Origin of the sequence: uncultured Nocardioides sp. (genome assembly GCF_947488025.1) — a bacterium.
In the GTDB taxonomy this organism is placed as follows: domain Bacteria; phylum Actinomycetota; class Actinomycetes; order Propionibacteriales; family Nocardioidaceae; genus Nocardioides.
The window spans coordinates 1-54,426 of record NZ_CANKYS010000008.1; the positions used below are offsets into that span (position 1 = coordinate 1).

The 54,426-nt window shown below is 71.3% G+C and carries 58 protein-coding genes and 1 pseudogene (1 of these 59 only partly in view); 32 read left to right on the forward strand and 27 right to left on the reverse strand.

The window, feature by feature from the left end; genetic code table 11:
* Positions 1-5: 5 nt before the first annotated feature.
* Complete coding sequence (locus Q1B24_RS13725; RefSeq protein ID WP_366916509.1) at positions 6-1,769, reverse strand: MMPL family transporter; 1,764 nt, start codon at positions 1,767-1,769, stop codon at positions 6-8.
* 81 nt (positions 1,770-1,850) lie between these two features.
* Between Q1B24_RS13725 and Q1B24_RS13730 the strand changes: the two genes are divergently transcribed.
* The 4 genes from Q1B24_RS13730 (at position 1,851) to Q1B24_RS13745 (ending at position 5,654) form a co-directional block, all read left to right on the forward strand.
* Positions 1,851-2,252 carry a metalloregulator ArsR/SmtB family transcription factor gene (locus Q1B24_RS13730; RefSeq protein WP_299929560.1) on the forward strand — a complete coding sequence of 134 codons (402 nt, stop codon included), beginning with the start codon at positions 1,851-1,853 and terminating at the stop codon, positions 2,250-2,252.
* A complete protein-coding gene (locus Q1B24_RS13735) occupies positions 2,249-4,219 on the forward strand; it encodes a heavy metal translocating P-type ATPase (RefSeq protein WP_299929563.1) in 1,971 nt (656 codons plus the stop codon). Before Q1B24_RS13730 ends, Q1B24_RS13735 begins: the two co-directional genes overlap by 4 nt.
* The gene (lspA, locus tag Q1B24_RS13740; protein WP_299929566.1) at positions 4,216-4,758 is read left to right on the forward strand and encodes a signal peptidase II; all 543 of its coding nucleotides are present in this window, start codon (positions 4,216-4,218) and stop codon (positions 4,756-4,758) included. Before Q1B24_RS13735 ends, lspA begins: the two co-directional genes overlap by 4 nt.
* 299 nt (positions 4,759-5,057) lie before the next feature.
* Complete coding sequence (locus Q1B24_RS13745; RefSeq protein WP_299929568.1) at positions 5,058-5,654, forward strand: cadmium resistance transporter; 597 nt, start codon at positions 5,058-5,060, stop codon at positions 5,652-5,654.
* A gap of 156 nt (positions 5,655-5,810) precedes the next feature.
* On the opposite strand, the gene lnt is transcribed toward Q1B24_RS13745, so the two are convergent.
* Together lnt and Q1B24_RS13755 are read right to left on the reverse strand one after the other, a co-directional pair.
* Positions 5,811-7,466: an apolipoprotein N-acyltransferase gene (gene lnt / locus Q1B24_RS13750; RefSeq protein ID WP_299929571.1), complete on the reverse strand. Its 1,656-nt coding sequence runs from the start codon at positions 7,464-7,466 to the stop codon at positions 5,811-5,813.
* 3 nt (positions 7,467-7,469) lie between these two features.
* Positions 7,470-8,081 (reverse strand): TlpA disulfide reductase family protein, encoded by a 612-nt coding sequence (locus Q1B24_RS13755; RefSeq protein ID WP_299929574.1) that lies wholly within the window; start codon positions 8,079-8,081, stop codon positions 7,470-7,472.
* Between the two features lie 122 nt (positions 8,082-8,203).
* On the opposite strand from Q1B24_RS13755, the gene Q1B24_RS13760 reads away from it, so the two are divergent.
* From Q1B24_RS13760 to Q1B24_RS13775, 4 genes are all read left to right on the forward strand, one after another.
* On the forward strand, positions 8,204-8,791 hold the full coding sequence (locus Q1B24_RS13760) for a TlpA disulfide reductase family protein (RefSeq protein WP_299929577.1): 588 nt from the start codon (positions 8,204-8,206) through the stop codon (positions 8,789-8,791).
* Positions 8,788-10,383 carry a cytochrome c biogenesis protein ResB gene (locus Q1B24_RS13765; RefSeq protein WP_299929580.1) on the forward strand — a complete coding sequence of 532 codons (1,596 nt, stop codon included), beginning with the start codon at positions 8,788-8,790 and terminating at the stop codon, positions 10,381-10,383. Before Q1B24_RS13760 ends, Q1B24_RS13765 begins: the two co-directional genes overlap by 4 nt.
* A complete protein-coding gene (gene ccsB, locus Q1B24_RS13770) occupies positions 10,380-11,336 on the forward strand; it encodes a c-type cytochrome biogenesis protein CcsB (protein ID WP_299929582.1) in 957 nt (318 codons plus the stop codon). The genes Q1B24_RS13765 and ccsB overlap by 4 nt, the downstream gene beginning before the upstream one ends.
* 99 nt (positions 11,337-11,435) lie before the next feature.
* Complete coding sequence (locus tag Q1B24_RS13775; RefSeq protein ID WP_299929585.1) at positions 11,436-12,266, forward strand: cytochrome c biogenesis protein CcdA; 831 nt, start codon at positions 11,436-11,438, stop codon at positions 12,264-12,266.
* A 266-nt stretch (positions 12,267-12,532) separates the two neighbouring features.
* Here the strand turns inward: Q1B24_RS13775 and Q1B24_RS13780 are convergent, their stop codons facing one another.
* Positions 12,533-13,060, reverse strand: coding sequence for a hypothetical protein (locus tag Q1B24_RS13780; protein ID WP_299929588.1), 528 nt, complete (start codon positions 13,058-13,060; stop codon positions 12,533-12,535).
* On the opposite strand from Q1B24_RS13780, the gene Q1B24_RS13785 reads away from it, so the two are divergent.
* Together Q1B24_RS13785 and Q1B24_RS13790 are read left to right on the forward strand one after the other, a co-directional pair.
* Positions 13,059-13,745 (forward strand): response regulator transcription factor, encoded by a 687-nt coding sequence (locus Q1B24_RS13785; RefSeq protein WP_299929592.1) that lies wholly within the window; start codon positions 13,059-13,061, stop codon positions 13,743-13,745. The two genes, Q1B24_RS13780 and Q1B24_RS13785, sit on opposite strands and share 2 nt — an antisense overlap.
* Complete coding sequence (locus Q1B24_RS13790) at positions 13,745-15,013, forward strand: HAMP domain-containing sensor histidine kinase (protein WP_299930200.1); 1,269 nt, start codon at positions 13,745-13,747, stop codon at positions 15,011-15,013. The genes Q1B24_RS13785 and Q1B24_RS13790 overlap by 1 nt, the downstream gene beginning before the upstream one ends.
* Position 15,014: 1 nt before the next feature.
* Here the strand turns inward: Q1B24_RS13790 and Q1B24_RS13795 are convergent, their stop codons facing one another.
* Complete coding sequence (locus Q1B24_RS13795) at positions 15,015-15,524, reverse strand: hypothetical protein (RefSeq protein ID WP_299929594.1); 510 nt, start codon at positions 15,522-15,524, stop codon at positions 15,015-15,017.
* Positions 15,525-15,654: 130 nt separating this feature from the next.
* Here Q1B24_RS13795 and Q1B24_RS13800 point away from each other — a divergent pair, with 130 nt between their 5' ends.
* From Q1B24_RS13800 to Q1B24_RS13820, 5 genes are read left to right on the forward strand one after another with little or no spacing between them, the layout of a single operon-like run.
* Complete coding sequence (locus Q1B24_RS13800; RefSeq protein ID WP_299929597.1) at positions 15,655-16,101, forward strand: hypothetical protein; 447 nt, start codon at positions 15,655-15,657, stop codon at positions 16,099-16,101.
* Between the two features lie 2 nt (positions 16,102-16,103).
* On the forward strand, positions 16,104-17,024 hold the full coding sequence (locus Q1B24_RS13805; protein ID WP_299929600.1) for an FAD:protein FMN transferase: 921 nt from the start codon (positions 16,104-16,106) through the stop codon (positions 17,022-17,024).
* Complete coding sequence (locus tag Q1B24_RS13810) at positions 17,021-17,584, forward strand: ferric reductase-like transmembrane domain-containing protein (protein WP_299929607.1); 564 nt, start codon at positions 17,021-17,023, stop codon at positions 17,582-17,584. Before Q1B24_RS13805 ends, Q1B24_RS13810 begins: the two co-directional genes overlap by 4 nt.
* Complete coding sequence (locus tag Q1B24_RS13815; RefSeq protein ID WP_299929610.1) at positions 17,581-18,822, forward strand: NADH-ubiquinone oxidoreductase-F iron-sulfur binding region domain-containing protein; 1,242 nt, start codon at positions 17,581-17,583, stop codon at positions 18,820-18,822. Before Q1B24_RS13810 ends, Q1B24_RS13815 begins: the two co-directional genes overlap by 4 nt.
* Entirely contained in the window at positions 18,819-19,013 is a 195-nt protein-coding gene (locus tag Q1B24_RS13820; protein WP_299929613.1) for a ferredoxin, read from the forward strand. The genes Q1B24_RS13815 and Q1B24_RS13820 overlap by 4 nt, the downstream gene beginning before the upstream one ends.
* Before the next feature lie 59 nt (positions 19,014-19,072).
* On the opposite strand, the gene Q1B24_RS13825 is transcribed toward Q1B24_RS13820, so the two are convergent.
* The 4 genes from Q1B24_RS13825 to Q1B24_RS13840 all read right to left on the reverse strand — a co-directional run bounded on the left by Q1B24_RS13825 (position 19,073) and on the right by Q1B24_RS13840 (position 21,388).
* Complete coding sequence (locus Q1B24_RS13825) at positions 19,073-19,450, reverse strand: hypothetical protein (protein WP_299929616.1); 378 nt, start codon at positions 19,448-19,450, stop codon at positions 19,073-19,075.
* Between the two features lie 24 nt (positions 19,451-19,474).
* On the reverse strand, positions 19,475-20,134 hold the full coding sequence (locus tag Q1B24_RS13830) for a hemerythrin domain-containing protein (protein WP_299929619.1): 660 nt from the start codon (positions 20,132-20,134) through the stop codon (positions 19,475-19,477).
* A complete protein-coding gene (locus Q1B24_RS13835; RefSeq protein WP_299929622.1) occupies positions 20,131-20,568 on the reverse strand; it encodes an SRPBCC family protein in 438 nt (145 codons plus the stop codon). Before Q1B24_RS13835 ends, Q1B24_RS13830 begins: the two co-directional genes overlap by 4 nt.
* Before the next feature lie 184 nt (positions 20,569-20,752).
* On the reverse strand, positions 20,753-21,388 hold the full coding sequence (locus tag Q1B24_RS13840; protein WP_299929625.1) for a hypothetical protein: 636 nt from the start codon (positions 21,386-21,388) through the stop codon (positions 20,753-20,755).
* A gap of 105 nt (positions 21,389-21,493) precedes the next feature.
* On the opposite strand from Q1B24_RS13840, the gene Q1B24_RS13845 reads away from it, so the two are divergent.
* Entirely contained in the window at positions 21,494-21,907 is a 414-nt protein-coding gene (locus tag Q1B24_RS13845) for a MarR family winged helix-turn-helix transcriptional regulator (protein WP_299929628.1), read from the forward strand.
* A gap of 215 nt (positions 21,908-22,122) precedes the next feature.
* A pseudogene (locus Q1B24_RS13850) lies at positions 22,123-22,276 on the forward strand (transposase); the annotation flags it as partial.
* A 296-nt stretch (positions 22,277-22,572) separates the two neighbouring features.
* On the opposite strand, the gene Q1B24_RS13855 reads toward Q1B24_RS13850, so the two are convergent.
* Positions 22,573-23,184 carry a TetR/AcrR family transcriptional regulator gene (locus tag Q1B24_RS13855; RefSeq protein WP_299929631.1) on the reverse strand — a complete coding sequence of 204 codons (612 nt, stop codon included), beginning with the start codon at positions 23,182-23,184 and terminating at the stop codon, positions 22,573-22,575.
* Between the two features lie 66 nt (positions 23,185-23,250).
* Between Q1B24_RS13855 and Q1B24_RS13860 the strand changes: the two genes are divergently transcribed.
* A complete protein-coding gene (locus tag Q1B24_RS13860) occupies positions 23,251-23,721 on the forward strand; it encodes a cupin domain-containing protein (RefSeq protein WP_299929634.1) in 471 nt (156 codons plus the stop codon).
* Between the two features lie 175 nt (positions 23,722-23,896).
* On the opposite strand, the gene Q1B24_RS13865 is transcribed toward Q1B24_RS13860, so the two are convergent.
* Together Q1B24_RS13865 and Q1B24_RS13870 are read right to left on the reverse strand one after the other, a co-directional pair.
* Complete coding sequence (locus Q1B24_RS13865; protein ID WP_299929637.1) at positions 23,897-25,120, reverse strand: TRAM domain-containing protein; 1,224 nt, start codon at positions 25,118-25,120, stop codon at positions 23,897-23,899.
* Positions 25,121-25,130: 10 nt separating this feature from the next.
* Positions 25,131-27,182 (reverse strand): APC family permease, encoded by a 2,052-nt coding sequence (locus tag Q1B24_RS13870; RefSeq protein ID WP_299929640.1) that lies wholly within the window; start codon positions 27,180-27,182, stop codon positions 25,131-25,133.
* A 55-nt stretch (positions 27,183-27,237) separates the two neighbouring features.
* Here Q1B24_RS13870 and Q1B24_RS13875 point away from each other — a divergent pair, with 55 nt between their 5' ends.
* Both Q1B24_RS13875 and Q1B24_RS13880 read left to right on the forward strand, forming a co-directional pair.
* Positions 27,238-27,900: a TrkA family potassium uptake protein gene (locus tag Q1B24_RS13875; protein ID WP_299929643.1), complete on the forward strand. Its 663-nt coding sequence runs from the start codon at positions 27,238-27,240 to the stop codon at positions 27,898-27,900.
* Positions 27,901-27,914: 14 nt separating this feature from the next.
* Positions 27,915-28,586, forward strand: coding sequence for a TrkA family potassium uptake protein (locus tag Q1B24_RS13880; RefSeq protein ID WP_299929646.1), 672 nt, complete (start codon positions 27,915-27,917; stop codon positions 28,584-28,586).
* Positions 28,587-28,597: 11 nt separating this feature from the next.
* On the opposite strand, the gene Q1B24_RS13885 is transcribed toward Q1B24_RS13880, so the two are convergent.
* Genes Q1B24_RS13885 through dut form a run of 4 tightly spaced genes read right to left on the reverse strand, consistent with a single transcriptional unit; the run spans position 28,598 to position 30,862 of the window.
* Positions 28,598-29,338, reverse strand: a complete 741-nt coding sequence (locus Q1B24_RS13885) for a DUF3159 domain-containing protein (RefSeq protein ID WP_299929649.1) — start codon at positions 29,336-29,338, stop codon at positions 28,598-28,600.
* A complete protein-coding gene (locus Q1B24_RS13890) occupies positions 29,335-29,697 on the reverse strand; it encodes an OB-fold nucleic acid binding domain-containing protein (protein ID WP_299929652.1) in 363 nt (120 codons plus the stop codon). Before Q1B24_RS13890 ends, Q1B24_RS13885 begins: the two co-directional genes overlap by 4 nt.
* Before the next feature lie 3 nt (positions 29,698-29,700).
* Positions 29,701-30,336, reverse strand: a complete 636-nt coding sequence (locus Q1B24_RS13895) for a DUF3710 domain-containing protein (protein ID WP_299929655.1) — start codon at positions 30,334-30,336, stop codon at positions 29,701-29,703.
* A gap of 43 nt (positions 30,337-30,379) precedes the next feature.
* Complete coding sequence (gene dut / locus Q1B24_RS13900) at positions 30,380-30,862, reverse strand: dUTP diphosphatase (protein WP_299929658.1); 483 nt, start codon at positions 30,860-30,862, stop codon at positions 30,380-30,382.
* A gap of 27 nt (positions 30,863-30,889) precedes the next feature.
* Here dut and Q1B24_RS13905 point away from each other — a divergent pair, with 27 nt between their 5' ends.
* From Q1B24_RS13905 to Q1B24_RS13915, 3 genes are all read left to right on the forward strand, one after another.
* Complete coding sequence (locus Q1B24_RS13905) at positions 30,890-31,348, forward strand: DUF3093 domain-containing protein (RefSeq protein ID WP_299929661.1); 459 nt, start codon at positions 30,890-30,892, stop codon at positions 31,346-31,348.
* A gap of 9 nt (positions 31,349-31,357) precedes the next feature.
* Positions 31,358-31,690, forward strand: coding sequence for a DUF4235 domain-containing protein (locus Q1B24_RS13910; RefSeq protein WP_299929664.1), 333 nt, complete (start codon positions 31,358-31,360; stop codon positions 31,688-31,690).
* 425 nt (positions 31,691-32,115) lie between these two features.
* The gene (locus Q1B24_RS13915; protein ID WP_299929667.1) at positions 32,116-32,751 is read left to right on the forward strand and encodes a helix-turn-helix transcriptional regulator; all 636 of its coding nucleotides are present in this window, start codon (positions 32,116-32,118) and stop codon (positions 32,749-32,751) included.
* Positions 32,752-32,899: 148 nt separating this feature from the next.
* Here the strand turns inward: Q1B24_RS13915 and Q1B24_RS13920 are convergent, their stop codons facing one another.
* From Q1B24_RS13920 to Q1B24_RS13930, 3 genes are all read right to left on the reverse strand, one after another.
* Positions 32,900-33,190, reverse strand: coding sequence for a DUF4193 domain-containing protein (locus Q1B24_RS13920; protein WP_056600397.1), 291 nt, complete (start codon positions 33,188-33,190; stop codon positions 32,900-32,902).
* A 200-nt stretch (positions 33,191-33,390) separates the two neighbouring features.
* Positions 33,391-34,200, reverse strand: a complete 810-nt coding sequence (locus tag Q1B24_RS13925; RefSeq protein ID WP_299929673.1) for an inositol monophosphatase family protein — start codon at positions 34,198-34,200, stop codon at positions 33,391-33,393.
* The gene (locus Q1B24_RS13930) at positions 34,197-35,312 is read right to left on the reverse strand and encodes a ferrochelatase (protein ID WP_299929676.1); all 1,116 of its coding nucleotides are present in this window, start codon (positions 35,310-35,312) and stop codon (positions 34,197-34,199) included. Before Q1B24_RS13930 ends, Q1B24_RS13925 begins: the two co-directional genes overlap by 4 nt.
* A 33-nt stretch (positions 35,313-35,345) precedes the next feature.
* Here Q1B24_RS13930 and Q1B24_RS13935 point away from each other — a divergent pair, with 33 nt between their 5' ends.
* A complete protein-coding gene (locus Q1B24_RS13935; protein WP_299929679.1) occupies positions 35,346-36,530 on the forward strand; it encodes an MFS transporter in 1,185 nt (394 codons plus the stop codon).
* Complete coding sequence (locus tag Q1B24_RS13940; protein ID WP_299929681.1) at positions 36,527-37,849, forward strand: D-arabinono-1,4-lactone oxidase; 1,323 nt, start codon at positions 36,527-36,529, stop codon at positions 37,847-37,849. The genes Q1B24_RS13935 and Q1B24_RS13940 overlap by 4 nt, the downstream gene beginning before the upstream one ends.
* 15 nt (positions 37,850-37,864) lie before the next feature.
* Here the strand turns inward: Q1B24_RS13940 and Q1B24_RS13945 are convergent, their stop codons facing one another.
* Positions 37,865-38,500, reverse strand: coding sequence for a TRIC cation channel family protein (locus tag Q1B24_RS13945; protein ID WP_299929684.1), 636 nt, complete (start codon positions 38,498-38,500; stop codon positions 37,865-37,867).
* 138 nt (positions 38,501-38,638) lie between these two features.
* Here Q1B24_RS13945 and sepH point away from each other — a divergent pair, with 138 nt between their 5' ends.
* Positions 38,639-39,634 (forward strand): septation protein SepH, encoded by a 996-nt coding sequence (gene sepH / locus Q1B24_RS13950; RefSeq protein WP_299929687.1) that lies wholly within the window; start codon positions 38,639-38,641, stop codon positions 39,632-39,634.
* A gap of 3 nt (positions 39,635-39,637) precedes the next feature.
* On the forward strand, positions 39,638-40,477 hold the full coding sequence (locus Q1B24_RS13955; RefSeq protein WP_299929690.1) for an MOSC N-terminal beta barrel domain-containing protein: 840 nt from the start codon (positions 39,638-39,640) through the stop codon (positions 40,475-40,477).
* Here Q1B24_RS13955 and Q1B24_RS13960 read toward each other — a convergent pair whose 3' ends face one another.
* Positions 40,478-41,317: a sulfurtransferase gene (locus Q1B24_RS13960; protein WP_299929693.1), complete on the reverse strand. Its 840-nt coding sequence runs from the start codon at positions 41,315-41,317 to the stop codon at positions 40,478-40,480. It lies immediately after the preceding gene.
* A 54-nt stretch (positions 41,318-41,371) separates the two neighbouring features.
* On the opposite strand from Q1B24_RS13960, the gene Q1B24_RS13965 reads away from it, so the two are divergent.
* Positions 41,372-42,034: a thymidine kinase gene (locus Q1B24_RS13965; protein ID WP_299929696.1), complete on the forward strand. Its 663-nt coding sequence runs from the start codon at positions 41,372-41,374 to the stop codon at positions 42,032-42,034.
* Positions 42,035-42,055: 21 nt separating this feature from the next.
* On the opposite strand, the gene Q1B24_RS13970 is transcribed toward Q1B24_RS13965, so the two are convergent.
* The 3 genes from Q1B24_RS13970 to Q1B24_RS13980 are packed head-to-tail and all read right to left on the reverse strand — an operon-like array spanning position 42,056 to position 46,508.
* A complete protein-coding gene (locus Q1B24_RS13970) occupies positions 42,056-43,183 on the reverse strand; it encodes an alkaline phosphatase family protein (RefSeq protein WP_299929699.1) in 1,128 nt (375 codons plus the stop codon).
* Positions 43,180-43,761: a DUF5998 family protein gene (locus tag Q1B24_RS13975; RefSeq protein WP_299929702.1), complete on the reverse strand. Its 582-nt coding sequence runs from the start codon at positions 43,759-43,761 to the stop codon at positions 43,180-43,182. Before Q1B24_RS13975 ends, Q1B24_RS13970 begins: the two co-directional genes overlap by 4 nt.
* A gap of 23 nt (positions 43,762-43,784) precedes the next feature.
* Positions 43,785-46,508, reverse strand: a complete 2,724-nt coding sequence (locus tag Q1B24_RS13980; RefSeq protein ID WP_299929705.1) for a bifunctional GNAT family N-acetyltransferase/acetate--CoA ligase family protein — start codon at positions 46,506-46,508, stop codon at positions 43,785-43,787.
* A 75-nt stretch (positions 46,509-46,583) separates the two neighbouring features.
* Here Q1B24_RS13980 and Q1B24_RS13985 point away from each other — a divergent pair, with 75 nt between their 5' ends.
* The 4 genes from Q1B24_RS13985 to Q1B24_RS14000 are packed head-to-tail and all read left to right on the forward strand — an operon-like array spanning position 46,584 to position 52,114.
* Positions 46,584-49,100 carry a DNA topoisomerase (ATP-hydrolyzing) gene (locus Q1B24_RS13985; RefSeq protein WP_299929708.1) on the forward strand — a complete coding sequence of 839 codons (2,517 nt, stop codon included), beginning with the start codon at positions 46,584-46,586 and terminating at the stop codon, positions 49,098-49,100.
* Between the two features lie 4 nt (positions 49,101-49,104).
* Positions 49,105-49,833: an LppX_LprAFG lipoprotein gene (locus Q1B24_RS13990; protein ID WP_299929711.1), complete on the forward strand. Its 729-nt coding sequence runs from the start codon at positions 49,105-49,107 to the stop codon at positions 49,831-49,833.
* On the forward strand, positions 49,830-51,599 hold the full coding sequence (locus Q1B24_RS13995; RefSeq protein WP_299929714.1) for an MFS transporter: 1,770 nt from the start codon (positions 49,830-49,832) through the stop codon (positions 51,597-51,599). The genes Q1B24_RS13990 and Q1B24_RS13995 overlap by 4 nt, the downstream gene beginning before the upstream one ends.
* A gap of 20 nt (positions 51,600-51,619) precedes the next feature.
* Complete coding sequence (locus Q1B24_RS14000; protein ID WP_299929717.1) at positions 51,620-52,114, forward strand: carbonic anhydrase; 495 nt, start codon at positions 51,620-51,622, stop codon at positions 52,112-52,114.
* 13 nt (positions 52,115-52,127) lie between these two features.
* On the opposite strand, the gene Q1B24_RS14005 is transcribed toward Q1B24_RS14000, so the two are convergent.
* From Q1B24_RS14005 to Q1B24_RS14015, 3 genes are all read right to left on the reverse strand, one after another.
* Positions 52,128-52,283 carry a hypothetical protein gene (locus Q1B24_RS14005; RefSeq protein ID WP_299929720.1) on the reverse strand — a complete coding sequence of 52 codons (156 nt, stop codon included), beginning with the start codon at positions 52,281-52,283 and terminating at the stop codon, positions 52,128-52,130.
* A 357-nt stretch (positions 52,284-52,640) separates the two neighbouring features.
* A complete protein-coding gene (locus Q1B24_RS14010; RefSeq protein ID WP_299929723.1) occupies positions 52,641-53,165 on the reverse strand; it encodes a GNAT family N-acetyltransferase in 525 nt (174 codons plus the stop codon).
* On the reverse strand, positions 53,165-54,426 hold the 3' portion of the coding sequence (locus Q1B24_RS14015; protein WP_299929726.1) for a DNA topoisomerase IV subunit B. The gene runs 877 nt beyond the window's last position; the window shows 1,262 of its 2,139 coding nt (coding positions 878-2,139); its start codon lies beyond the right edge, outside the window; the stop codon is at positions 53,165-53,167. Before Q1B24_RS14015 ends, Q1B24_RS14010 begins: the two co-directional genes overlap by 1 nt.

Consider the following 54,426-nt stretch of genomic DNA (forward strand, 5'->3'; position numbering starts at 1 on the left):
GTCGTTCAACACGGCAGAACGCGACATGCGTCAACAATCCCGGCCATCCCCGCCGATCTTTGGGAGACACGCCCTAGTGCCCACGGCAACCGGTCGGCGATCGTGTCGGTGGCATCGACCAGGGTGGCTGCTGGGCCGCCCACCAGCACCTCCCCCGGTGCCGGCTGGTCACGGATGTCACGTACGACGCTGCGGGCGTCGGCGGGGTCCGCGGCCGAGGCCGTGACGGCCACCCAGACTCCGGCTGCCGAGGCGTAACGGGCCTTCAAACCCTCAGCCTGCAGGCCGGTCGCAGGGGTCGCTGGCCCGTCGACGTACCGGCCGGTGGCGGTCTCCGCGGCCGCCACCCCGGGCAGGGTCGCGAGCCGGGCGGCGTACTCGTCCAGCTCGCTCTCGCCGACGGGCGTGGCGTCGCGTTCTGGTATCACCACGGTGATCGGGTCCTCGGCCGCGCCTGGGAAGTCCGCTGCCAGCTGTTCGGCGGTCTCGGCCACGGGGTGGTCGGCGGGAAGGGTGCGGTGGTCCAGCAGCCCGAACCGCACCCCGGCGAAGGGCAGCACCAGCAAGATCAGCACCGCGCTGACCGAGACCAGGACCAACACGGGACGGCGCATCACCAGGGCAGCGATCCGGTGCCAGACCAACCGGTCCTCCCCCACTCCCGAGCGGCGCCGGGTCATCCGCCGGCGGATCGGGGCGAACAGGTCGGCCCGGTCCAGCCTGTGCCCGACCAGGCCCAGCATCGCCGGGACCACGACCACCGCGGCGAGCGCGGCCAGCGCGGTGACCGCGATCCCGGCATACCCCAGTGAGCGGAGGAAGGGCATCGGGAACAGCAGCAGAGCCGAGAGCGAGAGCGCCACCGTGACCGCGGAGAACACCACCGTGCGGCCCGCCGTGCGCACGGCGACCACCACCGAGGCCTCCACCGAGCGGCCGGTGCGGCGTTCCTCGCGGAACCGGGTGACCAGGAACAGGCTGTAGTCCACCGCCAGCCCGAACCCGAGCGCGGTGGTCAGGTTCAGCGCGTAGGTCGACATCGTGGTGACCTCGGTCAGCAGTCCCAGCACCGCCAGCGTGCCGACCACCGCGCCGGCACCCACCAGCAGCGGCAGACCGGCAGCGATCGCGGAGCCGAAGACCAGCAGCAGCACCAGCAGGGTGATCGGCAAGGTCACCATCTCCGCAGAGACCAGGTCGCTCTCCGCCTGCTCATCGACCGCCAGCCCGACCGCGGCGGGCCCGGTAGCGCTCACCCGCAGCGGCCCCGGATCCTGCTCGAGGTCGTCGATGATCCTCGCCGCGGCCTCCTGTGCCGCGCTCTCGCCGCCGATCAGCTGCACCGCGACCAGCGCGGACCGGCCGTCCGCTGCACGCAACGACGGATCCGGGGTCGCCCAGTAGGACTGCACGCCACCAACGCCGGGCGTCCCGGCAAGCCGCTCGGTGAGCTCGCGCCCAGACTCCACGGCTGCCGCAGAGTCGACATCACTGGTGGTCGACTCGGCGACCAGGACCAAGTTCGGCGGCCCGCCAGGGAACTCCCGAGTCAACAGCTCCGACGCACGTTGCGACTCCGCGGACGGATCCAGGTACGCACCGGAGCTCAGCTTGTCTCCGGCATCCCGCCCGGCCACGCCAGCCAGAGTCATGAGCAGCAGCGCCGCCACCAGCACCGGGCCGCGTCGCCGGAGCAGCACTCGCATGAGCGGACCCACTTCCTCCTCCGTTTTCGGCTCGCGCGTCCCGTCCAGCTCGTGGTGCGTCATTGCTGTCACCAGTAGAGCCCATTCAGATGTCCGCTGTCAGCGGAACTGGACGATCAATGAGTCCGAAGTTATCATCGGTCTATGGCAATGACAACGGATAAGGCCGACCCGGCGTTGCGCCGCGGCGCGGCTCTGTTCCACGGCCTCGCGGACCGCAACCGGCTGGCAATCATCCGCCAGCTCGCTCACGGCGAGCGCCGCGTGGTAGACCTCACAAAGACCTTGAATCTGGCACAGGGCACCGTGTCGGGCCATCTCGCCTGCCTGCGTGACTGCGGCCTGATCGTTGGCCGGCCTGAGGGCCGGCAGATGTTCTACTCCATCGCCCACCCCGAGCTGATGGACCTGCTCGGCGCGGCCGAACAGCTGCTCGCTTTGACCGGCGAGGCGGTGGAGCTCTGCCCTAACTACGGCCCGGGCGATAACCACACCGAGGCCACCACCAGAACCACCCCCACCCCGACTGAGGAAGAAGCACGATGACGGACGCCTGCGGCTGCGGCAACGACGAACCCCGCAACAACGATGGCGATCTGGAGGAGCACGAGCCCGAACGGCTGTGGGAGGTCAGCGAGCTGCGGTTCGCCGCGGCCGCCGGCGTCTTCCTGATCGCCGGCTTCATCGCCGACCTCAACGACGCCTCGGGGTCCGTGGTGACCGGATTGAACGCGATCGCGCTGGCTCTGGGGGCCTGGACGTTCGTCCCCAGTACGCTGCGGCGGCTCGCCAAGGGCAAGATCGGCGTCGGCACCTTGATGACGATCGCCGCCGTCGGTGCGGTCATCCTCGGCGAGGTCGCCGAGGCCGCCATGCTGGCGTTCCTCTACTCCATCAGCGAAGGCTTGGAGGAGTACGCCGTCGCCCGCACCCGCCGCGGCCTGCGCGCCCTGCTCTCGCTGGTCCCGGCCGAGGCCACCATCCTGCGCGACGGCACCCAGGTCATTGTCGCCCCAGCCGACCTCGCCATCGGCGACCTGTTGTTGGTCCGGCCCGGCGAACGGGTCGCCACCGACGGCGTGATCCGTACCGGACGCACCGCCCTGGACGTCTCCGCCCTCACCGGCGAGTCCGTCCCGGTCGAAGCCGGCCCCGGCGACACCGTCTACGCCGGGTCCATCAACGGCACCGGCGTCCTCGAGGTCGAGGTCAACACCACCGCCGAGGACAACTCCCTGGCCCGGATCGTCACCATCGTGGAGGCCGAGCAGTCCCGCAAGGGCAACGCCCAGCGACTGGCGGACCGGATCGCCAAGCCCCTGGTGCCCGGGATCATGGTCCTCGCGGCAGTCATCGCCATCACCGGCAGCCTGCTCGGCGACCCCGCGACCTGGATCGAGCGCGCCCTCGTGGTCCTGGTTGCGGCCTCCCCGTGTGCGCTGGCGATCTCCGTGCCGGTCACGGTGGTCGCCGCCATCGGCGCCGCAAGCCGCATCGGCGCCCTGGTCAAGGGCGGTGCCGCACTTGAGGCCCTCGGCCGGATCCGTGCCGTCGCCCTGGACAAGACCGGCACCCTGACCCGCAACCAACCCTCCGTCGTCGAGGTTGCCACGGCACCCGGCCAGACCCGGGAGCAGGTCCTCGACATCGCGGCCGCCCTGGAGTCCCGCAGCGAGCACCCCCTGGCTCGCGCCATCCTCGCCGCCGTCCCCGACCACCGCGACGCCACCGGCGTCGAATCGGTCACCGGCGCCGGCCTCACCGGCACCATCGACGGCCGCAGCGCCCGGCTCGGCCGGCCCGGCTGGATCCCGGCCGGCGATCTCGCCGACCCGGTCGTCGCGATGCAGGAAGCGGGCGCCACCGCGGTGCTGGTCGAGTACGACGGGGCCGTGATCGGCGCCGTCGCGGTCCGCGACGACCTGCGCCTCGAGGCCGCCGAGGTAGTGGCTCGGCTCCGGGCCGGCGGCTACCAGGTCGCCATGCTCACCGGCGACAACGAACGCACCGCCGTCGCGCTGGCCGCCCAGGCCGGGATTACCGACGTGCACGCCGAGCTCCGCCCCGAGGACAAGTCCGCCATCATCGCCCGGCTCCGCGAGAACCGGCCGACCGCGATGGTCGGCGACGGCGTCAACGACGCCCCCGCGCTGGCCACGGCCGACGTCGGCATCGCGATGGGCGCCATGGGCAGCGACGTGGCCATCGAGACCGCCGACGTCGCCCTCATGGGCGAGGACCTGCGCCACCTGCCGCACACCCTGACCCACGCCCGCCGGGCCCGGTCGATCATGCTGCAGAACGTCGGCCTCTCCCTCGGCCTGATCGCCATCCTGATCCCGCTCGCCGCTTTCGGGGTGCTGGGGCTGGCCGCGGTCGTGCTGGTCCACGAGGTCGCCGAGATCTTCGTGATCGGCAACGGCGTCCGCGCCGGCCGCGTCCGCCCCCTCCCTCCCGCACCCGCACCCACGCCCACGACCGTTGCGGCGCCGGCGGAAGCCCCAGCAAGGTGAGCCACGGTCCCGGCGAGCCCCGCAAACGCGCGCGAACGGGTCGCGTCGTAGTCCTGCTCGCAGCGGCGATGGTGGCCACGGTCGACTTGGCAGCCAAGGCTGCATCAGAGGTCCGGCTCGCTGACTCCGCGATCGACCTGGGGCTGCTGCAGCTGCGGTTGGCCTACAACTCCGGCGTGGCATTCAGCGTGGGCAACACATTGCCCGCCGGGGTGATCGTGGCCATCACCGCCGCTATCGCCGTCGCCATCACGGTGTACGCCTGGCGCAGGGCCCCCCAAGCGGGGTGGGTCGAGCGGATCGCCGGAGGCGCCGTGATCGGCGGCGCCGTCGCCAACCTTGTCGACCGCGCCCGCGACGGCCGGGTTACCGACTACCTGCACACCGGCTGGTGGCCCACCTTCAACCTCGCCGACACCTTCCTGGTCACCGGCTTCATCGTGATCGCCGTGCTGCACGCCCGCCCCGAACGGCCGATGAATACTCCGGAGCCGGCGGCGGACCACCACCCCGCCCCCCCGAGGACCAACGAGCCATGACAGGTATTCGATGACGACCAACCTGGCCTCGCTGAACAGCCGCAGACTGCGACGGCCAGCCCGTTCATGGTCTGGAACCCTCAGAGTCCGTCTCGATCAGCCTGGCCCACCAAGATTGTGCGACGGGCGAGAGCAAGGTGTGCGTTTTCGCTTCTCAGGCGGGCCAACTCAACGCGCTGAGTGACTGGGCAATCGCTGCGCGCCCGGGAACTGGACTCGGTCGCGCAGCCGACGAGCACCCACAGTCCTATCGAGAGGGTCGACGAAAAGCGTCGACATCGACGAGCACGGAAGGAGACTTGGACTTGTTCACCACCGCCTTGCAGGCAATTGGCCTGTTCCTGGTCACCAACATCGACGACATCATTGTTCTGTCCCTGTTCTTCGCACGCGGAGCCGGTCAATCAGGTACCACTACCAGGATCGTCGTCGGGCAGTACCTCGGGTTCGGTGGCATCCTCCTGGCCTCAGTCGCGGTGACCTTCGGAGCGGGACTGTTCCTACCCGACGACGCCATCCCGTACTTCGGCCTGATCCCGCTCCTGCTGGGGGGATACGCAGCCTGGCAGGTGTGGCGCAACGGAGATGATGACGACGACAGTTTCGCCGACAGGCCGATCAGCGCCCTCGCCGTGGCGGCAGTCACCTTTGCCAACGGTGGCGACAACATCGGGGTCTACGTGCCGGTGTTCCTTGCTGTCGGCACCGGCGCCCTCGTCGCCTATTGCGTCGTGTTCCTGGCCCTTGTCGTCGTTCTGGTCCTGGCCGCCAAGTTCGTGGCCACCCGCAAGCCGATCGCTGAGGTGCTGGAGCGTTGGGAGCACATCCTGTTCCCGCTCGTCCTCATCGTACTCGGCCTCGTCATCCTGATCGAGGGCGGCGCGTTCGGCCTGTGACAACACGCGAGTGCGCACCCATCGCCGCAGACATGGTGATACGGCCGCCCTCTCTGACCAGGTGAGAGTCGCGGGACGGGCTGGTCGACTCAGCCGGGTCGCGTGCGCCCGGTCCGAGAGGATTGGCCCTGTCGCCCACTGGGTCGGTGCCACAGCTCAGCTGGGGTCTTGCTGGTGTCGGCGCGTACGCCATCCACGAAGGCGGCGCACCCTCGGGAGTCTGCGTCGGACGGGCGCCGCGGCTGCTGTGATGATGGCTGCAACGCCAACCAGGGACAGAAGTTGTCCGATCAGCGAGCCGTAGCGCACTGCCGGAGTCCGCGCGTCGATCAGGGGGACCTGAGCGACCGCGATGTCGGTCGTCCGGGGGGCCAACTGGTCAAGGACTGTGCCGTCCGGGCCGATGACGCCGCTGATGCCGTTGGTGGAGGCGACCACCACGGTGCGGCCGGTCTCCATGGCACGGGCCCGGCTGATGGTGAACTGCTGCTGCAACTGCGGGGTCCCGGTGAAGGTGGCGTTGCTGGTCTGCACGGTCACCAGTTGGGCGCCGTTCTCGATCTGGGCGGTGACGGAGTCGTCGAACGCCACGTCGAAGCAGATCAGGTCCGCGACGCGGATGCCGGCGATGTCGAGCGGCCGGGTGCGAGTGCCGGCGATCATGTCGCGCGGGACCATGTCCAGGCGCCCGATTCTGAGTCCGGAGAGCTGGCTGCGAAAAGGCACGTACTCGCCGAATGGAACCGGGTGACGTTTGGTGTAGCGCTCTCCGGTAGAACCGTCCGGTAGCCACACCAGCCCCTGGTTGAGCACGGCGTCTGGGCGAGGGCCGTCGACGATGGCGCCCACCAGCACCGGCACTCCGATCGCCGCCGCGGCCCGGGATATCACTGAGTTGGTCTGCTCGTCGCGCAACGGGTCGACCGCGGTGGAGTTTTCCGGCCACAGCACGAAGTCGGGCTGCGGCACTGCGCCGGACTGCACCTGCTGGGCGAGGTCGACGGTGGCCTGCACGTGGTTCTCGGTCACCTGCTCGTGAACGGCGACCAAGTCGTTTCCGGCGCCGGGCACATCGCCTTGCACCGCGGCGACCGTCACGGTCGGCAGGCCGGCTTCCCAGGACAATGTCAACGACTCAGGTGTGAACACCACAGGCACGGAGCCGACCAGGAGCGCGGCCCCAATGACCAGGACCGCCCTCACGGGGCGGGCCCTGCCCTCACAGATCACCCAGGCAAGCGTGGCACCGGTCAAGGCGACCAGAAAGCTGACGCCGGTGGCGCCGACCCAAGGCAGCCACAGCGCGAACGGGGTGTCCACGGTGGCCCACGCCATCCGGGTCCACGGGAAGCCACCCAGCGGCCAGGCCGACATCGCGGTCTCGACCGCCACCCACACACCCGCCGTCCACCACGGCCAGCCGCGCAACCGACTCACGAGCGCGATGCCGACCGCCGCAAGGGCGTAGTACGCGGCCACGACAGGGCTCAGCAGCAGCCAAGCGTCGGTGCCGACGGCCCGCATCCACGCCGTCAACGCAAGCGTGAAGCCAAGCCCGAACAGCAGCCCGAGGAGGAACGCGTGGCACAGCGGCACCCGCTGAAGCAGGAGCACCAGCGCCGCGACCGCCAACGGCAGGAGCCAGCGGTGCTCCCACGGAGCGCTGGCTCCGGCGGCGGCGACACCGACCAGCGATGTCGCCGCGAGTCGTGCCAGCAGGTGGCGGCGCAGGGGCCGTGCGACGAGCGACGGTGTTGTCTCGCGAGCTTGGGCCGTTCGGGTCGGAAGAGGAGTCGCAGGCGCGGGTGGCACCGGTCACTCCTGCTCTGCCAGCGACTGCAGCAGCGTGGCGAGCTCCTCGCCGGAGATCTCGCCGATCACCCGGTCCACGACCCTGCCGTCGGTGTCCAAGGCCAGAGTCACCGGCAGGCCCGGGACGCGCGTGTAGCCGAGCACGACCGCGTCGACGTCCACCAGCTGTGGGTACGTCACGCCAGTCCGAGCAAGGAGATCTGCGGCCGCCTCAGGTCGGTCCTGGGTGTTGATGCCGACGAACCGGACATCGGGGTTATCCAGGGCCGCGTCCGCCAGCATCGGCATCTCCTTGCGGCAGGGTCCACACCACGACGCCCATAGGTTGACCACCGCCGGGCCGGCCAATCGGGACGTGTCCACCGCCCGCGCCTCGTTGAAGCACGGCAGGTCCGCCTCGGGCAGCTGGTCGGAGCTCTCGTCCCCGGAGCTCTCACGTTCCATCCCGCCGCAGCGGTCGAGCCCGTCTACCTTGATCGGCTTGACCGGCGGAGCCTCGAAGTGCTCCAGCGAGGCCTGAGTGGCTGGTCCGCCACAGGCGGTCAGCAGGGCGACTGTCGCGACCCCAGCGGCTGCGCCCATCAGGATGCGCGCGCCGCGGCTGTGTCGTCCCATTCCCTACCTTCTTCTGTCGGCGGTCCCGGCGCGGTGCGCTTGGTTGCTGCTCCGTAGAGTACGGATCTGACAGTGGCGCGATCCGAAGCACCCTGCTCACGTTGCTCTGGAGGAGCTCAATCATGAGGGCCAGCCGGTCGAGATCCCGCCTGCCCGGCCTGACCTGCCTGATTGCTGTGGCCGTGACTACCTCGGCCTGCGCCGGCGACCGCGCGCGAACCCCCACCGCGAGCGACGGGGTCGTTGAGGTCATCGCGGCTGAGGACCGGCGCCAGGTGAAGCCGTTCACCGGCGAGCTGCTCGATGGCGGACCGTTCGACAGCACCGACCTGGACGGCCAGGTGATCGTCTACAACGTCTGGGGCTCGTGGTGTGCCCCGTGTCGCACCGAAGCCCCCGTCCTGAAGCGAGTGGCGGAGGAGACGCGGAACCTTGGCGTGCGGTTCGTCGGGATCAACGTGCGCGACAACAACGCCGCGGCGCGGGCGTTCGAGGACAGCTACGGCATCGAGTACCCCAGCATCACCACCGACACTTCCAGTGATGCAGTGCTCGCCTTCGGCTCGGCGCTGCCGCCCAGCGCGGTGCCGAGCACCCTTGTCGTCGACGCCCAAGGTCGCCTCGCGGCCAGAATTGTCGGCCCCACAGACCGCTCGACGTTGTCAACGATCGTCACCGAGACTGCCGCGGAACGGGACCCCGGACAGTGACCAACGTCGAGACGAAAGCGCCCGAAGCCCCCCCAGCCGGTCCGGGGCAGGCGTCGCCGTCCTGGGGGTGGCTGCGCTGGGCGTGGAGGAATCTGACCTCGATGCGCACGGCGGTGATGCTGCTCGCGCTGCTCGCGCTCGCCGCGATCCCGGGGTCGCTGTTCCCACAGCGCAACGTCGCCAGCGACCCGGCCGCGGTGATCAACTACGCCCAAGAGAACCCCCGTGTCGCGCCATGGCTGGACCGGCTCGGGATGTTCGACGTCTACGCCTCCCCCTGGTTCGCCGCCATCTACGTGCTGCTGCTGGTCTCCATGACCGGATGCGTACTGCCCCGCTCGCGCCGCCTGTGGCAGTCGGTTCGCAGCGCTCCACCACCGGCCCCGCGAAACCTGGCCCGCCTCGAGGGGCACCACAGCTGGACAACCAGCGGTGAGCCGGCCGAGATCATCGCCACCGCGGCGGCACATCTGCGCCGCAGGGGGTTCCGTGTCCTCACCTCCACAGACGAGGTCCGGGCCGAGCGCGGCTACCTACGCGAAGTCGGCAACCTCGCCTTTCACCTGTCGCTGCTGGTGCTCCTGGTCGGCATCGCCGGGGGAAAGCTGATCGGGTTCGAGGGCAGGGTCGCCGTCGCCGAGGGCGGGACGTTCGCCAACGATCTCTCCCAGTACGACGCCTTCACCCCCTCCGCGTGGACTGACGTGGACAACCTGGAACCGGTGTCGTTTCGGCTGGAAGACTTCGACGTCTCCTACCAGACCAGCGGCCCCAACACGGGGCAACCGACGAAGTTCGCGGCCAGGCTCGCCTACCGCGCCGGAAACGGTGAGGAGCAGACCATCACCGTCGAGCCGAACCACCCGCTCGACGTCAACGAGACCAAGTTCTTCCTCACCGGCAACGGGTATGCCCCGATCGTCACCGTCCGCGACGGGCGCGACAGCGTCGTCTTCACGGGACCGGTGCTGTTCCTGCCGCTGGACACTGACAACGCCTCCGAGGGCGTGATCAAGGCGCCGGACGCGCAGCCGGCACAACTGGCGTTCGAGGGGTTCTTCTTTCCCACCGCCGACGTCGGCCCTCAGGGACCCTACTCAATGTTCCCCGACACTCTGAACCCCCAGCTGTTCCTCACCGCCTTCACCGGTGACCTCGGCCTGAGCGACGGAGTGCCGCAGTCGGTGTTCACCCTCGACAAGGACGAGCTCACCCAGGTGCGCCGCGATGGGCGACCGTTCAGCCAGGCGCTGTCGGTCGGGGAGACGATGCGGCTTCCCGACGGTCAAGGCACCCTCACCTTCGACGGGGTCTCCCGGTTCGCCAACTTTCAGATCGCCTACGACCCCGGCAAGGAGATCACCCTCGTTGCGGCGATCGTCCTGTTCGTTGGGCTCACCACATCCCTGATCGTCCGCAGGCGACGGCTGTGGATGCGGCTGCGACCGAGCGCCGACGCCGGCACCATGGTCGAGATCGCCGGCTACTCACTCACTCGCCGCGAGCCCCCGCCGAACGAGATCAAGAACCTCGTAGCCGCACTCACCAGCCCGCACCTCACCACACCCGTCAACAAGGACACCCCCAGATGATCTTCGACGAGCAGACACTGGCTCAGTTCTCCAACGGTCTGGTGTACTCCGCCATCGCCGTCTACGCGCTGGCCCTGCTGGCCTACGCCGCGGAAGCTGCCGGCCAGGTCGCAAGCGCCGCCCCTGTCGTCCCCGATTCACCCGCGCACAACCGGCTGGCGGGCGCCGGCACCATGGTCGCCGCTCCGCCCTCCAGCGGTCGCCTGTTGGGTGCGGTCGGGACGTCGCTGACCGTGCTTGCGTTCCTGCTCAACCTCGGCGGTGTGGTCACGCGCGGTCTCGCGGCCGGGCGGGTCCCCTGGGGCAACATGTACGAGTTCGTGCTCGTGTGTGCACTCGCGGCGGGCGCCGCGTACCTGGCGTTCCTGTCCAGGCGCCCGGTACGCGCCTTCGGCGTCTGGATCGTGGCCATCGTCCTGCTCGCACTCGGCCTGGCCGTCACTGTTCTCTACACTCCCGCCGGCCAGCTGGTGCCGGTGCTGGACTCGTACTGGCTGGTGATCCACGTCGCCGCCGCGATCACGGGCGGCGGAGTCTTCACTGTCGGTGCTGTCGCGACCGGCCTATTCCTGGTGCGCCACCGTCAAGAGCGGCGCGGCACGGTGCAGGCGCCCAAGGGGCGCTACGCCGCCAGTCTCCCCACCACCCGCACGCTGGAGCAGGTGGCCCACACCGCGCACATCTTCGCCTTCCCGATCTGGACCTTCGCCGTGATTGCCGGGGCCATCTGGGCCGAGAACTCGTGGGGCCGGTACTGGGGCTGGGACCCCAAGGAGACCTGGGCGTTCATCACCTGGGTCTTCTACGCCGCACACCTGCACGCCCAGGCGACCGCGGGGTGGCGCGGCGTGCGAGCCTCCTGGTTCGCCCTCGCAGGATACGCCGCGTTCTTGTTCAACTTTTTCGGCGTCAACCTGTGGATCACCGGACTCCACTCCTACGCCGGTGTCTGAACCGCGCCCACCGAGCCCAGGCTCGTCGCCTAGATTCGTACCAAAGCCGCCGCGCTACAGCGGCGGCCTCACCAGGACAGGACCGAGACCATCGTTGCCATGAGCGCCAGCGACCTGGTGATGTCAGGACCCCTCGCGGTCGCAGCTCTGTTGGCGATCGCGGCCGGCCTCGTTTCCTTTCTTTCGCCGTGCTGCCTGCCCCTCGTGCCCGGATACCTGTCCTACGTCGCCGGCATGTCCGGCGCGGAGAGCCATCAGACCACCGACGAGTGCGCCATCAAGGTTCCCAACGAGGTTTCCAACGCAAGAGGGACCGAGGCCCGCCCAACCACCCGCGCGCCCGGCAGCCGCCGGGTAGTCCTGGGTGCAGTCCTGTTCGTGGCCGGGTTCGCCGCGGTGTTCACCAGTTACGGCGTCTTGTTCGGCACCTTCGGCGCGCTGCTGATCGCCCACCAGGACACGCTGGTCCGGGTCTTGGGCGGCCTCACGATCGTCTTCGGTCTGATGTTCACCGGCCTGTTCTGGAAGTTCCCCATCGCGAGCCGCAGCCTGCGTCTCGGCTACCGCCCGCGTGCCGGGCTAGCCGGCGCACCGCTCTTGGGGGTCATGTTCGGACTCGGTTGGACCCCGTGCATCGGACCCACCCTGGCGGCGGTGCTCACCTTGGCCACCAGCAGCGCCGGCGCCGGTCGGGGGGCTTTCCTGTCCTTCGCCTACAGCATCGGGCTGGGGATCCCCTTCATCGTGGCGGCGTTCTCGGTCTCGCGGGCAATGACCCGCCTGCAGTGGGCACGTCGCCACGCATCCACGGTGATGCTGGTCGGCGGGCTGGTGATGGTGGCACTCGGCGTCCTCCAGGTCAGCGGGCTGTGGCTTGAGCTGATGACGCGGCTCCAAGGCGTGGTCGCCAACTGGCAGACGCCGATCTGACCGAGGGCTTGCCAGATTTGGTTAGCAGTGGGGGACGAACCGAATGTAGACCAGCTCGACGATGGTCTGGGTGCCTACGATGGCTGAGAGGGATGGCGTATCCGGCGGAAGGACGAGCCCGAGCGGCAGGACCTCAGAGGGTTGCGGGTGGCGCCTGGTGACCAACGGCCGTGAGCCCGGCTTGCGATCGCCCAAGCCCCGATGCAGACAGCAGCATTCGGACCGGAATCTGGTCCGCTTCGTATCTGCACTTCATGGTTACTGGTTCAGTCTGAGTCAACCTCGAGTTCGAAGGTCGGAGTGCCGGCGACGCACGAGGCATCTATGCGGGACCGCTCGTCGTCGTCAGTCTCACGTTCGAATTCGACGCGCACCCGACCCGGTCCACGATCGTCGAGCTCGAATATGAAGCCGCTGTCGGGAATGGCGTTGACAAAACTAGCTGCTGCATCCCGGCACGCGATCGTGACCTGACCGCCCGGCCCCTGCCAGGTACGCCGCACCGGGTCTTCCGTGGTCGGTTCGGTCGTGGCGCTCGGAGTGCTCGGCCTGGTCCTCGGCGTCCGGGTCCGTCCGGGGTCGGGCTGGTCGGTCGTCGTGGTGACCGGCGACTCCGAGGACACCACGCCGCCGCCCGCCCGCGCGATCACCACCCAAACCAGCGCGGAGCCGAGCGCGACCACCAGCATCCACACGGCGATGCCGGTAGCCAGAAAGCGGGACGGTCTCACTTCCCGCATCCTTCCAGCCGCGCTCGTCGCGTGCGAGCGGATGCGCAGGTTACCGTTCCGCATGACCAGCATCCTGGTCGTCGAGGACGACGAGCCCATTCGGCGCGCGGTGCACCGTGGTCTCGGTGATCGTGGCTACGCCGTCGCGTCGGTGAGCACCGGGCTCGCGGCGCTCGAGCACGTGCTCGCCGAGTCGCCGACGCTGGTGCTGCTCGACCTCGGTCTGCCCGACGTCGGGGGGCTGACCCTGATCTCGATGATTCGCGCGGCGAGCCAGGTCCCGATCATCGTGATCACCGCCCAGGACGACGACCCGACGATGGTCAAGGCCCTCGATGACGGCGCCGACGACTACATCGTCAAGCCCTTCGGCACCGACCAGCTCGCGGCCCGGATCCGCGCCGTACTCCGGCGAGGTGGGCGCGACACGGCTCCGGCCGAGCCGATCAGGGTCGGCGACCTGTCGGTCGACGAGCGCACCCGCACGGTCACGCTGGCCGGTGAACCGCTCGAGCTGGCCCGCAAGGAGTTCGAACTGCTGCTCGCCCTGGCCGCCCGGGCTGGCGACGTCGTCACCAAGCGCGAGCTGCTCGCCGAGGTGTGGCAGGAGGCCTACGGCGGCTCCGACCGCACGCTCGACGTCCACCTGTCGCTGTTGCGGCGCAAGCTGGGTGAGACCGCGGCCGCGCCGCGCTACCTCCACAGCGTCCGCGGCGTCGGAGTGCGCCTCGTATCGCCGGACGCTTGATGCGCCGCCGGATCTCGCTGCTGGTGGTGGCCACCACCTCGGCAGTCGTGGTCTCCTTCGTGATCCCGCTCTGCCTGCTGGTCGGCACCCTTGCCGAGGACCGCGCGATGGCGGCGGCCGACCAGGAGGCGCGCAACGTGGCGATCCTGGTGTCCGGCCTGACCGACGAGACCCAGCTCGCCGACCTCGTCGCCGGCATCGACCAACGCGGCACGCCCTCCACCCAGGTGCTGACCGCCGACGGTCGCCAGCTCGGGTCGGGTCCAGACATGGCAGACGACGCCGACGTGCGGCGGGCGCTGGATGGCGAGGCGTTCACGGTCATCGACGGCACCGGCGGCCAGGTGCTGTTGCCGGTGGTGGGTCCCGACGGTACTGCCGTCGTACGCAGCGTGGTTGGCCCTGACGACCTCGATCGCGGCGTGCTGCCTGCCTGGGCTGGCATCGTCGGGCTCGGGGTGGTGCTCCTCGCTGCCGCACTGGCGATCGCGAGCCGGCTCGGCAACCGGATCAGCGAGCCGTTGATGGCGGTCGCCGACACCGCCCACCGGCTGCGCGGAGGAGAGCTGACGGCCCGCGCCGAGGTCGCCGGCACCGAGGAGACCCAGGAGCTGGCTCGCGCGCTCAACGGGTTGGCGGAGCGGACAACGGAGCTGCTGAGGATGGAGCGCGCGGCGGTGGCGGACCTTTCCCACCGGCTGCGGACCCCGGTGACCGCGCTGCGCCTGGACGCCGAGGCGGTCGCCGAGCCCGAGCTGGGTCAGCGGCTGCAGGAGCACATCGGGGTGCTGCAGCGGACGGTTGACGCCATTGTTCGCGAGGCCAGGCGCCCGGTGCGCACCGACCTGGCACCGGGCTGCGACGCCACCGCCGTCGTCGCCGCGAGGATGGCGTTCTGGAGTCCGCTTGCCGAGGATCAGAGCCGGCCGCTCGAGGTGGTGCTGCCTTTGGAGCCGCTGCCGACCGCTCTCAACGAGACGGACCTGACCGACCTGGTCGACGTGATCGTCGACAATGTCTTCGCGCACACCCCCGAGGGCACCGCGCTGCGGGTCGAGCTGCGGCACGCGGATGACCGCGTCCTGCTGAAGGTGAGCGACAGCGGTCCCGGCTTCGGCCGCGACCGCGTCGAGAGGCCGGGCACCAGCGGCCTCGGGCTCGACATCGCCACCCGTACGGCGGCCGGTGCGGGCGGCTCGTTGCGGACCGGCGGCTCCCCCCAGGGCGGGGCCCTGGTCGAGGTGGACCTGCCCGTCTCGCGTCACTGAATCAGTCGTCTTCGCGGTCGTCGTGGTCGCGGTCATCGTGGTCGCGGTCGTCGTCGTCGCGGTCGTCGTGGTCGCGGTCGTCGTGGTCGTCGTGGTCGCGGTCGTCGCGGTGGCGGTGGTCGCGGTCGTCGTCGGGGTCGTTGTGATCGTCGAGGTCGTTGCCCCTGCTGTCGTGGTCGTCATCTCGGACCGTCTGGTCGGACGGCGCGTTGGTGGCGCTGGAGGTGGCCCGGGCCTGCCGTACCGGCTGCGTCTGGATCTGCGGGGAGGGCAGGAGCACGGTCCGCACCTCGTTGGTCACGCAGGTGCCGCGCTCGAGCTTCGCCGGCGGCCTACACGGGGCGAATCGGGGTCGGGTGGCCCGGCGCTGGAACTCGTTCGCAGGCTGGGTCGGGGTGGTTGTCTCGTCGGCGGAGCGGACGGGCGGGGTGGCGAGGTCGTAGGCGACGACGGCTCCCCCGGTGCCGGCGGCCACGGCGGCGGACAGGACGGCGACGGTGAAGATCCTCATGTGGGCATGCTCCGCCGACGCACCTCAGGCGCGCCTCGCCTCAGGGTCAAGAGAGCGTCAACGACTCCCTGAGGATTCCTTGACCCTGCTGTGAGGCCCGCTTGGCAGGAGTGCGTCGAGGGTGGCCGGCATGACGAAACGCATCACTTCGCGAACCCGCGACCGCAACCGTCGGGCTGTCGCGGCCGTCACCGGCGCCGCGACAGCCGTCTCGCTGACCGCTACCGGCTGGGTCGTCGGAGTGGCCGCTGCCGACTTCGAGGCCGAGCAGGCCGAGCGCGAGGCTGCGCAGGCCAAGGCGGACCGGCAGCGCGCCCGCTACGAGTTCCAGGTTGCCCGTGCGCAGCAGGGATCGACCCGACCGGTGCTGCGAGAGCGACCGACTCGGACCCGGGTGACCACGCGCTATGTCACGTCTGGTGTGACCCAGTCTGTCGGCGGCGGCGACCTCCGGGCCCCCACGCAGAGCTCGTCCACGAGTTCCGGCGGCGGCCCGGGCAGCGCGTCGTCCGGCCCTTCCATCTCCGCACCGCCACCAGCCCCGCCTCCGCCGCCTCCCGCGACGAGCGGATCGTGACCATGGGTGCCGCAACCAGCCATGCGACGTTCCGGGCCCTCGGCAGCGAGGTGTACGTCGGTGTACGCCGTCCTGCCGAGCTGGACCGTGCCCTCGCGGTCACGCGCGCGGTGCTGCGGGACGTTGACGAGGTAGCCAGCCGGTTCCGAGACTCCGACCTGACGCGCGTCAACGCACAGCCGGGGCAGTGGGTGGCGGTCGACCCGCTGCTCGTGGCTGCGGTTCAGGTCGGCCGCGAGGCCGCGCGGCAGACCGACGGCCTGGTCAGCCCGCTGCTCGGCCGGGTTCTGGTGGAGGTCGGCTACGACCGTGACTTCGCGCTGATCGAGGAAGGAGCCTCCGGCTCGTTCGTCCGACCGGAACCTCCTCCGCTCGACGCGTGGCGGGAGATCTGCACCGATCCCGGCGGGTGGGTGCGGATCCCCGAGCACACCGCCCTCGACCTGGGGGCGACAGGCAAGGCGTGGGCGGCTGACCTGGTCGCTGCGGCGCTGACAGAGCGGCTGGCGTGTTCGGCGATCGTCGGGGTGGGCGGTGACGTGCGGGTCGCCGCGCCCGACGGCGTGCCCTGGCCGGTGGTGGTGGCGGAGCGACCTGGCGGTCCGGCCGAGGAGCTGACGGCACTGGCCGGCGGTGGGCTGGCCACCTCGACGACGACGGTGCGCCGCTGGGCCCGGGCCGGCGTACGCCACCATCACCTGCTCGACCCCCGCACCGGACTGCCGACCACCGGGGCCTGGCGCACCGTCACGGCCGCCGGCGCCACCTGCGTGGCGGCCAACACTGCCAGCACGGCGGCGATCGTGATGGGCGACGCCGCCACCGGCTGGCTTGAGGACCATGCGGTCTCGGCACGCCTGGTCGGGCGGCGCGGCGCGGTCGCGCGCACCGGCGCCTGGCCACGAGAGAGGAGCGCGGCATGACCGAAGGACCCTTCCTCTGGTACCTCAACCGGGCGACCGGGCTGACCCTGCTCGTGCTTCTCAGCGTCAGCACGGTGCTCGGCGTGCTGGCGATGGGCGGCCGCCCCGGCCAGGGGGTGCCGCGTTTCGTGACCCAGCACGTGCACCGCAACCTCGCGCTGCTGTCCGTGGTGGCGCTCATCGTGCACGTGGTCTCTGCGGTGCTCGACACCTTCGTCGACATCCGGTGGTGGCAGGCGTTGCTGCCTTTTGGGGCGTCCTACGAACCGCTCTGGCTCGGCCTCGGCGCCTTGTCGCTGGACCTGATCGGTGTCGTGGTCGTGACCAGCCTGGTCCGGTCGCGGCTGACGCATCGGCGATGGCGCGCAGTGCACGTCTTCTCCTGGGTTGCCTGGGTCGCGGCGGTCGTGCACACGATCGGCATCGGCACCGACATCCAGCAACGCGCGCTGTGGGCGGTGCTACCGACTGTCGCCTGCGTGCTCGCCGTCGTGGCCGCACTCGGGCTGCGTCTCGGTCGCTTGCGCAGCGAGCGCGACCTGGTCGGGAGCCCGTCGTGAACTCGCCGGTCCCGTTTCCCGACGACCTCCACGTGCACCCGGGGCCGGCGTTGCTGTCCGGGATCGCGCAGGGTCCGTCGCTCCCCGCGCACCGCACTCAGTACGGCGTCGTCCCCAATGTCGACACCCGGACGTTGACCGAGCTGGTCACCGCGGTGGGTCTGCGCGGGCGCGGCGGGGCGGCTTTCCCGTTCGCGATCAAGCTCGGTGCCGTGCTCGAGCGCGCCGGGAGGACCCGGCGGCCCGTGGTTGTGGTCAACGCCAGCGAGGGTGAGCCGGCCAGCAGCAAGGACACCGCACTGGCCCTCACCCGTCCCCATCTGGTGCTCGACGGTGCGGTCGCCGCGGCGCAGGCCCTGAGGGCGAACAAGGTGCACGTCGTGCTCCCGGGCGAGCGGCCGTTCGCCGCAGCCGGGCTGCGGCGCGCGCTCGCCGAGCGGGACGACCCGGTGGAGATCGTGGAGCACACAGCCGAGCCGCGGTTCGTGGCCGGGCAGGCCAAGGCGGTGGTGGAGCTGATCGAGGGCCGGACCAACCTGCCCGTCACCACGTGGCAGCCGGAGGCAGAGTCGGGGGTGGGTGGCCGGCCGACCCTGCTCTCGAACGCCGAGACCTGGGCCCACGTGGGGTTGCTGGTGCACGTCGGCGCGACGGCGTACCGGCGCTTCGGCACTTCTGGCGAGCCCGGCACCGCCCTGCTCAGCGTCACGACGCCCGACGCCGTGCCGCACGTGCACGAGGTGGAGTACGGCGCCCGGATGCGTGACGTACTCCCGCCGTCGGTGGTCGGTGCTCCGGTGCTGTTGGGTGGGTTCCACGGTTCGTGGGCTACCTGGGAGACGGTGGCGAGCCTGCGTGTGTCGGTGCCGGGGATGCGGTCGCTGGGCGTCGCGCTCGGCGCTGGGGTCGTGCACGCGCCGGGGCCGGACGCGTGCCCACTGGCCGTGACCGTGCGGATCACCGACTACCTCGCCTCCCAGAGCGCGCGCAGGTGCGGCCCGTGCCTCAACGGGCTGCCCGCGCTCGCCCTGTCCCTGCACCGGGTGCTCGACGGGTCGGGCACACGCAGCCGGGTGGAGGAGCTCGCTTCGCTCGTCGTACGCCGGGGAGCATGCGCTCATCCGGACGGCACCGTGCGGCTGGTGAGGTCGTTGTTCGCGGCGCTGCCCGGCGAGATCCTGGCCCACGCGGCGGGCGGCTGCCTGGCCGCGGACCGCTCGCGAAGGCTGGCGTCGTGAGCCACCAGCTGCGCGTCGACTGGCCCGCCTGCAAGGGCCGCGGCCTGTGTCACGAGCTGCTGCCCGAGATCGTGGACCTCGACGAGTGGGGCTATCCGATCGTCACCGGGCCGATCACCGACGACCTGCGCCCCGACGCCGCCTCAGCGGTCCGGGCCTGCCCGCGACTGGCGCTTCGGATCGTCGATTGACTTTTGTCCTTCGCGCTGCGACCCGTCGACTGATCGCGCTCCGAGCCCACAGGCTCTGCTCAGTCCCCGGACACGAGGACGGCGACTACCAGCGCGGTGCGCGCGAGTCCCAGCAGGGGTCCGAACGGCAGGGCGAAGCCGATCCAGAACACGAGCTCGACCGGTAGCAGGGCCAGCGCCAGCCACGGCGCGGCTGCGGTGTCGCGCCAGAGCAGCACACCCACCGCCACCTCGGCGGCGCACACGGCCACGAAGCCGAGGAGCAGCGGGAGGCTGGTCGGGAGTCCCCAGCGCTCGAAGGGCCCGCCGCCGTAGGTCGGGAAGCCGAGGAACCTCCATACCTCGCCGTTCCGCGCGTAGCACCACGCGCCGTAGGAGCCCGGTAGCCCGAAGCCCAGCCCGAGCACGAGGGAGCAAACGGCGGCCGCTCTGGTCATGGCCTGGTCACGGCGTCCCCCGGTTCACACGACCTGCAGGCCGCGGACCGGCGTGATGTACCTGTGGTACTTGCGCTTGCCGATCAACCGCCACAGCACCTTGACCGGCGCCGGCAGGTCGCCGAAGAACGTCGCTGCCTCCTCGGGTGTCGCGACCTCGACCAACTGACCCATGGCGATCCACCGCTGGGCCGGTGTGAACTTCTCGAAGCCGCGCTCCCCGACCTCCTGCCACTCGGTCTCGGTGAGGTGCCGGTCGATCAAGGGCACGACGACCTGCTCCTCCTCGTCGAGGTGTCCTTCGAGGACGACCAAGAACTCGACGATGCGGTCGGCGAGCGCCGAGGACGTCGCCGAGGTCGGTTCCGAGTGCCACACCTGGGTCGCCGCGCGCACCTCGGCGACCGACACGTCGATCTGCTGGTGCTGCTCCTCCATCCGCTCCACCAGAGGCGCGTCGAGACCCGCGCGGTCGAGCAGCTTCGGCCAGATGAGGTCGTCCTCGGTGGTGTGGTGCATGTGCAGTTCGTCGAGCAGGAATCCGAGGTGGTCGGAGATCGCAGCCACACGCGTGGCGTCGTGTGCTGGCACCTCCTGTACCAGCGTCCGGACCTCGGCGAACTGGCGCCGGAAGATCCGGTGGATGATGGGCATCTCCCGGGCCGCCGCTCGTCCTGTGCTCACGTCTCACTCCTCCCTCGCTCCAGGGCCCGTCGCAGGTGGGTCATGTTGGCCTTCTCCTGCCGGCGCGCCATCACCAGGAACACCGGGAACAGCACTCGGAACCACCCGCGCGGGCGCGCATCGAACCGAACACTGAGCCGCGACCCACCCTCGGCTGGCTCCACGACGCCGGTGAAGGTGACGGCGATCGGCCCACCGTTGTCGTGGACCCAGCGGCGTGGACGCTCGAACTCCAGGCACGTGACCTCGATCGCCGATGGGGCTCCCTTCCAGCGGGCCAGGAACTTTGTGCCGACACCGATCGGGCCGTCCGTCAGCTTCTCCATCGACACCGCCCTGGGGTTCCACTCGAGCTCGTTGCGGAGGTCGACGCAGTAGTCGAAGAGCTCCTCCTGCGTGCATGCGACCGTGGCCTGGTTCTCGATGACGGTCACGCGGCGCTCCCTGTTCGTAGTGCTGTGTTGCGATCGCCCGCGTGCATCACGGCCGTCACGAACAGCAGCGGCCCCGGCCCACCCGAGGGATGGGGTGACTTCACGCGATGGCCTCGATCGGTATCGATTACGCAACCCGTGACCAAGCTCTCCGGTGCGGGATCGAAGCCGACAGCGGGGCTGCTCACTGCCGGTCGGCCTTCCACAACGCGTAGCCCAAGGCCGCGAAGAGCATCATCCAGACCGTGATGGCCAGGCGCGCAAGGACGAACGGACCTAGCAACGCAGGCATCATCGGCACGAACACGAAGATGCCGGCGACCAGCACCACGAGCCCGCGCCAGCCAGACCACCGTCCCCCGCGACGGACCGCGCTACCGGCCAGGATCAGACCCACACCCACCGCCACGCTGGACACCCCGTACAGCACGTCGAGTAGGCCGGTGCCGTCACCGGGATAGGTCGAGTTGCGTGCCGTGATCGCGACCAGTTCGGTGACCGCAAGCAGCGCCATGCCGAAGACCGCGAGGCCGACACCCCAGCGGGTGCTCCGGCCCGGCGCCATGACCTCCGCCCAGACGAGAGCCGCGATCCCGGCCAGCAGCCCCAGGTGCTGGACGAAGAACCAGACCTGAAGGACGGTGAAGCCGCCGGCGGTGAGCGGATAGCTGAACATATCCTTGGACACCTGCCCCGGGTACACCGCCAAGAAGATGCCGCTCGCGGCCCCCAGGATTCCGGCCGCCAGACAAACAGCACCGGCCGATCTTACCCAGGCCACGGAGGTAGCAGCCGACGTCTCCGTCCTCACCTGACTCATCGCGATCACTTCTCTCGTCCCGGGCAGCCACCATGCCCACGTCGCTCGCATTTGTTCAGGTAACCTGAATACTCTCAGGCACGGGAGTTGTCAATGGAGGAACCGATGAACACGGTCTCGATGCTGGGCCAGGCCTACAGCCTGCTCGGCTTCCAGATCGTCGACGGTGTGGTCGGTGCCGGCTATCCGCAAAAGCCCAAGCACTCCGCCGTGTTCGCCCAGATCTCTCCCGACGGTTCGCGACTCACCGAGCTCGCACGCAAGGCCAACATGACCCCTCAGTCCATGGCCGAACTGGTCGACGAGCTGGTCGACATGGGATACGTCGTGCGTCGTCCCGACCCCCACGACGGCAGGGCCAAGCTCATCGTGCTCACCAAGCGCGGCCGCGACGCGGTGGCGGCCGGGCGTCAGACCATCGAGGGCATCGAGGAGCAAGTGACCCAGATCCTGGGCGAGCGCGGACACCGGGAGCTCCGACGGCTGCTGTCGAAGCTGCTCAACCCTACGGACGATTGACCCGGAGGTGCTGGCGGTTCGGCTCGCCTCACGGTACGAGGCAACCTTGCAGAGGCTTGGCGGTTCAACCCAGTGGGCATCGTCGTCGTCGTCGCGGCAGCCGCCGTGGTTGCGCGAGCAGCACTAGCGGACTCGACGAACAGCTCGTTAGCGAGCATGTAGCAGGTCACCTGCCCTCGAGCCCCAGGCTCTTCACCGGCAAGACCATCGGCTCCTTCATCGGGCTCGTACCCAGCAAGTCGCCCTCGGGACAGTCGCGGATCCAAGGATCGATCACCAAGACCGGGAACACCCACCTGCGTCGGCTGTGGTCGAGTCGGCCTGGCATCACCGGCCCGCCCACGGATCGGGAAGACCATGCGGGACCGGTGGGAGTTGGCTCGCCCCGCTGCGAGGGGCCCGCGACGCCAAGCGAACCGGCGGCTCAACCACCGCTACATGGGAAGCCGCTACATCTCAGTTGCAGGATGGATGAACGTGGGGCCCGGCATGGGAAGCGTGCTCAGCGCCGGACGAGGCGACGCCGCTGAACTGCCTCCCTGACCGACGATCCCGCTGGAGTCGTCCGGCTGGCACTCGTGACCACACGTGGGACGTACGGTCGGAAGTCCTCGACATTTGCGCTGCCAGACGGGGCCTTGTTGGGCAGCCCGTCGCTGAGTACGTCAGCGCCCGCGTCCGGGCGGGCCCGATCGCAGCGCCTCGGCGAGCAGCGCCAGCGCAGACCAGCGCATCTGGACGCGGGCCTCCTCGCGCGAGAAGCCCGCTACGTCGACGAGCCACACGAGCGACTCGATGCCGCCCGCGGCGCGCACGGCGCACGCCAGACGTCGTCGCTCCTCCGCCGACCACGTGTCGGCCAGCGGCTCGAGCGCCTGCTCGACCCAGCCGATGACGCGGCCCTGACGCAGGGGCAGTGCGGCGCGGCGCTCGTCGCTGATGGTCGGGTCCAGCGAGAGGCGCAGCATCGTCCGCTGCTGGTCCTCGGACCCGAAAAGGCCCTCCAGGTAGCGGTCGAGCACCACCTCCAGCCTGGCGACGGGGCCGTCGGGTGCGTCCTCGTCGAGGAGCGTGGTCGTCGCGACCTCGGGATGGGCGGCGACGAGCAGGTCGGCCTGGTTGGCAAAGTAGCGATAGGCCGTGGTGCGCGAGACGTCCGCTCGAGCAGCGGCCTCCTCGACCGTGGGGGTCAGCCCCTCGGTCACGAGCTCGCGGGCGGCGGCGATCAGGGCGGCGTGCGTACGACGTCTGGTCCTGGACAGCTCGGGGGTTGACACAGCAGGAATGGTACTGCAATCTCTTTTTGGTACTCGTGTCCCATTCCTAGGAGAAGCCATGACCACATGACCGCGCACCCCTTGGTCCGCAACGTCGAGGACGCCGAGCGGCGGTGGTTCTACGGTGGTGCGGAGCAGACCTGGCTCGCCAAAGCAGGGGACACGGCCGGGTCGTTCCTCCTCGCAACGACCGTCATGGTGAAGGACAAGGTGACGCCGCTCCACACCCATCCTGCGGACGAGTCCATGGTCGTCATGGAGGGCGAGCTGCTGGTCCACCTCGACGGCGGGCAGCACCCCCTCCGCGCGGGCGGGTTCAGCCTCGCTCCGGCCGGCGTCCCGCACGCCTTCAAGGTCGTCTCGGAGTCGGCCACGGTGCTGTTCCTGCACACCCCCGGCACCTGCGAGGCGTTCTACCTCGGGGCCAGCACTCCCCTTGCGCCCGGCGAGACCACGGGCCCCGTGGACATGAGCAGGATCATGGAGTCAGGACGGCTCAACGGAGGGTTCGAACTCGTCGGGCCGCCGCCCTTCTGAGCCGACCCACTAAGAAGGCGACCGAAATCCAGATCAATCCAGGCGGGTCGCCGAGCCCTGGGCGCGCGGGCTCCGACCCAGGATCGGGCGCTCTGTCCGCAAAGCGAGCCCAGAGCGAGCCAGAAGGCGCCATCAGTAGCACTGGCGGAGGCCAACAGTATCGTCGCGAATCGCGTCACCGCAGGCCCGAGTCGCCTTTCACAAGAAGCGCGACGCACTCCAGATGGAAAGTCATCGGGAAGAGGTCGAAGGCCCGGATGGCCGTGAGCTCGTAGTCGTGCTCGGCGAAGATCGCGACGTCACGCCCGAGCGCGGCGGGGTCGCAGGCGACGTACGCCACGGCGCGGGGGCGCCGGTCGACCACCTGCTCCACGACGGCGCGCTTGGCGCCCTCGCGGGGCGGGTCGAGCACGACGAGGTCGAACGGCTCGTCCAGGCCCGAGCGCAGCACCCGGTCGGTCGGGCCGCACTCGACGACGGCGCCCCTCAGCGCCGACAGGTTGGCGCGGGCGTGGGTGCACGCGGTCCGGTCCGCCTCGACGGCGACCACCCGGGCGCCGGTGGCCTCCCCCACGAACCGGGCGAACAGCCCGACGCCTGCGTAGAGGTCGAGGGCGCGCTCCCCGGGGCGAGGGGCGAGCAGCTCGAGGACGGTCTCGACGAGCACGCGCGGGGCCTCGGGGTGCACCTGCCAGAAGCCGTCGGAGGCGACGGAGAACGGGTGCGTGTCGGCGCCGACCGTGACCTCGTGGGTGACGGGGTCTCGTGACGGGCGTGGTGTGCCCCCCTCGACCAGCGGTTCGTCGACCGCGTCGCCGGGTCGCGCACCCTCGGCGGCGATGAGGCAGTCGTCGACCCGGACGAGGTCGTGGGAGCGGTGCGCCCGCATCGCCGGACGGCCGTCCGGACCGATGGCGTAGCGCTGACGGCTGCGCCACCGCAGGCCGTCGTCGGGGCGTCCTGGGACGGGCACCGGCTCGACCTGCAGCCCGGCCAGGAGGTCGGAGGCCGGGTCGAGGCGCCCGAGGCGGACGAGCTGTTCGCGCACCACAGCGGTCTTGAGGTCGCGCTGGGCCGGCAGCGCGACGTGCTGGAAGTCGCAGCCGCCGCACAGGCCCGGGCCGGCGTAGGGGCACGGTGCCTCGACCCGGTCGGCCGACGCGGTCGCCACCTCCACCGCGTCGCCGCGCCAGAAGCGGTCGCCGTCGGTGCCCTCGGTGATCTCGACGACCACCCGCTCCCCGGGCAGGGCATGGCGCACGAACACCACCCGCGACTCGGGCTCGGGCAGCCGCGCGACGCAGTGCCCGCCGTGGGCGACGGGTCCCACCTCGACCTCGAAGCGCTCCCCCACCCTCGAGCGGCCGCGGGCACGGCGGGCGCGGTTCTGGCGGCTCATCGTGGGGTGGTCATTCGTCGTCGATCTGCCGGTTGTTGTTGCGCGAGGCCACCCGGCCACGGCGCAGGTCGCCGGCGTGCACGCGGACCTCGTCGCGGCGCCGCTCCTCGGCCGCCTGGGAGGAGCGCAGCTGGTAGGGCACCGAGATGACCATGACGCCCGGCGTGAACAGCAGCCGCCCCTTGAGCCGCAGCGCGGTCTGGTTGTGCAGGAGCTGCTCCCACCAGCGCCCGACGACGTACTCCGGGATGTAGACCGCCACGACGCCGCGCGGGCTGGCCCGCCGGATCTCCTGGGTGTACTCCACGATCGGGCGCACCACCTCTCGGTAGGGCGAGTGCAGCACCTTGAGCGGGATGTCGAGGTGCCGGTCGTCCCACTCCTCGAGCAACCGGGTCGTGGCCTTGGCGTCGACGCTGACGTAGATCGCCTCCAGCACGTTGGGGCGGGTGGCACGGGCGAAGGCGAGCGCGCGCAGGGTCGGCTTGTGCAGCTTGGAGGCGAGCACGATGGCGTGCACCCGGGTCGGCATGACCTTGTCCTGCTCGTCGGCGGCGAGCTCGAGCTCCACGCGGTCGTAGTGGCCACCGATCGCCCGCATGACGAGGAAGAAGAACCCCATCGCCAGGATGGCGATCCAGGCACCGGCGAGGAACTTCGTGATCAGCACGATGACCAGCACGACGGCGGTCATGCAGAGACCGAAGGTGTTGATCGCGCGCGAGCGCATCATCCGGCGACGGGCCGTGGGGTCGGTCTCGGTCCTCAGGTGACGCGTCCAGTGGCGGATCATGCCGAGCTGGCTGAGGTTGAAGGAGACGAAGACGCCGACGATGTAGAGCTGGATCAGCTTGGTGGTCTCGGCGTCGAAGACCCAGATCAGCAGCATCGACAGGGCCGCGAGGAAGACGATGCCGTTGCTGTACGCGAGCCGGTCGCCGCGCGAGCCGAGCGACCGGGGGGCCAGCCCGTCCTGGGCGAGGATCGAGCCGAGGACGGGGAAGCCGTTGAAGGCGGTGTTGGCCGCGAGCACGAGGATGACGCCGGTGACGGTGACGACGAAGTAGAAGGCCGGCGGGAACGTGTCCATGAACAAGCCCTCCGCGATCTGGGAGATCACGGGGTGCTGCTCGTAGCTGTCCGGCACAGCGCCCCCGGCAGTCGTGCGGAGGCGGTCGAGCTCGTGCGGGTCGACGTAGCGGATCGTCATCTGGTTGGCGAGGACGATGACGCTCATCATCATCGTGATCGCGATCAGGCCGAGCATGAGCAGCGTGGTGGCGGCGTTGCGGCTCTTGGGCTTGCGGAAGGCCGGCACGCCGTTGCTGATGGCCTCGACGCCCGTCAACGCAGCACACCCGGAGGAGAACGCCCGCGCCAGCAGGAACATCAGCGCGATCTGGGTCAGCGGCTCCTCCCACCCGGGCTGCGGCGCGATGTCGAGATGGGCGCTCTCCGCCTCGGGAAGGTCGCCGGCCAGCAGGCGCAGCAGGCCGTAGGCGCACATGCCGAGGATGGCCACCATGAAGAGGTACGTCGGCACGGCGAAGAACGAGCCCGACTCACGCACGCCGCGCAGGTTCATCGCGGTCAGCAGCGCCACTGCGACGACACCGACCGTCGCCTCGTGCCCGATCAACGGCGGGATCGCACCGGCGGCGTACTGGGAGGCCGACGAGATGGACACCGCGACGGTGAGCACGTAGTCGACCAGCAGCGCGCTGGCGACCGTGACGCCGGCGTTGCGGCCGAGGTTGACGGTGGCGACCTCGTAGTCGCCGCCGCCGGACGGGTAGGCGTGCACGGTCTGGCGGTAGCTGGCGACGACGGTGAGCATCACGAGCGCGACCGCGAGACCGATCTTCCACGACCAGACGTACGTCGACGCGCCGGCGACGGCGAGCATGATGAACACCTCGTCCGGGGCGTAGGCCACCGACGACAGTGCGTCGCTGGCGAACACCGGCAGGGCGATCCGCTTGGGGAGGAGCGTCTCCCCCAGCTGGCTGCTGCGCAGCTTGCGACCCAGCAGGATCCGCTTGGACACGTCGCCGACACTCACGGGCGCGAGCCTAGACCCGCGACGATCCAGATCCTTGCTGGGATACGGTTCTGGCGTGCACGTCGTGATCATGGGTTGTGGCCGCGTCGGTTCGACGCTCGCCCGTAGCCTCGAGGACCGCAACCACACCGTGTCCGTCATCGACAGCGAGCCCGACGCCTTCCGTCGCCTGGGGCCGGAGTTCAACGGTGACAAGATCACGGGCTATGGCTTCGACCAGCAGGTGCTGGAGAAGGCCGGCATCCGCCGCGCCGACGCCTTCGCCGCGGTCTCCAGCGGTGACAACTCCAACATCATCGCCGCGCGGGTCGCCCGGGAGACCTTCGGCCTCCAGCAGGTCGTCGCCCGCATCTACGACCCCGGCCGCGCCGAGGTCTACCAGCGCCTCGGCATCACGACCGTGGCGACCGTGAAGTGGACGGCCGACCAGGTCCTGCGTCGCATCCTGCCGGCGGGGGCCGAGCCCGACTTCCGCGACCCGTCGGGAACGATCCGCGTCGACCACATCCCCGTCCCCGAGGTCTGGGTCGGCAACCGCACGGTCGAGTTCCAGATGCAGTCGCGCAGCCGGATCGCCTGGATCGACCGGCTCGGCGAGGGCATGCTGCCCACCCGCGAGACCGTGCTGCAGGAGGGCGACATGCTGCACATCGTGATCCGCGAGGAGAACGCCGCCCACGCCTACGCCGTGCTCGAGGCCGGCCCCGAAGACGACTGAAGGACATCTGAGACATGCGCGTCGCCATCGCCGGAGCCGGAGCCGTGGGTCGATCGATCGCCCGGGAGCTGATCGAGAACGGTCACCAGATCCTGCTGATCGACAAGAACCCCTCGGCCATCCGTCCCGAGCGCGTCCCCAACGCCGAGTGGCTGCTCGCCGACTCGTGCGAGCTGTCCTCGCTCGCCGAGGCGCAGCTGGGCAAGTGCGACGTGGTCATCGCCGCAACCGGTGACGACAAGGCCAACCTGGTCACCTCGCTCCTCGCCAAGACCGAGTTCGGCGTCCCCCGCACCGTCGGGCGGGTCAACCACCCCAACAACGAGTGGCTCTTCACCGAGGCGTGGGGCGTCGACGTCAACGTCTCCACCCCGCGCATCATGTCCGCGCTCGTCGAGGAGGCCGTCTCGATCGGCGACCTGGTCCGCCTGTTCACCTTCCGCCAGGGCAACGCCAACCTGGTCGAGCTCACCCTGTCGGCCGACTCCCCCTACGTCGGCACGCCCGCCGGCCTGGTGCCCTTCCCCGAGAACTGCGCGCTCGTGACCATCCTGCGTGACGGGCAGGTCTACACGCCCGAGGCCGAGCAGCCGCTGGAGTCCGGCGACGAGCTGCTGTTCGTGGTGCCCGCCGAGGTCGAGTCCGAGCTTGAGCAGCTCCTCTCCCCCGTCCAGCACCACGGCTGAGGGCGGAACCCTCAGGCGGTCGCGGCGTCCTGCGCGACCGGCGTCTTGTTGCGCGAGAGCAGCCAGATCATCGAGGCGAGCGCCGCGAGCTGCAACGGCCAGCCGAGCGCGATCTTGAGCACGCCGAGGGCGGCCACCGCCGCGTCGGGGTCCATCGAGCCTGAGTTCCCGCCCAGCCAGATCGGTCCCTGGATTGCCACCCGCAGCAGGCACGGGGCGACGAGGAGCCAGGTCAGCCGGTTGCAGAGCTTCACGACCTGCTTGTCGGAGTGCCAGGCCGTCGGGTCGCCGGTGATGCTGCCGACCATGAAGCCGACCAGCGGCCAGCCGATGAGGCAGGTGAACGCCAGCACGACGGCGTACCCGCCGTTGTAGAGCAGCCCGGGAAGGAAGTACGCGAGCGCCTGCTCCTGCTCCGACCCGCCCGACTGGGCGGCGCGGTAGACGAAGTACCAGCCGATGCCGATCCCGAAGAGGGCGTTGACGACGAACTGGACCGTCGAGCGCTGCACCAACCGGATGGCGAGCAGGACGAGCGCCGCACCGATGCTGATCGACAGCGCGAGGTTGAGGTCGCGCATCGTCAACCAGGTGACGGTGAACAGGATGGTCGGGACCGCGGCCTCGGCCATGCCCCGCCGGCCGCCGAGCGCCTTGGCGAGCTGGCCGCGCACCACGGCCTCGACCGTGTCGGTGGTGGGGGTGATGGCGCTCGTGGGCTTGGCAGCCGGGTCGCTGGTCGGGTCGGTCACGGGCGCAGCTCGTATCGGGGGTTGAACATGATCGGCACGCCGCCCTGTCGCCCGATGCAGCCGGCCACGCTCACCGACCGGCCGGGGTCCACGCCGGTGATGCGGCGCCGCCCCAGCCACACCACGGTGATGACGCCCGAGCCGTCGTCCAGCTCGGCCTCGAGGGCCGGGACGCCACCGCGCGGGCGAAGCGTGACCGTCCGCAGCACGCCGTTGACGACCACGTGCTCACGCTCGGGGGCGTCCGCGATGGCGATGGCCTCGTTGGTCGCGTGCGACTGGCGCAGGTCGCGCTGATGGGCCTCGGAGCTGTCCGCCCACCGGGAGAGCGCCTGACGCAGCCGGCTCTTCTCGGCCACGGCTCACCTGACCCGGCGGGCGTCGTCCGGCAGCGTGACCGGCAGCGGCTCGCCGACCGGCATCGCCTGGTCGCCGCGGCGTACGACGATCTGCGCGAGCGCGTCCTCCCAGTCGGAGGTCGTGTCGGGGTCGACGGCCGGCTTTCCGAGGAAGGAGGCGCGGAGCATCCAACGGTCGCCGTTGACACCGACGATGCGTGAGGGCTGCGTGGCCGTGGTCCCGTCGGGGCGTCGTACGGGCATCTGGCACACCAGCTCGGTGCCCCAGCGGCCCTCGCGCTCCGTGGCCTGGCCCCCGCGGCGCGCCATGTCCTCGGCGATCTGCGGGCGGACCTCGGACCACAGGTCACCGTTGCGCGGGGCGGCGAAGGCCTGGAACTCACACGCGCCGTCGGAGCCGGCGAGCATGACGGCGCGGACCTGGCCGCTCTTCTCGTCGACCTGCAACCGGAGCTCGCGATCGGCGATCGCGGGCACCAGGACCGAGCCGAGGTCGGCGCGCTCGACGCCGTCGCCCTCGACCTGGGTCACGTCGAACGGGCCGGTGCCCGCAGCCGGGCCGGCGGTGTCGTCCGCGGCGCTCTCCGCGGAGGTCTCCGCAGTCGCCGGGGTCGTGTCTGCCTTGCGGCGGAACTTCACGTCTGCACTCCTTCGATCAGCGCGCCTTCGAACGCGTTCCGGCTCAGGGACGCGAACCGGTACCTGTAGAACCGTAGCCCCCGGCGCCCCGGATCGACTCGGGCAGCACCCCCACCTCGACGAACCGCGCCCGCTCGAACCGCTGGACGACGAGCTGGGCGATCCGGTCGCCGCGGCGGAGGGTCACGGACTCGACCGGGTCGTGGTTGATCAGCATGACCTTGACCTCGCCGCGGTAGCCCGCGTCGATCGTGCCCGGGGTGTTCACGATCGACAGGCCGTGGCGGGCGGCGAGCCCGGAGCGTGGGTGCACGAGCGCGACGTACCCGTCCGGCAGCGCGATCGAGATGCCCGTCGGCACGAGGGCCCGCTCACCGGGTGCGAGGTCGACGTCGACCGTGGTGTGCAGGTCGGCGCCGGCGTCTCCCGGGTGTGCGTACGACGGGAGCGGCAGGTCGGCGTCGAGGCGGACGATCGCGATGTCCAGGTCGGGGGTTGGGTCGGGGGTTGGGTCGTGGTCGGGCACGGGGAGTGAATCTATAGGCTCTGCGCCGTGGACTACGCCGAACGCCTCACCGTCCCGCTCCGCTGGTGGGTGCAGGGCACGATGTTCGTGGCGTCGTTGTGGCTGGCCGTCCTCGCCGCCACGCCCGAGGTCGTGGCGTGGTCCGTCACGGCCCTGGCCATGGGTGTCCTCGTCGCCATGTTCGTCGGTTACGGCCGCCCGCGGGTGTCCGTGGACGGCACGACCTTCCGCGCCGGCCGGGCGCACATCCCGCTGGAGCTCGTCGGTCGCGCGACCGCACTCGAGGCGGACGACGTACGACGTCAGGCGGGCGTGGACGCCGACGCGAGGGCCTACCTCCTGCTGCGCCCCTACCTCAAGCGCGGCGTCCGGGTGGACATCGCGGACCCCGCCGATCCGACGCCGTACTGGCTGGTCAGCTCGCGCCGACCCGACGCCCTCGTCTCAGCCCTGGAGGCGGGGCGGACGCGCGCAACTGCTGGGTAGGGTGCGTCCATGGCTTCTTCCACAGCGGACAGCTCCAGCAAGTTCTACTCTGCGTTCTCCCTCGTCGCCGCGATCGGCGCGGCAGCCGTGGCCAAGAAGGGCCTCAACTCGTCCTGGCGCGCGGCCACCGGGAAGAACCCGCCCGCCAACCCGGCCGACCCCGACGTCAGCATCGGTGAGGCCGTCATGTGGGCCGCCGTCAGCGGCACCCTGATCGGCGTCGCACGCATGCTCGCCACCCGCCGCGCAGCGCACTACTACGCCAAGTCCACCGGCCACCTCCCCCCGCAGCTCAAGAAGGACGGCCAGGACGCCGACAAGGCGCCCGCCGCCGAGTCCTGACGTCGGACAGCCTCTCCAGATCCACCGAGCCCACCCGCGCCCCGGCGCCGGAGCCGGCCCCGGGCTCGCTCGTCGGAGTCCGGGCCGGTCCGGACTCTCGGCAGGACGACCTCCCCGCTCACGCCCCTCGGCCCCCCGCGGGCGTACCTCGCCCGACCATGGCCAGTGAGTCTCCCAGCGACTCATTGACATCGGGCGCCCCCGCCAACGGCTCACTAGCCGGTGAGTCGCTCAGCGACTCACCGGCCACTGTGCGGTCCGGGGGGTCGACACGCCCGGCCCGGACGACATCCGTGGCCACGAAGCGTCCACAGGGGCGACCAGGAGTGGTCGGCACCGCCTCCTGTGGAGAGGGCTGCCACCGCTGTCGGCTCCTCGCGGTTCGCTCGTCGTACGACAGACGGCGATCACAAGGAGGAAGGCACATGAGCGGTACGACGGCGGGGCGCGGGGCGGCCGGGGGCAGGGCGGCGGGACTGAGTGAGGCGGAGCTCGTGTGGCTGCACATGGGTCCCTTCGACGGGGGCGTGCCGGGGCTCGTCCGGCGAGTCAGACGGATCCTCGACGTGTCGCAGCGCGGACTGGCCCTCCTGCTCGGGGTGTCCCAGTCGGCAGTGGCGCGGTGGGAGACCGAGCGCACGAGTCCGCGGGTGAGCGTCCTGCAGCGGATGCTGCGCCTCGCCGGCATCGCGGTAGCCCTGCACGATGAGACGTCAGGTGAGCGGGTTGAGCCGATGCGGGCCGACGGCGCCCGTGCGCGCAACGGGAACCGCTACCCGGCCCACGTCGACCTCCGGGTGACCGGGTGGTGGGTGCCGCGGAAGTACCGGGACATGACGAGCATCGACTACTTCACCAGTGTCGACCGCTCGCGCAGGGTGGGGGCACCGTGCGTCCGCTACCGGACGTGCCCGCACCGGCGAAGGGTGGAGCGGATGCTCTTCGGAACGCCCGTCGACCACCCGGCCAGGCATCAGCTCAGGGCCGAGGCCGTGCACCTCGACGAGGAGCGGGAGGCTCGCAGGAGGGCGCTCTCGACGCCGCCCCACCGCGGCGGGTGACCCGACCAGCCACCGACCATCGGCCCCAGACACGCCACAGCGCCCGCCCCTCGCGAGGAGGAACAGGCGCCGTCGTGTTCGAAGGCCCAGCCCGAGCCCGAGCCTCATCCCGAACCCAGGATCAGGTTCGGAGACCCAGCCACCGGACTCAGATGCAGTCGCGGCAGATGAGCTTCTTCTCGTCGGCCAGCTGCGAGCGGTGGTGCACCAGGAAGCAGCTCATGCAGGTGAACTCGTCGTCCTGCCGAGGCATGACCTCGACCGCGAGCTCCTCGTGCGAGAGGTCGGCGCCCGGGAGCTCGAAGGACTCAGCGGCCTCGGTCTCGTCCTCGTCGACCTTGCCGGAGTTCTTGTCGTGGCGTCGGGCCTTGAGCTCCTCGATGCTCTCCTCGCTCTGGTCCTCCTCGGACTTGCGTGGTGCGTCGTAGTCGGTGGCCATCGTTACCTCTCCCCATGCTGTGGACCCGTCCTGCCGGATCGCGGCGGGACGTCCCAGTTGTGCGCGTCGTCGGCGCCAGATTGTGCACCATGAACCGGCTCCGTGGTGAGCCGGTCCGCGACGTGTCGCCTGAACAGTGGGTGACGTCTCGCTATTCCCGCCTCGGCAGGCGGGTCCAGCCCACCCCCACGGGGGGCGCCTCAGGCGATGAACCCCGCTGTCGCGAGCGCGGCGACGAAGTCGTCCCAGCCATCTGCGGGGGCCCCCACGACCACGTTGCGCACGGGGTGCGAGCCGAGGGTGAAGGTGCCGTCGAGCAGCTCGAAACGACCGCCGGCCTCGCGCAGCACCAGCCCACCGGCGGACCAGTCCCACGGCTGCGGCCCGGCCTCGACGTACCCGTCGCCGCTGCCGTCCGCCACGTGGCACAGGTCGAGGGCGCACGAGCCCATCCGGCGGATGTCACGGACCTCGGGCAGCAGCGCGGCCACGCAGCCCGCCTGGTGCTCGCGCACCTCACGCTGGTAGCCGAAGCCCGTCAGCACGAGACGCTCGGCGAGCGGCGGCGACGGCCGGACGGAGATCGCCGACCCGTCACGCGTGGCACCGTGCCCCGAAGCTGCGGCGTACTCGACACCTGTGGGGATCGTCACCACGGCGCCCGCGACCACGACTCCGTCCACCTCGGCGGCCACGGACACGGCGCAGTCGGGCAGGCCGTAGAGGTAGTTCACGGTCCCGTCGATCGGGTCGAGGACCCAGCGGACCCCTGAGGTGCCGTCCCGGTCGTCGCCCTCCTCCCCGAGGATCGCGTCGTCAGGGCGCTGGGCGACGATGCGGGAGCGCAGCAGCTCCTCGACGGCCCGGTCGGCCTCCGTGACGACGTCGACCGCACTGGTCTTGGTGTCGGCCACGTCGATGCCGCCGCGCCGCATCTCGCGGGCCAGGCCGGCACCCTCGTGGGCCAGGGACGTGGCCAGGTCGCGCAGCTCGACGGGAGCGACCGTCACGAGTCGACCCCGCACAGGGCCGGGCGCGGTCCTCGCGGGTTGGGGCAGCAACCCGCTCCGCACAGGTCGGGCCCCGCCGGCATCGAGCCCAGCGCCGGGCGTTCAAGCGACTCGCCCCGCTCGGCCGCGGCCCGCTCCAGCACGAGGTCGCGGACCATCGCCACGAACCGCGAGTCGGTCCCTGCCGTCGACGCGCGCACCGCCTTCATGCCAAGGCGCTCGGCGGTCGCCATCGCCTCGGTGTCGAGGTCGTAGATGACCTCCATGTGGTCGGAGACGAACCCGATCGGGGCGAGCACCACGCCGCTCACCCCGTCGGTGGCCAGCTCCTCGAGGTGGTCGTTGACGTCGGGCTCCAGCCACGGCGTGGACGGCGCACCCGAGCGCGAGCAGTAGACGAGGTCGTGGCGGTGGGCCCGCCCGGTGGCCTCCCGGACCCGCCGGGCGATCTCGTCGGCGGCACTGCGGTGCTGCTTGACGTAGGCCCCGCGCGGCTGTCCGGCCGGATCCTCCGAGCCGCTGGTCTCGGCCATCGCGGTCGGGATCGAGTGGGTGACGAACACGAGCCGCGCCCGGTCGCCCCCGTCGGGCAGCGCCGCCAGGGCCTCCAGACAGGCGTCGACGGCGGGCTCGAGGAAGCCCGGGTGGTTGTAGTACTGCCGGAGCTTGTCGAGGCGAGGCGCGCCGTCGGTCTGCTCGACGGCGTCCCACAGGTTCTCGCGGTACTGCCGGCACGACGACCACGACGAGTACGCCGACGTGGCGAGGACCGCCGCGCGCTGGACGCCGTCAGCGGTCATCTGCGCGAGCGTGTCGGCGAGGTAGGGGTCCCAGTTGCGGTTGCCGAAGTAGACCGGCAGGTCGATGCCCTGGTCGGCGAAGTCCTTCTCGAGCGCCGCGATCAGCGCCCGGTTCTGGTCGTTGATCGGGCTCTTGCCGCCGAACAGGAAGTAGTGCTCCCCCACCTGCTCGAGGCGCTCGCGCGGGATCCCACGCCCGCGGGTGACGTTCTCGAGGAACGGCACCACGTCCTCAGGCTTCTCGGGACCTCCGAAGGAGAGGACCAGGAGAGCGTCGTACGGCTTCACGTCCGGGTGACCCGCAGGATTCATGGGGCCAGCGTAGAGCGGCCTACCATCCCGCTTGTGCTCGACTCCTACCGCCGGGTGCTGGCACGCCCCGGCGCGTTCGGCTTCAGCAGCGCCGCCCTCGTCGCCCGGCTCCCCATCTCGATGGTCGGGCTGGGCATCGTCCTGCTGGTCGAGGAACGCACCGGCTCCTACGGGCTGGCCGGAACGGTCTCGGCGGTGTTCGTGCTGGCCGAGGCCGCGTTCGCGGTGCTGCACGGGCGGTGGGTCGACCACTTCGGACAGGCGCGCGTCCTGCCGCTGGCGATCTCGGTGTTCGGCGCCGGTCTCGCGCTGATGATGCTCGCCGTCGAGCAGGACTGGGCGCGGGTCTGGACCTACGTCTTCGCAGCCGTCGCCGGCGCCGCGCTCCCCCAGGTCGGCGCCAGCGTCCGCACCCGGTGGTCGCACCTGCTCGACGACCCGGGCGAGAAGCAGACGGCGTTCGCCCTCGAGGCCGTCCTCGACGAGGTCGTCTTCGTCGTGGGCCCGGTGCTCGTCACCCTGCTGGCCACCAGCTGGCACCCGGTCGCGGGCCTCACCTTCGCGCTGGTCAGCGGGGTGGTCGGCACCTTCGCGTTCGCAGCGCAGCGGCGCACCGAGCCGCCCGCCGGGCGCAGCGCGCCGGCCGGCCCACGGCCCCCGATGCCCTGGCGGCTCGTCCTGACCCTCGCGCTCGTCTGCCTGACCCTCGGCGCGCTCTTCGGCGCCGCTGAGGTCACCACGGTCGCCTTCGCCGAGGAGCAGGGCCAGCGCTGGGTGGCGGGCTGGCTGCTGGCGGTGTGGTCGCTCGGCAGCCTCGTCGCCGGGCTGGTGACCGGCGCGATCGTCTGGCGCAGCGGCCCGGACGTCCGGCTGAGGTGGGGGTCTGCGGCGATGGCGCTGGCGATGGCACCGCTGATGTTCGTCGACTCCGTCCCGGTGATGGCCGTGGTCCTGCTGGTCGGCGGGCTCGCCATCGCGCCCACGATGATCGGCGCGATGACGATGGTCGAGCAGGGCGTCCCGTCCGGTCGCCTCACCGAGGGCATGGCGATCCTGCACACGGGGATCGTGGCGGGCGTGGCCCCCGGTGCGAGCATCGCCGGGTTCGTCGTGGACCACAGCGGGGCCTCGGCGGCGTACGCCGTGGCGCTGGCCGGCGGACTGCTCGGCGCGCTCGCCGCGCAGGCGGCCCGCCCGGCCCCTAGTCTGCGGGCATGAGCTCCGCCCTCCACGGTCACCTCTGGCGCAACTGGTCCGGGCTCGAGGAGGCCGTCCCCCGCCACGTCGAGACGCCCGGCTCCGTCGAGGCGGTCGTGGACGTCGTACGCCGAACGCGTGACGCGGGCACGACCGTCAAGATGACCGGCACCGGGCACAGCTTCACCGCCATCGCGGCACCCGAGCACACCCTGTTGCGCCCCGAGGGGCTGCGCGGCATCCTCGCCGTGGACCGCGAGGCCATGACGGTCACGGCCCGCGCCGGCACCCGGCTCAAGGACCTCAACCTCGCCCTCGAGCACCTCGGTCTCTCCCTGCACAACATGGGCGACATCGCCGAGCAGACGCTCGCCGGCGCGGTCTCCACCGGCACCCACGGCACCGGTGGCACGGCGGCCGGCCTGGCCGCCCAGCTCGCCGGCCTCGAGATGGTCACCGGGACCGGTGAGGTACTGCGCGCCTCCGCGACCGAGAACCCGGACGTCTTCGACCTCGCCCGCGTCGGCCTCGGCGCGCTCGGCGTCCTGACCAGCCTGACCTTGCACGTCGAGCCGCTCTTCGTCGTCGAGGCCCACGAGCAGCCGATGACGTGGGAGCGCGGGCTGGCGTCGTACGACGAGATGGCGGACGCCGCGCACCACCTCGACCTCTACTGGTTCCCCCACACCGACCGCCTCATGGTCAAGCAGAACGTCCGCACCGACCTCGACCCCGGCGAGCAGCAGCCCCCCTCGCGCGCCGCGGCGTGGTGGGAGGACGAGGTGCTGTCGAACGGCGTCTTCGGCGCCCTGTGCCGCGTCGGCTCGCGGGCGCCCGCCCTGGTCCCGCGCATCAACCGGGTCGCCGCACGCGCGCAGTCCGAGCGCCGCTACAGCGACCTCGCGCACCGGGTCTTCGTGACGCCGCGACGGGTGCGCTTCCGGGAGATGGAGTACGCCGTCCCGCGCGAGGTCGGGCTCGACGTGCTCCGCGCGTGCCGCCGGGCCATCGACGCCAGCGACTGGCGCATCGCGTTCCCCGTCGAGGTGCGCACCGCCCGCGCCGACGACGTCGCGCTGTCGACCGCCCACGGCCGCGACAGCCTCTACCTCGCCTTCCACGTGCCGGCCGACACCGACCACACGGCCTACTTCGGCGGGCTCGAGCCGATCCTGCGCGAGGCGGGCGGGCGCCCCCACTGGGGCAAGGTGCACACCCGCACGGCCGCGGACCTGGCACCGGCGTACGACCGCTTCGCGGACTTCCTCGCGCTGCGCGACCGGCTCGATCCCGACCGGGTCTTCGCCAACGCGCACCTCCGGCGGGTGCTGGGCGACTAGAGGCGGCGGCGGCGCTCAGACGTTGGCCGGACCCTTGGGCAGCGGCGCCCGCCACCCGCGCACGAGCGCGAGCAACCGCCAGGTGAGGCAGGTGGAGAACCCGGCGGCGGCGACCACGAGGAACGGCAGGTCGGCGCGATCGAGGAGCACCGCGACTGCGGCCCCCGCCAGGGCCGGGGTCGCATAGAGGACGCCCTCGAAGATCACCGGGACGCTGCCGACGAGCACGTCGCGGATCACGCCGCCGCCGACCCCGGTGACCATCCCCATCAGGGCCGCCGGCACCGGGCCGAGGCCGAACTCGACGGCCTTCAGCGCGCCGGTCACGCAGAACACCGCCAGCCCGAAGGCGTCGAAGAGGGTGACCACCCGTTCGAGGCGTCCGACCGCGGGGTGGAAGGCGAAGGTGAGCAGCCCGGCGAAGACGGGGACCAACAGGTAGCGCCAGTCGGTCAGGGCGGCCGGTGGCGTCGCACCGATCAGCACGTCGCGGATGAAGCCGCCGCCCAGCCCGGTGATGCCGCCGAGGACGAGCGCCGCGAAGAGGTCCAGGTTCTTGCGAACCGCGACCAGCGCCCCGGCGACCGCGAAGAAGAAGATCCCCGTCAGGTCGAGGACGACCAGCGGCGTGGCGAACTCCGGCTCAGGCACATCGGAAGCCTAGGGCGCGCCGCGGGGGCAACCGTGCCGGGGCACCGCGCTGGCGTAGGCTCGAGCGACACGGATTCCCCGTGCACCGCCGACCACCTCGACCGCCCCGACCACCCGCCAGGCAGGAGTCCGCCGTCCATGGCCAAGCTGACGTTCACCGGACGCAGCAGGGACGGCAAGCGCCTGCTCCTGGTGGACCAGTCGGGCCAGGAGCACACCCTGGCGATCGACCCCCGGCTCCGTCGCGCCGTCAGCGGCGCCCCCGACAGCAGCGGCCCCGACACGTCTGGCCAGTTGGAGATCCCGATGGAATCAACCCTCCGCCCCCGCGACATCCAGATGCGCATCCGGGCCGGCGAGTCACCCGAGGCGGTGGCCCATGCCGCCGGCACGTCGGTGGAGAAGATCATGCCGTTCGCGGCGCCGGTGATGGCCGAGCGCGCGCACGTCGCCGAGCGTGCCCTGCTGGCCTCCGTACGCCGCCGCGCGTCCGAGTCCGGCGCCCGCACCCTCGGCGAGGCCGTGGGTGCCCACCTCCGCGCCCACGACGTCGACCCGGCCAGCGTCGAGTGGGACGCCTGGCGCCGCGAGGACGGCCGGTGGACGCTGACGGCGCTGTACGACGTGGGCGGTCGCATCGGGACCGCCACCTTCTCGCACGACCCGCGCGGCAGCTTCGTGACGCTCGACGACGACGACGCACGGTGGCTGGTCGGCGACGTCACCCCGGCTGCCGAGACCTCGGCCACAGCCGCGCCGGCATCCGACGACCTCGCGGCCGCGCGTCAGCGTCGGCTCACCGCGATCGGTGACGACCTGCCGCTCGGCGATGACGCGATCGAGATGGTCACCGCCGAGGAGCCCTCCGCCACCCCGGAGGAGACCACGATGGAGCTCTCCGACACCGGGCTGGGCGCCGAGCAGCCGGTCGAGGCCTACCTCGACGACCGGGGCGACGACCGGGGCGACCGCGAAGCCGAGGACACGGCCGACGAGCCGGCCGCGACCCAGCCTGAGCCGGAGCCGGCCGCCGAGACCCCCGCCGAACCGAAGCCCAGGCCTGCCAAGAAGCGCGGCCGCGCGTCCGTTCCGAGCTGGGACGAGATCATGTTCGGCGGCGGCAAGGGCGACTGACGCTTGCGCCTCGTCCAGCTCAACGTCCACCCGCTCAAGTCCGGCGCCATCCGTCCGATCAGCTCCACGACCGTGCAGCCGGGCGGCCTCGTCGACGACCGGACGTGGATGGTCGTCGACGGTGATGGCCGCCTCGTCTCCGCACGCGAGGTGCACCGCCTCTTCCACGTGGTCGCCGACACACCGTCGACCGATCCGTCCGTCACCGCCGCGCTCCGGCTCCGCGCCCCGGGTCACCCCGACCTCCTCGTCGACGTCCCCGGAGCCGCGCCGGTCGACGTCCACCTGTTCTCCCTCGACCTGCAGGCCCGACCCGCCGGACCGGACGCCGACGCGTGGGTGCGCTCCGTGCTGGGACGCGGCGACCTGCGCCTGGTCTGGTGCCACGCCCCCGAGCGGCGCTCGCTGCAACCGGGGTTCTCCCGCCCCGGCGACCACGCCGCGTTCCCCGACTCGTTCCCGGTGACGATCGCGTCCCTTGCCTCGCTGCGCCGGCTCGACGACTGGATCCTGGAGCGCGCGCTCGAGCTCGGCGAGGTGCCGCCCGAACCCCTGCCGGTCGAGCGCTTCCGCGCCAACCTCGTCGTCGACGGCGACGAACCGTTCGCCGAGGACGGCTGGACCCGGGTCGTCGTCGGCGACGTCTCCTTCCGCATCGGCAAGCCGGTCGGCCGCTGCGTGATGGCGACCCTCGACCCGGTCACGCTCGCGACCGCGAAGGAGCCGACGCGCACCCTGGCCCGGCACCGCCGCTCCGATGACGGGAAGGTGTTCTTCGCCGTGCACCTCGTCCCCGAGACCACCGGCCTGATCAGCGTCGGGGACGAGGTCCGGGCGGGCTGATCACCCGGTCGCGACCGGCCGCTCCGGGTCGGTGATCCAGCCGCTCCAGCTCCCCGGGTAGAGCGCGGCACGGATGCCAGCGACTTCCATGGCGAGCAGGTCGTGGGCGGCGGTCACACCGGACCCGCAGTACGCGGCCACCGACGACGCCGTGTCGGCGCCCACAGCGGCGTACACCTCGCGGAGGCGCTCGGGAGCCAGGAAGCGCCCCCGCTCGTCGAGGTTGGCGGTCGTCGGCACGTTGACGGCGCCCGGCACGTGGCCGGCGACGGGGTCGACCGGTTCGGTCTCCCCGCGGTAGCGCTCGGGCGCCCGAGCGTCGATGAGGACCTCGACGTCCAGCACCTCCTCGGGGCCGACGGCGGGGGCCCTGTCGCTCGGCCCGACCGTGAAGTCGCCCGGCTCCACGTCCACCGGACCGGCCTCGGCCGGGTGCCCGTCCTCGAGCCACGCGGTCCACCCGCCGTCGAGGACGCGTACGTCGCGGTGGCCGTGGTGCCGCAGCAGCCACCACGCTCGCGCGGCCGCCCGCCCCTGCCAGTCGTCGTACACGACCACGGGGCGGTCGTCCCGCACCCCCGCGCGTCGCATCGCCGCCTCGAAGCGTCCCGGATCGGGCAGCGGGTGCCGACCGCCGGCGCCCGGCGGGTCGGCGAGGTCCTCGTCGAGGTCGACGTACGCCGCTCCCGGCACGTGGCCGGCCGCGTGCTGCTCGCGCCCCGGCGGCCCGCCCATGAGGTAGCGCACGTCGAGGACGGTGACGCCGCCGAGGTCCGCGGCGAGCTCGTCGGGGCTGGTCAGCGGTCCGCGGGGGTGCCTGCGGCGGAAGTCGTCGTCCATGGCCGGCACGGTAGCCGTCGCGCGGGGCGGAGGCTGTGACAGGATTCGCGCGACATGGCTGAACTGCACTTCTTCACCGGCACGATGGACTCCGGCAAGTCGACGCTGGCGCTCCAGACCAACCACAACCACGCCGCGCGCGGTCGCGTCGGGCGGATCTTCACGACCCACGACCGTTCCGGGCAGGCGGTGGTGTCCAGCCGCCTCGGCCTGACCCACGAGGCGCTCGAGGTCGACGAGGGCTTCGACTTCTGGGCCTACGTCGTCGACACGCTCACGCGTGGCGGGCGGATCGACTACCTCGTCTGCGACGAAGCCCAGTTCTACGCGGCCGAGCAGATCGACCAGCTGGCCAAGGTCGTCGACGAGCTGCAGATCGACGTCTTCGCCTTCGGCATCCTCACCGACTTCCGCTCCTACCTCTTCCCCGGGAGCGCGCGTCTCGTCGAGCTCGCCGACCGGATGAACGTGCTCCAGGTCGAGGCGCTGTGCTGGTGCGGCAAGCGCGCCACCCACAACGCCCGCACCGAGAACGGCGCGATGGTCGTCGAGGGTGAGGTCATCGTCGTCGGCGACGTGGACCAGGTCGACGAGCCGCCGGCTGGCCCCCACGACGTGGCCTACGAGGTGCTCTGCCGCCAGCACCACCGCCGACGTCTGACCGCCGCACGCGCCAAGGCGGTCAGCCTGGCCCCGGAACCGCTCCCCTTCGGCTGACTCTGCGCGCGGGTCGCCGGCTCAGCCGACCAGGATCGGGATCAGCATCTCGGTCGAGGTCAGCGAGCCGTGGAGCCCGACCAGGGTGTCCTCGTAGGCGAAGTCGCGGCTCGACATCACCGCGTTGTCGCCGTGGCACGCGACCATGACGTCGCCCAGGCGCGGCAGCACGCCCGGCGACACGGCGCCGAACCAGCCCCGGCCGATGGCCTCCTCGCGGGTGAGGACGGTCGCTCGCTCCCCCAGCACCTCGCGCCAGGTGGTCACCACGTCGGCCACGGCACCCGCGGCGCAGTAGAGGTGGCGGAACCTGGCCTCGCCGCCGAGGAGCGCGACCCCGTCGCGCATCCCGTCGACCTCGTCCACGTCGACGCGCGACCCACGCGGGCTGTCGACCATGCCGTGGTCGGCGACGACCAGCAGGCGGGTCGAGGCCGGCAGCGCCTCGCGCAGCTGCTCGGCCTCGGCGTCGACCATCGCCAGCTGCTGCAGCCACTGCGTCGAGGCCACGCCGAACTTGTGGCCGGTCCAGTCGAGGTCGGAGTCGTAGACATAGGTCAGTGACGGCCGGTCGGCCGACGCGGCGACGGTCGCGGCAATCCGTTCGCCGACGCGGTCGGCGCCGACGTACGTCGCCCCGCGCTGCGAGGCGATCGTCAGGCCGGAGCCGTCGAAGTCACGCTTGTTGACCGACGTGACGTGGACGCCAGCGTGGGCCAGCCGACCGAGCGCCGTCGGGTGCGGCTGCCACTCGACCGGGTCGACGTTCGTGTCCCACCAGAGGTGGTTGAGCAGCCGGTCGGTGCCCGGGATGCGGGCGGTGAAGCCGACGAGCCCGTGCGCACCCGGCACCAGCCCGGTGCCGAGGGAGGTGAGCGACGTGGCCGTGGTCGAGGGCACGCCGGCCGTCCCGGTGGAACCGCCGTCGACGAGCGACGACAGGTAGGGCGCCGCATGGGCGTAGCGGGTGAGCAGCTCGGCCCCCATGCCGTCGACGAGGAAGACGACGTACGACGGCGCCGGCGGGAGCTCGATCCCGGCGGGGTGCCCGTGCAGCTCGACGCCCAGAGCGCGGGCGACGGACGGCACGACGTCGGCGAGCGAGCGGTCGCCGTAGGCCGGCGGGGTGAAAACCGCCGGGGCGGTCATCCGCGGGTGCGCGCGGACAGGGCGTCCGCGAAGCCGAGCAGACCGGCCACGGCGTCGGCTCCCTCGGCGGCCGCCGAGACGCGCAGCGTGTAGTCGTCGCCGGCGAGGGTGCCGGTGTAGCCGTGGTCGGCGTCGCAGCTCGGGTCCGAGCAGGCGGCGGGCTCGAGGTCGAGGCGTCCCACGCCGCCCCAGCCGATCGTCAGCACGGCCTCGGCCGGCGGGGCGACGCCCTTGGTCGGGTTGGCCACCATCCGGGTCACGACCACGGTCCGGATGGACGTCAGGGTGACCGCCTCGGTGGTGGTGGAGGTGTAGGGCTCGGGCAGCAGGTCGTCGCCCGGGTGCTCGTCGGTGTGCGCGATGACCAGCCGGGTCGGCGTCAGCAGGAGCGCCGTGAGGTGCCGGCGTACCTCCTCGTGGTCGAACGTCGTCTCGTGGTGGACGAAGTAGGACACGACCTCCTCGCCGCCCGCCGCGGAGAAGACGCCGTCGGCGACGACCTCGGGGTAGTAGCCGGTGCGGTGGATCGCCTTGCGGAGGTCGTGGGAGACGTCCGCGTCACGGGTGGAGCGGGGCATGGTGGCAGTCTGTCACGCCGTGCTCAGTCCGGCAGGGTGTCCCCGGGCATCGTGCTCAGTCGACGGACGAACCAGTCCGAGCGGGGGTCCTTCACCGGCTCGACCCGCACGTTGGCACCGAGCACCGTGGCGCCCTCCGCGCCGGCCAGCACGAGCGGCAGCTGCAGTGCCCGCACCTGTGGGAGGTCGTGCTGGAGCTGCGCCACCTGGCGCACCAGCCGCTCGATCTCCGCGACGTCGACGATCTCGCTGCCCCGGTAGCCGAAGAGCAGGGGCGAGGCCCTGATCTCGCGCACCATGTCCTGGGCGTCGTGGTCGGCCAGGGGCGGGATCCGGAAGGACCGGTCCCCCAGCAGCTCGGTCAGCGGGCCGCCGATGCCGAAGGACAGGACGGGGCCGAAGAGCGGGTCCTCCATCGTCGCGATCGTGACGGGCACCCCCGGCGGCGCGTTGCCCTGCACGACGAACCCGGCGTTGTCGGGGTCGGTGATCAGGCTGGTGAGCGAGCGCCACGCCTGTGCCATCTCGTCGGGGGTGTCGATGTTGCGCCACACGTGGGCCAGGTCGGGCCGGTCGCGCAGGTGGTCCGCGGTCGCCTTCAGCACGACGTCCCAGCCCAGCGTCTCCCCCGCCGTGGTGGCCTCATCGAGGGTGGCGACGGCGTAGGTGTCCCACAGGTCGATGCCGTAGGCGGTGAGCAGGCGGTGCTGCTCGTCGAAGTCCAGGTCGCGCCCCTCGGGGTGGCGCATGAGTACCTCGTTGACGAGGTGGCGGGCCGCGTCGAGGTCGTTGGAGCCGGGCTCGATGGCCGTCACCTGCGGCACGCGCAGCCACACGGCGTACTCGACCACCCGCGCGAGCGCGCGCACGGCGGCCTCGACGGCGGGGTACGACGGCACCGACCCGCGACCGGCGCTCGACCCCGCGACGTCGGGCACGCGCAGCAGCTCGGGGACGCCCTCGGTGCCGAGGAAGGTCGACACGATGGGCTTGTCGGACTGCTCGCCCACCGCAGCGAGCACGTTGGCGACGTCCTCGCGGGCGCCCGCGACGTTGAGGGGCGGGATGAAGATCGCGACCACCGCGTCGACCTCGGGGTCGTCGATGGCGGCGTCGAGGGCGTCCTCGAAGTCCTCCGCGGTGGCGTCCGCGCCGAGCGCCTCCTGCCGGTTGACGACGAGGCCGACACCGTTGGCGGCGTCGGCCGCGAGCAGGCCCAGGGCGTCGGAGTTGCCGACGATCGCGACCCGGCGCCCCCGCGGCAGCGGCTGGTGGGCGAGCAGCTGGGCGACGTCGAACATCTCCTCCAGCGACTCGACCTGGATGATCCCGGCCTGGCGGAACATCGCGTCGACGGCCTCGCCCGGCGCCCCGATCTTCCGCACCGCGTGCCCCATGGGGACGCCCTGCGAGCTGCGCCCCGACCGTACGGCGACGATCGGCTTGCGGCGACTCACCCGGCGCGCGATCCGGGAGAACTTGCGCGGGTTGCCGATGGACTCGAGGTAGAGCAGCACCACCTCGGTGGCGTCGTCCTCTTCCCAGTACTGCAGGAGGTCGTTGCCGGAGACGTCGGCGCGGTTGCCGGCGCTGACGAACGTCGTGAGGCCCAGGCCGCGGTTCTGCACCTTCTCCAGGATCGCCGAGCCGAGCGCTCCGGACTGGCAGAAGAACCCGGCGCGGCCGCGGGGCGGCATGACCGAGGACAGCGACGCGTTGAGCTGGACGTCGGGGTCGGTGTTGATGATGCCGAGCGCGTTGGGACCGATCAGCCGGAGGCCGTAGGACCGGGACAGCCCGACCAGCCGGCGCTGCCGCATCCGGCCCTCCTCACCGGTCTCGGCGAAGCCGGACGAGATCACGACCAGGCCGTGGACGCCCTTGGCGGCGCAGTCGAGGACGACGTCCTGGACCGACTCGGCGGGCACCGCGACGATCGCCACGTCGACGTCCCCCGGAATGTCGCCCACCGACTTCCACGCCGGCATGCCGGACACCGAGTCGGCGCTCGGGTTGACCACGTGGATGCGACCGGTGAAGTTGCCGAGGACGAGGTGGCGCACCAGTGCGCGCCCGATGGTGTCCTGGCGCCGGCTCGCGCCGATGATCGCGACCGACCTCGGCGAGAAGAAGCGCTCGATCGAGGCGTACTCGGCGCGGTGCTCGCGCTGCTCCATGACGCCGAGCGCCGTGTCGGTCGGGTCGATCCGGAACACCAGCTCCATCACGCCGTCCTCGAACGTGCTCCTGACCTGGTAGCCGGCGTCCTTGAAGGTGTGGATCATCGCCTGGTTGTCGGGCAGGACCTCCGCGACGAACTCGTCGATGCCCCGCTCGCGCCCGGCCTGCGCGAGGTGCTCCAGCAGCAGCTGGCCGATGCCGCGGCCCTGGTGGGCGTCCTCGACGAGGAACGCCACCTCGGCGTAGCCGGGCCGGATGGTGTCGTAGCGACCGACCGCGATCATGTGGCCGGCCACGAGCAGGATCATCGCGACGCGTTCGCGGTGGTCGACCTGGGTGAAGCGGTCGAGGTCGCGCTCGGACAGGAACGGCATGGGCGAGAAGAAGCGGTAGTACTTCGACTGGTCGGAGACCCGGCTGTAGAACTCGACGAGCAGCTCGCGGTCCTCGGGCTGGATCGGCCTGATGTGGGCCGTGCGCCCGTCGCGCAGCAGGACGTCGGCCTCCCAGTGCCGGGGCGGGCGCGTCGTACGCACCTCGTCTGCGGCGGCGTCCGTCTCGGTCACGACTGCAATCTATCCGCCCCTCCTCCTCGGCGTGCCCCCGACGGTCCACGAGCAGGCACCGGGGACAATGGCGCCATGGCACGACGTACGAAGCAGGAGCCCCTCCCGGACGACTTCGAGGAGCACATCCTCGACACCGACATCCGCGACGAGATGCAGACGTCGTTCCTCGAGTACGCCTACTCGGTCATCTACTCCCGCGCGCTGCCCGACGCGCGCGACGGCCTCAAGCCGGTGCAGCGGCGCATCCTCTACACGATGGACGAGATGTCGCTGCGGCCCGACCGCGGGCACGTCAAGAGCGCCCGCGTCGTCGGTGAGGTCATGGGCCGCCTGCACCCGCACGGCGACGGAGCGATCTACGACGCGCTCGTCCGGATGGCGCAGCCGTGGTCGATGCGACTGCGGACCGTCGACGGCCACGGCAACTTCGGCTCGCCCGACGACTCCCCCGCCGCCATGCGCTACACCGAGTGCCGGATGGCGCCCGCCGCGGTGGCGATGACCGCCTCCATCGACGAGGACACGGTCGACTTCAAGCCCAACTACGACTCCCGCGAGATGGAGCCGGTCGTCCTGCCGGCAGCCATCCCGCACCTGCTCGTCAACGGGTCGGCCGGGATCGCGGTCGGCATGGCCACCAACATCGCGCCGCACAACCTCGTCGAGGTCGTCCAGGCGCTCAAGCACCTGATCACGCACCCGAAGGCGTCCCTCGACGACCTGATGCGCTTCGTCCCCGGCCCCGACCTGCCCACCGGCGGCAAGATCGTCGGCCTCGACGGCATCCGCGACGCCTACGAGACCGGGCGCGGCACCTTCAAGATGCGAGCCACCGCCCGGATCGAGTCGGTCACCGCGCGACGCAAGGGCATCGTCGTCACCGAGCTCCCCTACGGCGTCGGCACCGAGCGCGTCATGGACCAGATCAAGAAGCTCGTGCTCGCCAAGAAGCTGCAGGGCATCGCCGACATCAAGGACCTCAGCGACCGCGAGCACGGGCTGCGCCTGGTCATCGAGATCAAGAACGGCTTCGTCCCCGAGGCGATCCTCGAGCAGCTCTACCGCCAGACCGCGCTCGAGGACTCCTTCGGCATCAACGCCGTCGCGCTCGTCGACGGCCAGCCGCGCACGCTGGGCCTCAAGGAGATGCTCGAGGTCTTCCTCGGCCACCGCTTCGACGTCGTACGCCGTCGCTCCGTCTTCCGCCGGGGGAAGACCGCGGACCGGCTGCACCTCGTCGACGGTCTGCTCATCGCCATCCTCGACATCGACGAGGTCATCCAGGTCATCCGCGGCTCCGACAACGCAGCGGCGGCCAAGGAGCGCCTCATCGAGATCTTCGAGCTCTCCGAGGTGCAGGCCGACTACATCCTCGACATGCCGCTGCGGCGCCTCACGAAGTTCAGCAGGCTGGAGCTGGAGAAGGAGAAGAGCGAGCTCGAGCGCACGATCGAGCTCCTCGACGCGATCCTGGCCGACGAGAAGCTGCTCCGGAAGGTCGTCTCCGACGAGCTCACCGACGTCGCCAAGGAGCACGGCACCCCGCGTCGCACGGTCCTGCTCGGCGCGGCTCCCGCCGTCACGGCGGCGGTCGCGTCCGTCGAGGTCGCCGACGAGCCCTGCTACGTCCTGCTCTCCTCCAGCGGCCTCCTCGCCCGCACCCGGGACGCCGAGCCGCCGGGCTCAGGCGGCGACCGGGCCAACCACGACGTCACCGTCTCCGTGGTCCGCACGACCAAGCGCGGCGAGATCGGCGTGGTCACCAACCGCGGGCGGGTGATGCGGCTCTCCGTGCTCGACCTGAGCAACGCGGAGCTGCCGCCCACGGCCAACGACCCCAACCTCCAGGGCACCCTGCCGCTCAGCGAGATGCTCGCCCTCGACCCCGGTGAGCGCGCCCTCGCACTCACCTCCCTGCCCACCGACGGCCCGGGCCTCGCCCTCGGCACCCGCGACGGCGTCGTGAAGCGGGTCAACCCCGAGGTGCTCAACCGCGACGAGTGGGAGATCATCGGCCTCAAGGACGACGACGAGGTCGTCGGCGCGGTCGAGCTCGTCACCGGCGACGAGGAGCTCTGCTTCATCTCCTCCGACGCCCAGCTGCTCCACTTCCCCGCCTCGGGCGTACGACCGCAGGGCCGCTCCGGCGGCGGCATGGCCGGCATCAAGCTCGGCGCGGGCCAGCGGGTGGCGTTCTTCGGCGCCTTCGTGCCCGAGGACGCGGTCGTCGTCACCGCCTCCGGCTCGTCCACGGCCCTGCCCGGCACCGAGGCCGGCGCCGTCAAGGTGACCCCGTTCAGCGAGTACCCCGGCAAGGGCCGCGCGACCGGCGGCGTGCGGAGCCACCGCTTCCTCAAGGGCGAGGACACCCTGGTCACCGCCTGGGCCGGGCCCGGTCCGGCCCGCGCCGCGGCGTCGAGCGGGGCGCCCGTCGACCTGCCCGAGGCCAACGGACGGCGCGACGGCTCGGGCGTCCCCGCACCGCAGCCCATCGCCGCGGTGGCTTCCCCGGTGTCCGCGCAGCTCGCGACGCGTGCGGCCGCGGCGGGCGCTGGCGAGGGTGGCGCAGCCGCCCCTGTGGAAGGCTGAGGTCATGCCTGCCCGCGCCCGCACCTCCGGACGACTCGCCACGACGCTCACCGCGGTCGTGCTCGCCCTCCCGGCGCTTTCCGCCTGCTCCGGTGACGCGGGCGGGAGCGAGGGTGGCGACGAGGGCCCCACGCCCGAGGAGGTGCTCGACCAGGCCGCGACCACGCTGACCGAGACGAGCGGCGTCGACCTCACCCTGTCCACGCCCTCCCTCCCCGACGGGGTCTCCGGCATCACCCAGGCCGCAGGCACGATCACGCAGGCGCCGGCCTTCGACGGCTCGATCACCGTGGTGTTCGCCGGCCAGACCGTCGACGTACCCGTCATCGCGGTCGACGACACGGTCTACGCCCAGCTGCCGTTCACCCCGGGCTGGAACGAGGTCAACCCGAAGGAGTACGGCGCCCCGGACCCCTCCAACCTCATCGGCGAGGACGGCTTCGCCGGGCTGCTGGGCCTCACCGAGTCGCCCGAGGCCGGCGAGAGCGTGCGCGGCGGCGCCGACAACAGCGAGATCCTCACCACCTACTCCGGCACCGTCCCCGGCGACGCGATGGACGCGATCATCCCCTCGTCGTCGGGCGACACCTTCGACGTCGAGTGGCAGGTCAGCGACGCCGGCGAGCTGCGCAAGGCCACGCTCACCGGCGTCTTCTACCCCCGCGCCGAGCCGATGACCTACACCGTCGACTTCGCCGACTACGGCACCGAGAAGGACATCACCGCGCCGTGAGCACCGCCACGGGCGAGGCCGCGGTCTCCCGCACCTCGCGGGCGCTGCTCGCCATGGCAGCCGTCGCCGTCGCCTTCGCGGCGGCCGACACCTACGTCGTCGTCCTGGCGCTCCCGGACATGATGACCGGGGTCGGGGTGCCGATCGACCAGCTCCAGCGCGCGGCGCCGATCGTCAGCGGCTTCCTGCTCGGCTACGTCGCGATGCTGCCGCTCATCGGCCGCATCGCCGACCTGCGCGGTCGCGTGCCCGTGCTGGTGATGGCGCTCGTGCTGTTCGCCCTGGGCTCCCTCATCACCACCGTCGCCTACGACATGCCGAGCATCGTCGCCGGCCGGTTCCTCCAGGGCGTCGGCGGCGGCGGCCTGGTGCCGGCCACGCTCGCGCTGGTCGCCGACCTCTACCCGGTCGAGCGCCGCGGCGTCCCGCTGGGCGTCGTGTCCGCCGTCCAGGAGATCGGGTCGGTGCTCGGCCCGCTCTTCGGGGCGGCGGTCCTCGCCGTCGCCGACTGGCGCGCGATCTTCGCGATCAACCTGGCGGTCGGCCTCGTGCTCGCCGCCGCCATCCGCGCCCTCGCACCGCACCAGCCGTCCGGGGCGGGCCGACGGCGGCCCGACCTCGTCGGGCTGCTGCTGCTCCTGACCACCTTCGCGTGCGCCGCGGTGGTCTTCCTGCGCCCGGCGCCGATGATGCGCGACCTGACGTGGGGGCAGCTGTTCATCCCCTTCGCCGGCGACGGACGCTGGCTCACCCCGGTCGGCGCCGCCACCGTCGTCTCGCTCGTGCTGCTGCTGGCCTGGTGCTGGTGGGCGCCGCGCCCCCTGCTCGACCTGCGCGGCTGGGCACGCGTGCTCGTCGACGCGGACCTGGTCGGTGCCCTGCTGCTCGCGGCGGCCCTCGGCGGGGTCATCCTCGCCTTCGCCACCGCCGACCCCAAGGTCGAGGTGTTCTCGCCCCAGGGCCGGTGGTACCTCCTCGGCGCCGTCGTCGCAGCCGCCGCCTTCACCTGGCACGTACGCCGCGCCGCCAGCCCCCTCGTCCCCCGCGGCGCGCTGCGTCGTACGCCGGCGTGGGGGGCGCTGCTGGTCAGCTTCTTCGTGGGTGCCGCGCTGATCGCCGCCCTCATCGACATCCCGCTGTTCGCCCGCACCACGGTCTACCCCGACGACCAGCTGCCCGCCGCGCTCGTGCTGGTCCGCTTCCTGCTGGCCCTGCCGGTGGGCGCGGTCGCGGGCGGGTACCTGATCCGCTTCCTCTCCCCCGGCCTGGTGACCGCCGGCGGGATGCTGCTCGCCGCCACCGGGTTCGTGCTGATGACGCGCTGGGGTCTCACCACGATCGAGGAGCCGATCGCCAACCTCGCCCTCGTCACGGGCGGCCTCGGCTTCGGGCTCGCCCTGGCGCCGGTCAACGCCGCACTGCTCGCCTTCACCGACGACGACGTCCACGGCGTCGCCAGCGCCTTCGTGGTGGTCGCGCGGATGGTCGGCATGCTCGTGGGCATCTCCGCGCTCACCACCATCGGGCTGCGCCGCTACTACTCCGAGCAGCTCGCCGTGCCGCCGGTGCAGGAGGTGTGCGACGGCAAGAGCCGGTGCAAGGAGTTCTCCGACCTCCTCCGGGTCGCCGGCATCGCCCAGGAGCACGCGGTCTTCTGGGGCGCGGCCGGGTGCGCGGTCGTCGCCGCGGTCCTCGCGCTCGTGCTCTTCCGCGAGGTGCGCCCCACCCGGCTGGCGGCGCGAGACGTCTTCACCGGCCGTGCCTGAAGGGCGCTAACCTGCCGTTCGTGAGCGACTTCGACGACTTGTTGCAGGCCAACCGCGCGTTCGCGGACTCCTTCGACCTCGGCGGCTTCGACGGCAAGGCCCATGCCGGCATCGCCCTCGTCACGTGCATGGACTCGCGCATCGACCCCCTGGGCATGCTCGGGCTCAAGCACGGCGACGCCAAGATCTTCCGCAACCCCGGCGCGCGCGTGACCCCGCAGGCGCTCGAGGCGCTCGTCCTCGGCGTGCACCTGCTCAACGTGCAGCGCATCCTCGTGGTGCCGCACACCCGCTGCGCCATGGCGTCCGCCTCCGAGCAGGACCTGCGTGACAGGGTCGGCGAGTCCGCAGGCGTCGACGCCAGCTGGCAGTCCTTCGGGGTGGTCACCGACCAGCTCGAGCAGCTGCGCGAGGACGTCGCCAAGGTGCGCGCCCACCCGCTCGTCGGCGACCGCGCCAAGGTCGGTGGCTTCCTCTACGACGTCGACTCGGGGTTGCTGACCGAGCACGCCTGAGCCCGGCCGGGCGTCAGCGCTGCTCGGAGTCCGTGCGCCGCAGGTCGGCGGGCGGGTAGCGACGGCTGTCCTCGATGCCGTGCTTCACCGCGAGGCGGATGATCCAGTAGGACGCATACATGGCCACGGCCAGGACGACCAACGCCACGATTCCCCCGATGTCGAGCATGGGCGCACGCTAGCCGACCGATGGGCCGCGGATGCGGGTACGGCCACATCCAGTACGGCGTGTCCCGCGCGACACGCTGTACGACGTCGCGGTGAGGCGGCGGTTCCGGCCCCGGGCAACGGGGCGCGCGGGCTCGACCAACGTAGGCAGTTCGGGATGCTGCGAGAGACGACCGCGCTCGGACAGCCGGAGATACAGGCGAACTGCCTACGTTCAGCGGGACGATGCGTGCACCATGAAGGCAGTTCGCCCACCCGTCTTCGGGTCCCACGCTCAGCCAGCCGAGATCCGTTGCGAACTGCCTGCATGGTGCTCGCCCGGGGCCCGGCTCTCCGCCAGCGGGCCGCTGGTGTCAGGTCACCTTGCCGGCCATGAGCGCCCCATGATGATGCGGTCGGCCGAGAACCCGGGACCGATCACGGCCCAGCCACTCGAGCGGTACAAGCGCCGGGCCGGGTCCTCGGGATCCGACGAGGTCATGAGAACCCAGCGGTGGTGGCTGAGGCCGTCTGTGAGTGCGGTCAGGAGACGCCGTCCGACGCTCGCGCCACGTGCGGACTCTGCGACACCGATGCTCACCAGCTCGAAGTGCCCTCCCAGCCAGTCGGAAGCGACATCGGGGTGGAGCACCGTGGCCGCGCTGTCGGTCCACCACTGACCGTGCTCGCCGGTGTAGCCGTAGCCGAACCCGATGAGCCGTCCATGGGTGCGAGCAAGCGCGAGGCGGAATCCCGGCCGCGCCGAGTGCCGGTCCCACACCTGGTGGCGCCATGTGTCGAGGTCGTCGAAGTCCTCGAAGACGGTGCGGTAGAGCGGCCACAGCTCATCGAGGACCACGGTCTCCGCAACCTGTTCAACGACTGCCACGTCGATGTCGGACATCAGGCGTCGAGCATCTCCACGTCGACCTCGTAGGCGCCCTGCACGATGAACTCCTTGCGCGGGGCGACGTCGGAGCCCATCAGCAGGTCGAAGACCTTGCTCGCCTCGTCTACGTCGTCGATGGTGAGCTTGCGGAGCGTGCGGTGGCGGGGGTCCATGGTGGTCTCGGCCAGCTGGTCGGCGTCCATCTCGCCGAGGCCCTTGTAGCGCTGGACCGGGTCCTTCCAGCGCACGTTCTTCTTCTTCAGCTCCGCGAGCTTGCGCTGCAGCTCGTCGTCGGAATAGGTGTAGATGTACTTGTCCATCCCCTTCTTGGGGTTGGACAGCTCGATGCGGTGCAGCGGCGGCACGGCCGAGAAGAGCCGCCCGTCACGCACCAGCTCGGGCATGTACTTGAAGAACAGGGTCGCGAGCAGGCACCGGATGTGTGCGCCGTCGGAGTCCGCGTCGGCCATCAGGATGATCCGGCCGTAGCGGGCCGCCTCGAGGTCGAACGTACGACCCGAGCCGGCGCCGACGACCTGGATGATCGAGGCGCACTCGGCGTTCTTGAGCATGTCGCCGACGGTGGCCTTCTGGACGTTGAGGATCTTGCCGCGGATCGGCAGCAGCGCCTGGAACTCGCTGCTCCGGGCGGCCTTGGCCGTGCCCATCGCCGAGTCGCCCTCGACGATGAACAGCTCGGTGCGCTCGGTGTCGGTGCTGCGGCAGTCGAAGAGCTTCGCCGGCAGCGCCGAGGACTCGAGGGCGTTCTTGCGGCGCTGGTTCTCCTTGTGCTGGCGCGCGGCGAGCCGGGTCTTCGACGCACCCGCGACCTTCTCCATCAGCAGCTTGGCCTGCGCCTTCTCGGCGCGCTTGGTCGAGGTGAGGAACGCCTTGAGCTCACCCGCCACCACCTTGCGTACGACGCCGCGCGCGGCCGGCGTACCGAGGATTTCCTTGGTCTGCCCCTCGAACTGCGGCTCGGCCAGGCGCACGGTCACCACCGCCGTCAGGCCCTCCATGACGTCGTCCTTGATGACGTCGGTGTCGGCGGCCTTGAGCACCTTGGCGCCGCGCATGGCGTCGTTGAAGGTCTTGGTGAGGGCGGCCTCGAAGCCACCCACGTGGGTGCCGCCCTTGGGCGTGGCGATCACGTTGACGAACGAGCGCAGCTCGGTGTCGTACGCCGTGTCCCACCGCACCGCGACGTCGACGGTGAGCTCGCGCTCGACCTCCTGCGGCGTCATGTGGCCCTTGTCGTCGAGCAGCGGCACCGTCT

What these genes read in the sequence shown, in the direction of transcription:
- Q1B24_RS13725 (WP_366916509.1), bottom strand. Translation starts at nt 1,769, where the DNA reads ATGACGCACCACGAGCTGGACGGGACGCGCGAGCCGAAAACGGAGGAG.
- Q1B24_RS13730 (WP_299929560.1), top strand. Translation starts at nt 1,851, where the DNA reads ATGGCAATGACAACGGATAAGGCCGACCCGGCGTTGCGCCGCGGCGCG.
- Q1B24_RS13735 (WP_299929563.1), top strand. Translation starts at nt 2,249, where the DNA reads ATGACGGACGCCTGCGGCTGCGGCAACGACGAACCCCGCAACAACGAT.
- Q1B24_RS13755 (WP_299929574.1), bottom strand. Translation starts at nt 8,081, where the DNA reads ATGGGACGACACAGCCGCGGCGCGCGCATCCTGATGGGCGCAGCCGCT.
- Q1B24_RS13760 (WP_299929577.1), top strand. Translation starts at nt 8,204, where the DNA reads ATGAGGGCCAGCCGGTCGAGATCCCGCCTGCCCGGCCTGACCTGCCTG.
- ccsB (WP_299929582.1), top strand. Translation starts at nt 10,380, where the DNA reads ATGATCTTCGACGAGCAGACACTGGCTCAGTTCTCCAACGGTCTGGTG.
- Q1B24_RS13775 (WP_299929585.1), top strand. Translation starts at nt 11,436, where the DNA reads ATGAGCGCCAGCGACCTGGTGATGTCAGGACCCCTCGCGGTCGCAGCT.
- Q1B24_RS13785 (WP_299929592.1), top strand. Translation starts at nt 13,059, where the DNA reads ATGACCAGCATCCTGGTCGTCGAGGACGACGAGCCCATTCGGCGCGCG.
- Q1B24_RS13780 (WP_299929588.1), bottom strand. Translation starts at nt 13,060, where the DNA reads ATGCGGAACGGTAACCTGCGCATCCGCTCGCACGCGACGAGCGCGGCT.
- Q1B24_RS13790 (WP_299930200.1), top strand. Translation starts at nt 13,745, where the DNA reads ATGCGCCGCCGGATCTCGCTGCTGGTGGTGGCCACCACCTCGGCAGTC.
- Q1B24_RS13795 (WP_299929594.1), bottom strand. Translation starts at nt 15,524, where the DNA reads ATGAGGATCTTCACCGTCGCCGTCCTGTCCGCCGCCGTGGCCGCCGGC.
- Q1B24_RS13800 (WP_299929597.1), top strand. Translation starts at nt 15,655, where the DNA reads ATGACGAAACGCATCACTTCGCGAACCCGCGACCGCAACCGTCGGGCT.
- Q1B24_RS13805 (WP_299929600.1), top strand. Translation starts at nt 16,104, where the DNA reads ATGGGTGCCGCAACCAGCCATGCGACGTTCCGGGCCCTCGGCAGCGAG.
- Q1B24_RS13810 (WP_299929607.1), top strand. Translation starts at nt 17,021, where the DNA reads ATGACCGAAGGACCCTTCCTCTGGTACCTCAACCGGGCGACCGGGCTG.
- Q1B24_RS13825 (WP_299929616.1), bottom strand. Translation starts at nt 19,450, where the DNA reads ATGACCAGAGCGGCCGCCGTTTGCTCCCTCGTGCTCGGGCTGGGCTTC.
- Q1B24_RS13840 (WP_299929625.1), bottom strand. Translation starts at nt 21,388, where the DNA reads ATGAGTCAGGTGAGGACGGAGACGTCGGCTGCTACCTCCGTGGCCTGG.
- Q1B24_RS13845 (WP_299929628.1), top strand. Translation starts at nt 21,494, where the DNA reads ATGAACACGGTCTCGATGCTGGGCCAGGCCTACAGCCTGCTCGGCTTC.
- Q1B24_RS13860 (WP_299929634.1), top strand. Translation starts at nt 23,251, where the DNA reads ATGACCGCGCACCCCTTGGTCCGCAACGTCGAGGACGCCGAGCGGCGG.
- Q1B24_RS13865 (WP_299929637.1), bottom strand. Translation starts at nt 25,120, where the DNA reads ATGAGCCGCCAGAACCGCGCCCGCCGTGCCCGCGGCCGCTCGAGGGTG.
- Q1B24_RS13880 (WP_299929646.1), top strand. Translation starts at nt 27,915, where the DNA reads ATGCGCGTCGCCATCGCCGGAGCCGGAGCCGTGGGTCGATCGATCGCC.
- Q1B24_RS13910 (WP_299929664.1), top strand. Translation starts at nt 31,358, where the DNA reads ATGGCTTCTTCCACAGCGGACAGCTCCAGCAAGTTCTACTCTGCGTTC.
- Q1B24_RS13915 (WP_299929667.1), top strand. Translation starts at nt 32,116, where the DNA reads ATGAGCGGTACGACGGCGGGGCGCGGGGCGGCCGGGGGCAGGGCGGCG.
- Q1B24_RS13920 (WP_056600397.1), bottom strand. Translation starts at nt 33,190, where the DNA reads ATGGCCACCGACTACGACGCACCACGCAAGTCCGAGGAGGACCAGAGC.
- Q1B24_RS13930 (WP_299929676.1), bottom strand. Translation starts at nt 35,312, where the DNA reads ATGAATCCTGCGGGTCACCCGGACGTGAAGCCGTACGACGCTCTCCTG.
- Q1B24_RS13940 (WP_299929681.1), top strand. Translation starts at nt 36,527, where the DNA reads ATGAGCTCCGCCCTCCACGGTCACCTCTGGCGCAACTGGTCCGGGCTC.
- sepH (WP_299929687.1), top strand. Translation starts at nt 38,639, where the DNA reads ATGGCCAAGCTGACGTTCACCGGACGCAGCAGGGACGGCAAGCGCCTG.
- Q1B24_RS13960 (WP_299929693.1), bottom strand. Translation starts at nt 41,317, where the DNA reads ATGGACGACGACTTCCGCCGCAGGCACCCCCGCGGACCGCTGACCAGC.
- Q1B24_RS13965 (WP_299929696.1), top strand. Translation starts at nt 41,372, where the DNA reads ATGGCTGAACTGCACTTCTTCACCGGCACGATGGACTCCGGCAAGTCG.
- Q1B24_RS13970 (WP_299929699.1), bottom strand. Translation starts at nt 43,183, where the DNA reads ATGACCGCCCCGGCGGTTTTCACCCCGCCGGCCTACGGCGACCGCTCG.
- Q1B24_RS13975 (WP_299929702.1), bottom strand. Translation starts at nt 43,761, where the DNA reads ATGCCCCGCTCCACCCGTGACGCGGACGTCTCCCACGACCTCCGCAAG.
- Q1B24_RS13985 (WP_299929708.1), top strand. Translation starts at nt 46,584, where the DNA reads ATGGCACGACGTACGAAGCAGGAGCCCCTCCCGGACGACTTCGAGGAG.
- Q1B24_RS13990 (WP_299929711.1), top strand. Translation starts at nt 49,105, where the DNA reads ATGCCTGCCCGCGCCCGCACCTCCGGACGACTCGCCACGACGCTCACC.
- Q1B24_RS14005 (WP_299929720.1), bottom strand. Translation starts at nt 52,283, where the DNA reads ATGCTCGACATCGGGGGAATCGTGGCGTTGGTCGTCCTGGCCGTGGCC.
- Q1B24_RS14010 (WP_299929723.1), bottom strand. Translation starts at nt 53,165, where the DNA reads ATGTCCGACATCGACGTGGCAGTCGTTGAACAGGTTGCGGAGACCGTG.